Here is a 57,671-nt window from a genome sequence, read left to right as displayed (position 1 = left end):
TGCTCGGCGCCGGAGTTGTCGATGAGGTCCGGCGGGTTGCCGCCGTTGAAACGGGGCTGGAGCTCGGTGGTGATCTTCTGGGTGGGCGTGAACTTGACGGCGGCCCCGGGGTAATTCTTCTCGTAGAGCTTGATGGCGTCCTTGGCGTACTGCTGGCCGAAACCACCGTCGAAGAGGACGAAATCGAGCGGCGCCGACTCGTTCACCCCGAGCGGGTTCTTGTCGGATTTCGTGCCCTTCTCGACCTTCTCGTTCCCGCTGCCGCCACCGCTGGCACAGGCGGACAGGAAGCCCATCGTCGGCACGGAGATGAGGCCGATCGCGGCGGAACGCTTGATGAGGTCGCGACGGCCGAGGCCCTCACTGGTGCGGGCGGAGGTGGATCCCATGCTCAAGTCCTCGCCTTCATTCAGGACTCAGGCGGTGTACCGGTCACCCGTACGCTCGCCACAGGCGAAGGGCCCCGCCACCGCGGTCAATTGCTGGGTCGTGCAGGCGTCGGGCCGTCGTGGATTCGTACGACGGGCGGGACGCCGACAGGTATAGTCCACTTCCCTTCGCCGGAGCAAGATCGAAAGCAGGTTTCGGCAGCCATCTTTCCCGAGTTGAGACCTCGGGGATGAGCACCTCGCATCTGCGGCGTTTCGTCCCGCCCTTCCCCGCCAACACCCTTGACACCTTGTGCGACTTGACCCCTACTGGAGTCTGCGCCATGGATCTGACAACGTTGTCCAAGACCAGCGGCAGGAGCGAAGAAACCGCATGCAGACCGGATTCCCTCCCCGATCACGGCCCCGGCCCGGTGGCCCGAGAGCGCTTGCGCTCGCCGCCTCGGCGGCCCTGATCCTGACCTCACTCCCCGCGCTGACCCCGGTGGCCCAGGCTCTTCCCGGCCAGCGGGAGAAACCGGACCGGGAGTTCCACACCTCCTTCGAGGCGGACGAGACACCACCGACCTGGCGGAACACGGTGGAGACGGCCCCCGACGGCACCGCGCGCGCCTCCGGCGTCGACGGCGGCTTCGCGAGCGGCATCCCCGGCAACGTCACGGACCGCGTCACCGGACTGCGGGCCAGCGGCGAGCACGCGGGGGCGGGCGAGACCAAGGAGAACCTGATCGATCTCCAGCCCGGGACGAAGTGGCTGGTCTTCGCCCCCACCGCCTGGATCGAGTTCGACCTGGACGAGCCGGTCGCCCTCGCCTCCTACGCCCTGACCTCCGCCAACGACGCCGCCGAGCGGGACCCCCGGGACTGGACGCTCAAGGGCTCGGCCGACGGCAGGGAGTGGACCGTCCTCGACACCCGGTCGGGCGAGGACTTCGCGAAACGGTTCGAGACCCGTACGTACGACCTCCCCACCCGCGGCCCCGCCTACGCCCACTACCGGCTCGAGATCACCGCGAACCACGGTGCCGGTCTCACCCAGCTGGCGGACGTTCAGTTCTCGAACGGGGACACCTCCGCGCCCGTGCCCAAGGAGATGCGCACGGACGTCGACCGCGGCCCGCTCGGCTCCCCCACCGCCAAGGCCGCCGCCGGCTTCACCGGCCGCCGGGCGCTGCGCTACGCGGGCACCCACCGCGCGGACGGTCGCGCCTACGCGTACAACAAGATTGTCGACGTGCACGTCCCGGTCCGTCCGGACACCGAGCTCTCCTACCTCGTCTTCCCGTCGATGGCCGAGACCGATCTGAACTATCCGGCCACGCACGTGGCGGTCGACCTGGCCTTCACCGACGGCACCTATCTGAGTGACCTGGGCGCCGTCGACACCCACGGCGGGCCGCTCACCCCGCGCGGACAGGCCGCGGCCAAGCGTCTGTACGTCAACCAGTGGAACCGGGTCGGCTCCCGGATCGGCGCCGTCGCGGCCGGCAGGACCGTGGACCGGATCCTCGTCGCGTACGACTCCCCGAAGGGACCGGCGAAGTTCCAGGGCTGGATCGACGACCTGAGGATCGGCGCCGCGCGGCCGGAGCCCCGCCCGGAGCACCTTTCCGACTACGTCTCGACCACCCGCGGCACGAACTCCAGCGGCGCCTTCTCGCGCGGCAACACCTTCCCCGCCACCGCCGTGCCGCACGGCTTCACCTTCTGGACGCCGGTCACCAACGCCTCCACCCAGAGCTGGCTGTACGAGTACGCGCGCGGCAACGACGCCGACAACCTGCCCAGGCTCCAGGCCTTCTCCGCGAGCCACCAGCCGAGCCCGTGGATGGGCGACCGGCAGACCTTCCAGGTGATGCCCTCGGCGGCGGCCGGCGACGCACCCACCGACAAGGCGGCCCGGGCGCTGCCCTTCCGGCACGCCCGGGAGACCGCCCGGCCCTACCTCTACGGCGTCACCTTCGAGAACGGGCTGCGCGCCGAGGTCACCCCCACCGACCACGCGGCGATGATGCGGTTCACCTATCCGGGTGAGGACGCGAGCCTCGTGCTCGACAACGTGACCGACGCCGGCGGTCTGACCCTCGATCCGGCGACCCGCTCCTTCACCGGGTACTCGGACGTCCGCTCCGGCCTGTCCACCGGCGCCGGACGCATGTTCGTGTACGGCGTCCTCGACGCGCCGGTCACCGACGCGGCGGCCGAGGGCGTCCGGGGCCGGCTCCGCCTCGACGCGGGCGAGGACCGCACGGTCACCCTGCGGATCGCGACCTCCCTCATCTCCGTCGAACAGGCCAAGGCCAACCTGGCCCAGGAGATTCCGGACGGCACCTCCTTCGAGAAGGTCCGTGACCGGGCCCGGAAGGCCTGGGACGCGCTGCTCGGCCGGGTCACCGTGGAGGGCGCCACCCACGACCAGCTGGTCACGCTCTACTCCGGGCTCTACCGCCTGTACCTCTACCCCAACTCGGCCTTCGAGCAGGTGGACGGGCGGCCCCGCTACGCCAGCCCGTTCGTCCCGCCGGCCGGACCCGACACCCCGACCCGTACCGGCGCGAAGATCGTCGACGGCAAGGCGTACGTCAACAACGGCTTCTGGGACACCTACCGGACCACCTGGCCGGCCTACTCCTTCCTCACGCCGCGGAAGGCGGGCGAGCTGGTCGACGGCTTCGTGCAGCAGTACAAGGACGGCGGCTGGATCTCCCGCTGGTCCTCCCCCGGCTACGCCGACCTCATGACGGGCACCTCATCCGACGTGGCCTTCGCCGACGCGTACGTCAAGGGCGTGAAGTTCGACGCCGAGGCCGCGTACGAGGCGGCACTGAAGAACGCGACCGTCGTCCCGCCGCACCGGGGCGTCGGCCGCAAGGGCATGGACACCTCACCCTTCCTGGGCTACGCCTCCACCGAGACCCACGAGGGCCTTTCCTGGTCCCTGGAGGGCTACCTCAACGACTTCGGCATCTCCCGCATGGCCGAGGCGCTGTACGAGAGGACCGGGAAGAAGCGTTACCAGGAGGAGGCGGCCTACTTCCGCGACCGCGCCCAGGGGTACGTCTCCCTCTTCGACGCGGAGGCCGGCTTCTTCCAGGGCCGGGACGCGAAGGGGACCTGGCGGGTGCCCTCGGCCTCGTACGATCCCCGGATCTGGGGGCACGACTACACCGAGACCAACGGCTGGGGTTACGCCTTCACCGCTCCGCAGGACTCGCGGGGCCTGGCGAACCTGTACGGCGGGCGGGCCGGTCTCGCGAAGAAGCTGGACGCCTACTTCTCCACCCCCGAGACGGCGAGCCCCGAGTTCACCGGCTCGTACGGCAGCGTCATCCACGAGATGACCGAGGCCCGGGACGTCCGCATGGGCATGTACGGCCACTCCAACCAGGTCGCGCACCACGTGCCGTACATGTACGACGCGGCCGGGCAGCCCTGGAAGACGCAGGAGAAGGTGCGCGAGGTGCTGTCCCGGCTCTACACCGGCAGCGAGATCGGGCAGGGCTACCACGGTGACGAGGACAACGGCGAGCAGTCGGCCTGGTACCTCTTCTCCGCGCTCGGCTTCTACCCGCTGGTGATGGGCGGCGGGGAGTACGCCATCGGCTCGCCCCTCTTCAAGAAGGCCACCGTCCGCATGGACAACGGCCGCACGCTGGTGGTCGAGGCTCCCCGGAACAGTGCCCGGAACGTGTACGTCCAGGGCGTCACCGTGAACGGCCGCGCCTGGCACTCGACGGCCCTCCCCCACGACCTGCTGGCCCGCGGCGGCATCCTGCGCTTCGACATGGGCCCGCGGCCCTCCTCCTGGGGCACGGGCCCGGGCGCGGCGCCCTCCTCGATCGCGCGGGACGACCGGGTGCCGGCCCCACCGTCGGACGCGCTGGCCCGGACGGGACCGCTCACCGACGACACCTCGGCGACCTCGGCCGCGCTCACGTCGGAGCCGCTGCCGGTGACGGCCCCGACCCGGGCGATCCGCTACACGCTGACCTCGGCGGCGCGGGCGGAAGCGCCCTCCGGCTGGGTGCTGCAGGGCTCCGCGGACGGGGCGCACTGGACCGATCTGGACCGCAGGGCGGGCGAGTCCTTCGCCTGGGACCGGCAGACGCGGACCTTCACGATCGCCGCGCCCGGCTCGTACACGGCGTACCGGCTGGTGGCGGAAGGCACCTCCCGGCTGGCGGAAGTGGAGCTTCTGCGTTGACAAAAGGGATATAAGTCCGGGATCGAAACAGTTGTGTCACAAACCAGTTGACCTGTGAAGATCCGATGAGAACGATCCTGGATCATAAGGTTTCCGCCGTCGGCCGTCCGGGTGACGCGCCGGTGGCGGAACCTTTCCTTTCGTCTTCCTCTCAGGAGAACTACGTGGCCAACTCCACTGGCCTGAACCGCACGGGCATCCTGTCCCGTGTCACCGTCGCGGCCATCACCGCGGCCCTCGTGGGCACCACCACCGCCGCGGTCGCCGCGGACGCGCCGGCGCCGGTCGGCAAGACCTCCGCCGCGGCCGAGAAGGCCACCCCGGGCGCGGGCACCTTCGCCGCCGAGTCCGCGGCCGACGCCCCCATCGGCGAGCTGCGCGCCGCCGACGGCAACGGCAAGCTCTGGTCGTACTGGCCGAACGGCTCGGGCGGCTTCGAGTCCCGCGAGGACGTCGGCTCCGGCTGGGGCGGCGTCTCCAAGGCGACCCAGGTCGACCAGGACGCCGACGGCGTCTCGGACGGCGCCTGGATCGTGTCCTACGGCACGCTGTACTGGCTGGAGTGGAACGCCAGCCCGGTCAGCCTGGGCAGCGGCTGGGGCGCCTTCAACACGGTCGTCTCCACGGCCAGCCTCGGCGGTGCCGCCGCGGACGACCTGCTGACCCGTGACAGTTCGGGCAACCTGTACCTGTACCTCGGGTACGGCAACGGCCGCCTGGCGCCCCGCGTCAAGGTCGGCACCGGCTGGCACATCTACAACGCCATCACCGGCAAGGGCGACCTGAACAACGACGGCAAGGCCGACGTGATCGCCCGTGACGGTTCCGGCAACCTGTGGCTCTACAAGGGCACCGGCAACTACAACGCCCCCTTCGGCGCGCGCGTCAAGGTCGGCACCGGCTGGGGCATCTACAACTCGGTGGTCTCCACCGGTGACGTCGACATCGACGGCGTGGCCGACGTGCTCGCCCGTGACGGTTCCGGCAACCTGTGGCTCTACAAGGGCACCGGCACCACCGCTCCCGCCTTCAAGCCGCGCGTCAAGCTCGGCACCGGCTGGAACACGTACCGCCTGATGTTCTGATCCGCGCCCCGCGCGTGTGAGACGAACGAACGGGCCCCGCTCCTCCTCCGAGGAGCGGGGCCCGTCCCGTTTCACCGGCCGGCCGGGACCGGGTCAGCCGCGGATCAGGTTCCGCAGCACGTACTGCATGATGCCGCCGTTGCGGTAGTAGTCGGCCTCACCGGGGGTGTCGATGCGGACGACCGCGTCGAACTCGACACCGGTGTCGGTGGTGACCTTGACCGTGCGCGGCGTGGTGCCGTTGTTGAGCTCCTGGATGCCCGCGAAGGAGAAGGTCTCCTCGCCGGTCAGACCGAGGGTCGCGGCGGACTGGCCCTCCGGGAACTGGAGCGGCAGGACGCCCATGCCGATGAGGTTCGAGCGGTGGATGCGCTCGTACGACTCGGCGATGACGGCCTTGACGCCGAGGAGCGCGGTGCCCTTGGCGGCCCAGTCACGGGACGAGCCGGAGCCGTACTCCTTGCCCGCGAGCACGACGAGCGGGATGCCCTGCTCGATGTAGTTGCGGGAGGCGTCGTAGATGAAGGAGACCGGGCCGCCCTCCTGCGTGAAGTCGCGGGTGTAGCCGCCCTCGGTGCCCGGCGCGATCTGGTTGCGCAGGCGGATGTTGGCGAACGTGCCGCGGATCATGACCTCGTGGTTGCCACGGCGCGAGCCGTAGGAGTTGAAGTCACGACGCTCCACACCGTGCTCGGTGAGGTACTGGCCGGCCGGGGTGTCGGCCTTGATGGCACCGGCCGGGGAGATGTGGTCGGTGGTGACCGAGTCGCCGAGCTTCGCCAGCACGCGCGCGCCGGTGATGTCGGTGACCGGGGTGGTCTCCATCGTCATGCCCTCGAAGTACGGGGGCTTGCGGACGTAGGTGGACTGCGGGTCCCACTCGAAGGTGTTGCCGGTCGGGATCGGCAGCGCCTGCCACTGGGCGTCACCCGCGAAGACGTCCTGGTAGGACTTGTTGAACATGTCCTCGCCGATGGCGTTGGCGACGACGTCGTTCACCTCGGCCTCGGAGGGCCAGATGTCCGCCAGGTAGACCGGCTTGCCGTCCTGGTCGACACCGAGGGCGTCCTTGGTGATGTCCACCTTCATGGAGCCCGCGATGGCGTACGCGACGACCAGCGGCGGGGAGGCCAGGTAGTTCATCTTGACGTCGGGGTTGATACGGCCCTCGAAGTTCCGGTTGCCGGAGAGGACCGAGGTGACCGCGAGGTCGTGGTCGTTGACGGCCTTGGAGACCTCCTCCGGCAGCGGGCCGGAGTTGCCGATGCAGGTGGTGCAGCCGTAGCCGACGAGGTTGAAGCCGACCTTGTCGAGGTACGGGGTGAGGCCCGCCTTGTCGAAGTAGTCGGTGACGACCTTCGAGCCCGGGGCGAGGGTGGTCTTGACCCACGGCTTGCGGGTCAGGCCCTTCTCCACGGCCTTCTTCGCGACGAGCGCGGCGGCGACCATGACGTACGGGTTCGAGGTGTTGGTGCAGGAGGTGATCGCGGCGACGGTGACGGCGCCGTGGTCGATCTCGTACGTCGAGCCGTCGGGGGCGGTGACGGTGACCGGCTTCGACGGGGCGCCGTTCGGCGTGTTGGCCGGGGCGTCGGAGGCCGGGAAGGACTCCTTGCCCGCCTCGTCGACGCCGTCCACGTAGTTGCGGACGTCCTGGGCGAACTGCGCGGCGGCGTTGGCGAGGACGATGCGGTCCTGCGGGCGCTTCGGGCCGGCGATCGACGGGACGACGGTGGAGAGGTCGAGCTCCAGCTTCTCGGAGAAGTCGGGCTCGGCGGCCGGGTCGAGCCAGAGGCCCTGCTCCTTGGCGTACGCCTCGACGAGCGCGACCTGCTGCTCGGAGCGGCCGGTGAGCTTGAGGTAGTTCAGGGTCTCGCCGTCGATCGGGAAGATGGCGGCGGTGGAGCCGAACTCCGGCGACATGTTGCCGATGGTGGCGCGGTTGGCGAGGCTCGTCGCCGCCACACCCTCGCCGTAGAACTCGACGAACTTGCCGACGACACCGTGCTTGCGGAGCATCTCGGTGATGGTCAGCACCAGGTCGGTGGCGGTGGTGCCGGCGGGCAGCTCACCGGTCAGCTTGAAGCCGACGACGCGCGGGATGAGCATGGAGACCGGCTGGCCGAGCATGGCGGCCTCGGCCTCGATGCCGCCGACGCCCCAGCCGAGCACACCGAGGCCGTTGACCATGGTGGTGTGGGAGTCGGTGCCGACGAGGGTGTCGGGGTACGCCTGGCCGCCGCGGACCATGACCGTGCGGGCCAGGTGCTCGATGTTCACCTGGTGGACGATGCCGGTGCCGGGCGGGACGACCTTGAACTCGTCGAAGGCGGTCTGGCCCCAGCGCAGGAACTGGTAGCGCTCCTTGTTGCGGCCGTACTCCAGCTCGACGTTCTGGCCGAAGGCTTCCTTGGTGCCGAACTTGTCGGCGATGACGGAGTGGTCGATGACCAGCTCGGCCGGGGCCAGCGGGTTGATCTTCGCCGGGTCGCCGCCGAGCTCCTTGACGGCCTCGCGCATGGTGGCGAGGTCGACGACACAGGGCACGCCGGTGAAGTCCTGCATGATCACGCGGGCCGGCGTGAACTGGATCTCCTGGCTCGGCTGGGCCTGCGAGTCCCAGTTGCCCAGGGCGCGGATGTGGTCGGCGGTGATGTTCGCGCCGTCCTCGGTGCGGAGCAGGTTCTCCAGCAGAACCTTCAGGCTGTAGGGGAGCCGGGCCGAGCCCTCCACCTTGTCCAGGCGGAAGATCTCGTACGACTCGTCGCCCACGCGCAGCGTGCTGCGGGCGTCGAAGCTGTTCGCCGACACGACAGTCTCCTTCATCAAAGTGCGCGTACTACCGTCATGCTGCCGCCACGACTCCTCGCCGATCCGCTAAGGTAAGGCTTAGTTAGGTCACCCTTACCGGGCAGGCGGCCGCAGTGCGCCGTAAGCAGTTATCTCGATGTCGAGATAACTCTAGTGCATCCCCGGCGTCCGGTCATGCCCGGCCGCGCCCGTTCTCCGCCCGCGCTGCGGGCGCGCGGGCGGAGGAGCCGGACCGCGCGGCGACGGAGCGGGACGAACCCGGACGGACGCGGAGGAATTGCCGCCACCGCGGGGCGGGCCGAGGATCGGACCATGTTCAGCGGCGCGCATGTGATTCTCTACACCCGGGACGCCGAGGCCGACCGCGACTTCCTCAAGGACGTCGTCGGCTTCGACCACGTGGACGCCGGGCGCGGCTGGCTGATCTTCCGGCTGCCGCCGGCCGAGATCGCCGTGCACCCCACGGAGGGCGAGCCCCAGCACGAGGTCTACCTCATGTGCGAGGACATCACGGCCACGCTCACGACCCTGGAGGACCGGGGCGCGCACATCTCACGGCCCATCAGTGACCAGGGGTGGGGCCTGCTCGCGGCGGTACGGCTGCCGAGCGGCACCGAACTGCCCCTGTACGAACCGCGCCACCCGATCGCGCACGACACGCCACCCGGATGAACCACCCCGATGATCGCTTCATCTCATATCTGAGATAACGTGACGCCATGGCAGACGACTACCTCGTACGTATCGGCAAGCTCATCCGTGACGCCCGCCAGCACCGCGGCTGGACACAGACGCAGCTCGCCGAAGCACTGGCCACCAGCCAGAGCGCCGTCAACCGGATCGAACGCGGCAACCAGAACATCAGCCTTGAGATGATCGCCCGCATCGGTGAGGCCCTCGACAGCGAGATCGTGTCCCTCGGCTACTCCGGCCCCATGCACCTGCGCGTCGTCGGCCGCCGCCGCCTCTCCGGCTCCATCGACGTCAAGACGAGCAAGAACGCCTGTGTCGCGCTGCTCTGCGCCTCCCTGCTCAACAAGGGCCGCACCGTCCTGCGCCGCGTCGCCCGCATCGAGGAGGTCTTCCGCCTCCTGGAAGTGCTGAACTCCATCGGCGTCCGCACCCGCTGGATCAACGACGGCGTGGACCTGGAGATCGTGCCGCCCGCCGAACTGGACATGGAGTCCATCGACGCCGAGGCCGCCATCCGCACCCGCTCCATCATCATGTTCTTCGGCCCGCTGCTGCACCGCCTGGACCGCTTCAAGCTGCCGTACGCCGGCGGTTGCGACCTCGGTACGCGCACGATCGAGCCGCACATGATCGCGCTGCGCCGCTTCGGCCTGGAGATCACCGCCACCGAGGGGCTCTACCACGCGCGCGTGGAGCGGTCCGTCTCCCCCGACCGCCCCATCGTGCTGACCGAGCGCGGGGACACGGTCACCGAGAACGCCCTGCTGGCCGCGGCCCGCCACGACGGCGTGACCGTCATCCGCAACGCCTCCTCCAACTACATGGTCCAGGACCTCTGCTTCTTCCTGGAGGCGCTCGGGGTGCGCGTCGACGGCATCGGCACCACCACCCTCACCGTGCACGGCGTGCCGCAGATCGACGCCGACGTCGACTACTCACCCTCCGAGGACCCGGTCGAGGCGATGAGTCTGCTGGCCGCCGCCGTCGTCACCGAGTCGGAGCTGACGATCCGCCGGGTCCCGATCGAGTTCATGGAGATCGAGCTCGCGGTCCTGGAGGAGATGGGCCTCGACCACGACCGCTCCCCCGAGTACGCCGCCGACAACGGCCGCACCCGCCTGGTCGACCTGACGGTCCGCCCCTCCAAGCTGGAGGCGCCGATCGACAAGATCCACCCGATGCCCTTCCCGGGCCTCAACATCGACAACGTCCCCTTCTTCGCGGCCATCGCGGCCACCGCCCAGGGCAAGACCCTCATCCACGACTGGGTCTACGACAACCGGGCCATCTACCTCACCGACCTCAACCGCCTCGGCGGCCGCCTCCAGCTCCTCGACCCCCACCGCGTCCTGGTCGAGGGCCCCACCCGCTGGCGCGCCGCCGAGATGATGTGCCCCCCGGCACTGCGCCCGGCCGTGGTCGTCCTGCTCGCGATGATGGCGGCCGAGGGCACGTCGGTGCTGCGGAACGTCTACGTCATCAACCGGGGGTACGAGGACCTGGCGGAGCGGCTGAACTCGGTGGGGGCGCAGATCGAGATCTTCCGGGACATCTAGGAAGCGCTGCACGACCCCCGGCTCCTCCTTCGGGAGGGCCGGGGGTTTCGTCATGTCCGGGTGAGAGCCCCCGCGGTGACCGGCAGTGCCGAGGGGACCGCGGGGATCGCCGGGAGAGGGAGGGGGCCCGGGAGGATGAGGTGGCCGGCGAGGTAGGGCAGGACGGCGAAGAAGCCGACGTTGGGGGTGAACTGGCCGGCCACGAGGAGACGGCGAGCGGGGTCACGCGGTGAGTCGTCCTTCGCTCATGGTCAGGACGCGGTCGCAGACGTGCCGTACCGCCGCCCGGTCGTGGGAGATGAACAGTGAGCCGACGCCGAGGGTGTCCTGGAGGTCCATCAGGAGGTTGAGGATCCCGGCCCGTACGGAGGGGTCGAGCGCGGAGGTCGGTTCGTCGAGCACGAGCAGCTCGGGGCCCGTGGCGAGCGCGCGGGCGATGCCGACGCGCTGGGCCTGGCCGCCCGACAGTTCGTGCGGCAGCCGTTCGCCGAGGGCGGGGCCGAGGCCGACGCGGTCGAGGAGTTCGGCGACCCGCAGCGGGCCGTCCGTCCGGGACCAGAGGCCGTGGATCCGCAGCGGTTCGGCGATCTGGTCGCGGACACGGCGGCGGGGGCTCAGGGCGGCGTACGGGTCCTGGAAGACGGGCTGGAACCGGGGGCGCAGGGCGCGCAGGGGCCTCGCGCCGAGGGCGGTGAGCTCGGTGCCGTCGAAACGGACGGAGCCGGCGGCGGGGCGCAGCAGCCGCAGGACGGCGGCGGCGGTGGTGGACTTGCCGCAGCCGGAGGGGCCGACGAGGCCGACGGTCTCCCCCGCCGCCACGTCGAAGGACACCCCGTCGACGGCGGGGCGGTCGCCGTACCGGACGACGAGGTCACGGACCTGGAGCAGGGGGTTCACGCCGCCTCCTCCTCGGCGTACGGGTGGTGGCAGGCGACCCGGTGTCCGGCCACGGACCTCGGTTCGGGCTCCTCGGCGCGGCACCGGTCGGTGGCGCGCGGGCAGCGCGGCGCGAAGGCGCAGCCGGGCGCGCCGGGGAGGAGCGGGGTGCCGTCGGGGGCGGGCAGCCGGGAGCGGTGCGGCAGGTCCTCGGTGGGGAGGGCGGCGAGGAGACCGCGGGTGTACGGGGCGGCCGGCCGGGTCAGGACGCGGGCGGCGGGCCCGAGTTCGGCGAGGCGTCCGGCGTGCAGGACGGCGACCCGGTCGGCGTGCCGCCGGACCGCCTCCAGGTCGTGGCTGACGAGGAGGAGCGCCGCGCCGGCGTCGGCGCAGCGCTCGCGCAGCAGGGTGAGGATCCGCTCCCGCCGCTCGGGGTCGAGGGCGGTGGTCGGTTCGTCGGCGACGACCAGCTCGGGGCCGTTGACGAGGGCCGTCGCGATGACGGCGCGCTGCCGCATCCCGCCGGAGAGGGCGTGCGGGCGCGCGGCGGCGGCCTCGGGGCCGAGGCCGACCTCGGCGAGGGCCCGGCGTGCCAGCGCCCGTGCCTCGGCGCGCCGCAGGGGCCGTACGGAGCGGGCGGCGAGGGCGAGCTGGTCCTCGACGCGGTGGACGGGGGACAGCGCCGACTGGGCGTCCTGCGGGATGCGGGCGATGCGGCGGCCGAGGTCGGCGGGGGTGACGGGGGCGCCGCGCAGCAGGACGCGGCCGGTGACGGTGGCGGCGCGGGGCGCCATCCCGAGCAGGGCCCGGGCGGTGAGCGACTTGCCGGCGCCCGACTCGCCGACCAGGGCGAGGACTTCGCCCGCGTACACCTCGAAGGTGACGCCGCGGACGGCCTCGGTGCCGCCGAAGGAGATCCGCAGGTCGTCGGCGGTGAGGAGCGGTTCAGGCCGGGGCCGGGAGTGTGGCGGTGTCGTCGGCATGGGCGGGGGCCTTCCTGAGGGGGGTACGGCGGGAGGCGCGGCGGACCGGGGCGGTGCCCGCCAGGCGGGCGGCCAGGGCGGCCAGCAGGGCGAGGGCCACGGCGGGGGCGAGGGCCGCGACCGGGGCGCGCTCCACGTAGTCGGCGGACTCGTCGAGGAGCAGCCCCCACTCGGGCGAGGGCGGACGGGCGCCGAGCCCGAGGAAGCCGAGGGAGGCGAGGGCCAGGGCGACGCCGGGCAGCCGCAGGGCGGCGTGGCGGGCGACGGGGCCCGCGACACCCGGCAGGACGTGCCGGGTGGCGATCCACCACGGTCCGGCGCCGAGCGCCCGCTGGGCGAGGAGGAACCGGGAGGCCCGTATCTCCTCGGCGAGAGCGGCGGCGTGGGCGGCCAGCGGCGGCCAGGACACCAGGGTCACCGCGAGCGCGGCCGCTTCCGTGCCGGGGCCGGTGACGGCCGCGACGAGAAGGCCGGTGATCACCGGGGGCAGGGCGTTGGCGATGTCGGCGAGGCCCGCCGCCGTACCCGGCAGGAAGCCGAGGACGAGGGCGACCAGCCAGCTCAGCGCGGTGACGGCGACGGCTGTGCCGACGGTCGCGGCGGCGCCGTGGCCGAGCCGGGCGAGGACGTCGCGGCCGAGGGCGTCGGCGCCGAGCGGGTGCGCGGCGGACGGGCCGGCGAGCCGGGACGCGAGGTCGACGGCGTACGGGTCGCGGAGCAGGCCCCAGCCGATGACCGCGGCGAGGCCCGCCGCCAGGATCAGCGGCACGCGGGCGGAGGCGCGCGCCGGGCGCGGCGGCGGCAGGCTCAGGCCGGATGCGCGCAGTGCCGGTCCGAGGAGGCGGCGGCGTACGAGGGCGGCGGCGGCGCCGGTGAGCAGGCCCAGGCCCAGGAGGGCGAGGACGCAGCCCTGGAGCAGCGGGAGGTCCTGGGAGGTGGCCGCGCCCAGGGCCGTACGGCCGAGGCCGGGGACGGCGAAGACGGTTTCGACGGCGACGGCGCCGCCGGTCAGGCCGACGACCACCAGGGCGGCCTGCGGGACGAGCGCCGGCAGGGCGCGGCGGAGGGCGGCGGTGGTGATCCGGCGCCGATTGGTGCCGGCGCCGCGCCACAGTTCGGCCCACGGTTCGTCCAGGACGGCGGGGAGCGCGTCGGCGACGAGCCGGCCGAGCAGCGCCCCGGCGGGGACGCCGAGGGCGAGCGCGGGCAGCACGAGGTGGGCGGGTCCGGCCCAGCCGGAGGTGGGGAACAGGCGGAGCCAGACCCCGGCGACGACGAGCAGGCCGAGGGAGAGGAGGAACTCGGGGAGCGAGGTCAGCATCGCGGCGACCGTGCCCGTGGTGGCCCGGCCCCGCAGGAGTACGGGGGCGGCGACGAGCACAGCGACGACGAGCGCGACGGCGAGGGCCGCGCCCATCAGGGTCAGGGAGACCCCGAGGCCGGCCGTGACCGTGGGCAGCACCTCGGTGCCGGACACCCAGGAGACGCCGAGGTCACCGTGGAGCAGGCGGCCGGCCCAGCCGGTGAACAGGCCCCAGGGGCCGGCGTCGAGGCCGAGGTCGGCGCGGATCGCGTCGAGCGCCTCGGCCGTGGGCGCCTGTTCGGCGGACCGGGCCCGGAGGAGGCTGAGTGCCGGGTCCTTCCCGGACAGCCAGGGCAGCAGGCCGACGGCGGCGACGACCCCGGCGAGCGCGCCGGCCCGGGCGAGCGGCGCGGCCGGGACGGACGGCCGGGGCCGGGAGAGGGGCTTGCGGGGTCGGGGGTGGTGGGTCATCGGTGGTCCTCAGGTGACGGGGGACCGGTCGGAAGGGTCCTCGGGGCCGTGCGCCCCCACGGGGCGACGGCGTGGGGGCGCATGGCCACTCGCCCGCCCCGGAGGGCGAGCGGGCCCTTCCCCGCGGCGGACTGCCCGGCCGGGAGCAGGCGCGTCTGCGTGGCCGCGCGCCAGGCCCGGAGCGCCGGGCGACGAGCCCCGGCCACCGGGCGGCCGGCCCTCGTGGCGAACGGACGCTCCCTCACGGCCGGGTGGCCGCCCCGCGCGGCGGAGGCACGGGGCTTGACGGCTACGTGCCCGCAGGCGCGGGGGGCCCGTCCCGGGGGCGGGCCGTCGGCCGGGGGGGCGGTCATCGGAGGTGGGTGCGGGCGGTGATCAGTTCGCGTTCGCGCGGGTCGTGGGCCGCGTCCACGACGTGGGTGGCCTCGCCCTGGATCACGCGTTCGTGGAGCATCGGCACGGCGGCGTCGGTGGCGAGGACGGCGGCTTCGGCGGCGAGGACCGCGCGGCGGCGGGCGGCGCCGGCCGGGGTGCCGGCGGCGGTGGCGAGTGCGCGGTCGACCGCCGGGTCGGCGAGCTGGGAGATGTTGAAGGAGCCGTCCGTGGCGAAGTCGCTGTAGAGGTACGCGGCGGGGTCGCCGGAGTCGAGGACGGTGGCCCGGGAGAGGACGAAGGCGTCGAACTTCCCGGCGAGCGCGTCGGCCTCGATGTGGGCGTACTCGCGGATGTCCAGCTCGACGGTGAAGCCGGCCTTGCGGAGCTGCTGCTGGAGGAGCTGGGCCGCCTCGGGCAGTTCGGCGCGGTCGGTGAAGGTGCCGAGGGTGACGGTGGTGCCGCGCGGGGTGGCGGGCGCGACCGGGTGGCGCACCGGGCGGCGGAGTTCGGCGGCCCAGGGCAGGGCGGGGCCGAGGAGGCCGTGGGCGAGGTCGGCGCGGCCCTCGTACACCCCGGTCACGAGGGCGCGGGCGTCGACGGCCCGGCGGGCGGCGGCGCGCAGGGCGGGGTCCTTGAAGGGGCCCTTGCGGGTGTTGAGGTAGAGGGTGTTGGTCCGGGGCATGGGGACCTCGGTGATCAGGTCCGGGTCCAGGAGCCGGGCCTGGGAGACGGGGGCGGCCTCCACGATGTCGGCCTCTCCGCTGCGCAGGGCGGCGGCGCGGGCGGTGCCGTCGGGGACGTACCGCACGTCGATGCCCGGCGCCTCGGGGCGGCCGCCCCAGTAGCGGTCGTACCGGTCGAGGGTGGCGGAGGCGGTGCCGTCGGCGCGGACGAGGACGAAGGGGCCGGTGCCGGCGCCGACGGGGTTCACGGTGCGGCCTCGGTAGGCCTTGGCGGCCAGGATCGACAGCTGGGGGGAGCTGAGGCGCTGCGGGACCAGGGGGTCGTCGGTGGCGGTGGTGACGGTGACGGTCCGGGGTCCGGTGGCGCGGGTGGTGAGGTCGACGCCGTCGAGGATCCGGGGCTTGGGCGAGGCCTGGGCGGCGGTGGTGAGGGAGCGGACGACGGCCTCGGCGGTGAGGGGGGTGCCGTCGTGGAAGGTGACGCCCTCGCGGAGGGTGAAGGTCCAGGTCCGGCCGGTGCGCTGCCAGGCGGTGGCGAGGGCCGGGACGGCGTTGCCGTCGGGGTCGAGCCGGACGAGGGTCTCGGCGGTGGACCAGCGGGAGAGCTTGAAGGCGTCGTCGGAGAGCGGGGAGAGGCCGGAGCGGGGCGGCTGCATCATGGCGACGCGGATCCGTCCGCCGGAGGCCGCGTCGCCGCCGCCGCCCGGCCGTCCTCCGCTTCCGGCGGTGGTGCCGGAGCCGGCGAAGCAGCCGGTGAGCAGGGTCGCCGCCGCGGTGGTGAGGGCGAGGGCGGTGGCGAGGGGGCCGCGTCGGGTGGCGCGGCGGGTTTCGGGCAGGCGGAACACGGGGGTCCTCTGAGGGCGCGGGGGGCGGGTGTGCCGATGACCATATCAGCATGACAATCGTTTTCATTAACCCGCCCGCAGCGGCCCCCGCCGGTGACTCAGCCGCCCGGCATCAGCCCGCCGCCCTTGAGCCGCTCGATGTCGGAGGGGCGGACCTGGATGACGACGAGCGCGATGACGAGGGAGACGATCGCGAAGGCGGCGGCCACGATGAATCCGGCCGAGACGCCCGCGGTGAGCACCTCGTCGCCCCAGGGGGGCGGCAGCTGTCCGGTCTCCGCGAACCGGGCCTTCTCGGCGGGGCCGGCCTGGGAGAGGAAGGCGGGGACCTGCTCGTCGGCCTCGCTCCGGCTGACCGTGCCGAAGACGGTGACGAGGATCGACAGGCCGAGTGAACCGCCCACCTGCTGCGTTACGTTGAGGAGCCCGGAAGCGGCGCCCGACTCGTCGGGGGCCACGTTGGACAGGGCCATCAGGGTCAGCGAGACGAACATCATGCCCATGCCGAGGCTGAAGACCAGCATCGGTCCGAGGATCGAGCCCGCGTACGTCGAGTGGACGTCGGTCAGGGTGAGCCAGGACAGGCCGGCGGCCAGGCAGAGCGAGCCGAGGACCATGAAGGGCTTGGGCCCGTATTTCGGCAGGAGCTGGGAGGTGAAGCCGGCGGCGACCGCGATGACCGCGCTGACCGGCAGGAACGCGAGGCCCGCCTCCAGCGGGCTGAAGTCCAGGACGCTCTGCACGAACAGGGTCAGGAAGAAGAACATGCCGAAGATCGCGGCGGCGAGGCCGAGCATGATGCCGTAGGTGCCCGCCCTGTTGCGGTCGGCGAACATGTGGAGCGGGGTGATCGGCTGCCGCGAGCGCCGCTCCACCAGGACGAAGAGGACCAGCAGGACGACGGCCGCGGCGAACGAGCCGAGCGTGTACGCGTCGCGCCAGCCCTCCTGGGCGGCGCGGATGAACCCGTACACCAGGGCCACCATGCCGAGCGTCGACGTGAGCGCGCCGGCCAGATCGAAGTGGCCCGGGTGCCGCTCGGACTCCTTCACATGACGGGGGGTCAGGAAGGCGATGAGGAGGGCGATCGGCACGTTGACGAAGAAGATCCAGCGCCAGTCGAGCCATTCGACGAGGACGCCGCCGGCGAGCAGGCCGATGGCGCCGCCGCCCGCCGAGACTCCCGCGAACACCCCGAAGGCCCGGTTGCGTTCGGGCCCTTCGTCGAAGGTCGTGGTGATGAGGGAGAGCGAGGTCGGCGAGGCGATGGCGCCGCCGACGCCCTGCAGAGCGCGGGCCGCGAGCAGTTGCCAGTCGGACTGGGCGAAGCCGCCGAGCAGCGAGGCGAGGCCGAACAGCAGCACGCCGAAGACGAACACCCGGCGGCGGCCGAGGATGTCACCGGCCCGGCCGCCGAGGAGCAGCAGGCCGCCGAAGGTCAGCGTGTAGGCGTTGACCACCCAGGAGAGGCTGGTGGTCGAGAAGGCCAGCGCGCTCTGGATGTCCGGGAGCGCGATGTTCACGATGGTGATGTCGAGGACGACCATCAACTGGCACGAGGCGATCACGAACAGGGCGATGCCCTTGCCGTCCCCGCCCGTGCCGCGCGGAGAGGTCGCCGCCGGGGTCGTCGGCTTCGGTGTCCTACTCATGGTCGTTCATGGCGCATCGCGCCCCCACCGGAGGAACCGTGGGCCGGTCGGTCCACTGTTCGACCCTAAGCCCGCCCCGGTCACCTTTCCAGTCGATCAGGCGGGCGGGGGGTCGTCCAGGACCGCGAAGCCGTCCAGCTCGACCCGCGCCTGCTCGTCCCAGAGCCGTACGACACCGACGACGGCCATCGCCGGGTAGTCCCGGCCCGCCAACGCCCGCCAGACGCGGCCCAGTTCGTGGGCGCGCAGGCGGTAGTCGGCGACGTCGGTGGTGTAGACCGTGACCCGGGCCAGGTCGGCCGGGGTGCCGCCGGCGTGCCGCAGCGCGGTCAGGAGGTTGCCGAGCGCGGTGGCGAACTGCTCGGTGAGGGTCTCCCCCACGACCTTGCCGTCGGTGTCCAGCGCGGTCTGGCCGGCCAGGAAGACCAGGCGGGTGCCGGTGGCGGTGACCGCGTGCGAGAAGCCGGTGGGCGGCGACAGTTCGGCGGGGTTGTGCCGGTGCAGGCTCATCGGGACCGGACCTCCTCGAACGGGGTGGAGGCGGAAGCGATTTCCGCCGTGCGCGCACGCCCGTACAGCTCCTTGGCGACGATCGCGCGCTGGACCTCGCTCGCGCCCTCGTAGATCCGGGGGGCGCGCACCTCGCGGTAGAGGTGTTCGAGGAGGTGGCCGCGCTGGAGGGCGCGGGCGCCGTGCAGCTGGACGGCGGAGTCCACGACGTACTGGGCGGTCTCGGTGGCGAACAGCTTCGCCATGGCGGAGCGCCGGGGCACCTCCGGATCGCCCGCGTCGTACGCGGCGGCGGCCGCGTACACCAGGAGGCGGGCGGCCTCCGTGCGGGTGGCCATCTCGGCGATCCGGTGGGAGACGCCCTGGAGGTCGGCGAGGACGCCGCCGAAGGCGGGACGGGCGGCGGTGTGGGCGAGGGCCGCGTCGAGGGCTGCCTGCGCCATGCCGACGGCGAAGGCGCCGACGCTGGGCCGGAAGAGGTTGAGGGTGGTCATCGCGACCCGAAAGCCGCCGTCGGGCGGGCCGAGGAGGTCCTCGGGGCCGACCGGCACCCCGTCGAAGGTGAGGGTGCCCAGGGCGTGCGGGGCGAGCATGTCGAGCGGTTCCCCGCCCAGGCCCGGCCGGTCGGCGGGGACGAGGAAGGCGGTGACGCCGCGCGCGCCGGCGCCCCGGGTGGTGCGGGCGAAGACGGTGGCGAAGTCGGCCTCGGGGGCGTTGGAGATCCACTGTTTCTCGCCGTGCAGCCGCCAGCCGCCGCGCCCGTCGGGGACGGCGTCGAGGGCGAGGGCGGCGGCGTCGGAGCCCGCGCCCGGCTCGGAGAGCGCGAAGGCGGCGACGGCCCGCCCGGCGGTGGCCCCGGGGAGCCAGCGGGCCCGCTGCGCGGGGGTGCCGAAGGCGGCCACGGGATGGGCGCCGAGCCCCTGGAGGGCGAGGGCGGTCTCCGCCTCGGTGCACTCGCGGGCCAGGGACTCGCGCAGCAGGCAGAGGTCGAAGGCCCCCGCCTCGAAGACGCGGGCGAGGAGGCCGAGCTCACCGAGCGCGGCGACGAGGGGCCGGTTGACGCGGCCCGGTTCACCCTTCTCGGCGAGGGGGCGCAGGCGCTCGGCGGCGAGGGCGCGGAGCTCCGCACACCAGGTGGTCTGTTCCGGATCGAGCGAGAATGCGGGCATGTGGGCCCTCTCCGACGCCCTCGGGCGTCCCTCTTCCCGCGCCCTGGAGCGCGTGTGCCACGGCGCCCTCCGGCACCCTTGTCGCGAACCGTTGACTGTCGTCACCATCACGATACGCTCGTGGGGCGCCGGACGACCCCACCTCGACAGGGGGACGGATCCATGGAGCTGACGCCCTCGGCCCATCTCGACACCTTCGCCCGCGACCATCTGCCGCCGCCGGAGCGGTGGCCGCGCCTCCTCTTCGAGCTGCCCGAGCTGGCCTACCCGGAACGGCTCAACTGCGGCACGGAGCTCCTCGACCGCACGCTGGAACGATTCGGCGCGGACCGGCCTGCCTTCCACGACGGCGAGGGCGGGGTGTGGAGCTACGGGGAGCTGCGGGACCGGGTGGACCGGATCGCCCATGTGCTCACCGGCGACCTCGGCCTTCTTCCCGGCAACCGCGTCCTGCTCCGGGGGCCCACCACCCCGTGGCTCGCCGCCTGCTGGCTCGCCGTGATGAAGGCGGGCGGGGTGGCCGTCACCGTACTCGCCCAGCAGCGCGCCCCCGAGCTGGCCGTCATGGCGGAGATGGCCCGCTGCACGCACGCGCTCTGCGACGCCACGGTCCTGGACGAACTGCTCGCCGCCCGGGTGCCCGGCCTGCGCGTCACCCCGTACGGCGGGGACGGTCCGGAGGACCTGCTCGTCCTCGCGGAGCGCCGGTCCGCCCCGTACGGGGCGGTGGCGACGGCCGCCGACGACGTGGCGCTGATCGCCTTCACCTCGGGCACCACCGGACGGCCCAAGGGCTGCGTCCACTTCCACCGGGACGTCCTGGCCGTCGCCGACACCTTCTCGGCGCGCGTGCTGCGGCCCGCGCCCGACGACGTGTTCGCCGGTTCGCCGCCGCTCGCCTTCACCTTCGGCCTGGGCGGGCTGGTCCTCTTCCCGCTGCGGGCCGGGGCGAGCGCGGTGCTCCTCGCGCAGGCCGGACCGAAGCAGCTGCTCGCGGCCGTCGAACGCCACCGGGTCTCCGTCCTCTTCACCGCCCCGACCGCCTACCGGGTGATGCTCGACGAGCTGGACGCGGGCACCGCGCCGGACCTCGGCTCGCTGCGCCGCTGCGTCTCCGCCGGGGAGAACCTGCCCGAGGGCACGTGGAAGGCCTGGTACGCGCGGACCGGCCTGCGCCTGATCAACGGCATCGGGGCGACCGAACTGCTCCACATCTTCATCTCGGCCGCCGACGGCGACATCCGTCCCGGCACGACCGGCCGCCCGGTGCCCGGCTGGCAGGCCCGCGTCGTCGGCCCCGACGGGGCTCCGGTCCCCGACGGCGAGGAGGGGCTGCTCGCGGTACGCGGTCCGGTCGGCTGCCGCTACCTGGCCGATCCCCGCCAGGCCGAGTACGTCCGGGACGGCTGGAACATCACCGGCGACACGTACGTCCGCGAGCCGGACGGCTACTTCCGGTACGTCTCCCGGGCCGACGACATGATCATCTCGGCCGGTTACAACATCGCGGGACCCCAGGTCGAGGAGGTGCTGCTCGGTCACCCGGACGTCGTGGAGACGGCGGTCGTGGGCCGCCCGGACCCGCTGCGCGGCCAGGTCGTGGTCGCCTACGCGGTGGTTCGGGACGGGGTGCCGCGCGACTCGGTGACGGCCGCCTCGCTCCGGGCCTTCGTCCGGGCCCGTCTCGCCCCGTACAAGTCGCCGCGCGAGATCGTCTTCCTGGACGCCCTGCCGCGCACGGCGACCGGCAAGCTCCAGCGCTTCCGGCTGCGCGATCCCGCCTGACGGGCGGGGAGCGGGGCACCGGCCGGTCCGCGCGGGTGGCACGACAGGCCTAAAGTGATCACCGTGGCCGAGCAGCACACCCCCCGTTCCCTGATCGTCTCGTTCTACGGCGCCTACGGCCGTGGTCCCGACGACGCCCCCGTACCGGTGGCCGCGCTGATCCGGCTGCTCGCCGTGGTCGGTGTGGACGCGCCGTCGGTGCGGTCCTCGGTGTCGCGGCTGAAGCGGCGCGGGCTGCTGCTGGCACGCCGGACGGCGGACGGGGCCGCCGGATACGCCCTGTCGGAGGAGGCGCGCCGGCTGCTCGACGACGGCGACCGCCGCATCTACGCCCGCACGGAGCCGAAGCTGTCGGAGGGCTGGGTCCTCGCCGTCTTCTCCGTGCCGGAGGCCGAGCGGCACAAGCGGCACCTGCTGCGCTCCCGGCTGGGGAGACTGGGCTTCGGCACGGCGGCGCCGGGGGTGTGGATCGCGCCGGCGCGGCTGTACGAGGAGACCCGGAACACCCTGGAGCGGCTCGGGCTCTCGGCGTACGTCGACCTGTTCCGGGGCGACCACCTCGGGTACACGGCGACGGCCGGGGCGGTGGCCCGCTGGTGGGACCTGCCGGCCATCGCGGCGCTGCACGAGGAGTTCCTGGCGGCCCACGAGCCGGTGCTGCGGGCCTGGCGGACCGGGGGCGGCGGGAACGCCGAGGACGCCTACCGGGACTACCTGTTCGCGCTGGACTCCTGGCGCCGGCTGCCCTACGCGGACCCGGTGCTGCCCGCCGAGCTGCTGCCGGCCGACTGGCCGGGCCGCCGCTCGGCGGAGGTGTTCACGGCCCTGCACGAGCTGCTGCGGGACCGGGGCGCGGAGTTCGTGCGGGGGGCCGCCGGCCGGGGGGTCAGGTGACCGTTTCCCGGCGTCCGGTCGGGGGCCGGCGGCTGCCCGCGCGGTACGGGGCGGGCCAGGGGGCGGCCGGACCCCGGTAGTCCTGCTCAGCGGCTGCGTGCAGGGTCCAGTGCGGGTCGTAGAGGTGGGGGCGGGCCAGGGCGCAGAGGTCGGCCCGGCCCGCGAGGAGCAGCGAGTTGACGTCGTCCCAGGAGGAGATGGCGCCGACGGCGATCACGGGGACGCCGGTCTCGTTGCGGATGCGGTCGGCGTACGGGGTCTGGTACGAGCGCCCGTACTCGGGTTGCTCGTCGGGGACGACCTGGCCGGTGGAGACGTCGAGGGCGTCGGCGCCGTGGTCGGCGAAGGCGCGGGCGAAGGCGACGGCGTCCTCGGCGGTGGTGCCGCCCTCGGCCCAGTCGGTGGCGGAGATCCGGACGGTCATGGGCCGGTCGCGGGGCCACACCTCCCGTACGGCGTCGAAGACTTCGAGGGGGAAGCGCAGCCGGTTCTCCAGGCTGCCGCCGTAGGCGTCGGTGCGGTGGTTGGTGAGCGGGGAGAGGAAGCCGGAGAGCAGGTAGCCGTGGGCGCAGTGGAGTTCGAGGAGGTCGAAGCCGCTGCGGGCGGCGCGGCGGGCCGCGGCGGTGAACTCCTCGCGGATCGCGGTCATCCCGGCGCGGTCGAGGGCGTGCGGGGTCTGGTTGACGCCGGGCCGGTACGGGAGCGGCGAGGCGGCGACGAGCGGCCAGTTGCCCTCGGGCAGGGGCTGGTCGATGCCTTCCCACATGCGCCGGGTGGAGCCCTTGCGGCCGGAGTGGCCGAGCTGGACGCCGATCGCCGTGCCGGGTGCCGAGGTGTGCACGAAGTCGGTGACGCGGCTCCAGGCCGCGGCCTGTTCGTCGGTCCACAGGCCGGCGCAGCCGGGGGTGATCCGCCCGTGTGCGCTGACGCAGACCATCTCGGTCATGACGAGTCCGGCGCCGCCGAGGGCGCGGGCGCCGAGGTGGACGAGGTGGAAGTCGCCGGGGACGCCGTCCTCGGCGACGTACAGGTCCATGGGGGAGACGACGATCCGGTTGCGCAGGGTGAGGCCGCGCAGCGGGAAGGGGGTGAACATGGGCGGGGTGCCGGGCGGGCAGCCGAAGTCGCGTTCGACGGCGGCGGTGAGGGCGGGGTCGCGCAGCCGCAGGTTGGCGTGGGTGACGCGGCGGCTGCGGGTGAGGAGGTCGAAGGCGAAGCGGCGGGGCGGGCGGTCGACGTGCCCGGCCAGCTCCTCGAACCAGCGCAGGCTCGCGGCGGCGGCCCGCTGGGTGGAGGCGACGACGGGTCGCCGCTCGGCCTCGTAGGCGGCGAGCGCCTCGGGGAGGGTGGGGTGGTCGCCGAGGGCGGAGGTCAGGGCGAGGGCGTCCTCGACGGCCAGTTTGGTGCCCGAGCCGATGGAGAAGTGGGCGGTGTGGGCGGCGTCGCCGAGGAGGACGGTGGTGCCGTGGGACCAGCGGTCGTTGACGACGGTGCGGAAGGCGGTCCAGGCCGAGTTGTTGGAGCGCAGCGCCCGGCCGGCGAGGGCCTCGGCGAAGATCTTGGCGCAGCGGGAGGTGGACTCGGCCTCGTCCAGCGCGTCGAAGCCGGCCGCGCGCCAGACCTCCTCCCGCATCTCCACGATGACGGTGGAGGAGTCGGCGGAGAAGGGATAGGCGTGCAGTTGCATGACGCCGTACTCGGTCTCCGCGATCTCGAAGCGGAAGGCCTCGAAGGGGAAGCCGGCGGCGAGCCAGATGTAGCGGCAGCGGTGGGTGGTGATCCGGGGGCGGAAGCGGTCGGCGTGGGCTTCGCGGGTGCGGCTGTGCACGCCGTCGGCCGCGACGACGAGGTCGTGGCCGGCGGCGAGCCGCGCGGCGGGCGGGGCCTCGGCGCGGAAGCGGAGCCGTACGCCCAGCTCGGCGCAGCGGGCGTGCAGGATCTCCAGGAGACGGCGGCGGCCGAGGGCGGCGAAGCCGTGGCCGGTGGAGGTGGTGAGGTGGCCGCGGTGGACGATGTCGATGTCGTCCCAGTGGACCAGTTCGCGGGCGAGGGCGGCGTACACGACGGGATCGGCGTCCCGGATGCCGCCGAGGGTCTCGTCGGAGAGGACGACGCCGAAGCCGAAGGTGTCGGAGGGCGCGTTGCGCTCCCAGACGGTGATCTCGCGGGCCGGGTCCTGCCGTTTGAGCAGGGCGGCGGCGTAGAGGCCGCCGGGGCCGCCGCCGATGACGGCGACGCGAGAGAGGGGGACGCCGCCGGGCCTCGGCAGGTCTTCCGGGACGAGGCCGGCCGTCGGTACGGGGCCCGTGGGGGGCGGCATCGTCAGCGCCCCCGCCACTTCGGGGGGCGTTTCGCGGTGAAGGCGGCGTGGAACTCCGCGTAGTCCTCGCCGTTCATGAGGAGGGCCTGCGTGGCGGCGTCCAGTTCGACGGAGGCCGCGAGCGGCATGTCGAGTTCCGCGGTGAGCAGGGCCTTGGTCTGCGCGTGCGCCAGCGCGGGGCCGTCCGCGAGGCGGCGGGCGAGGGCGGCGGCGCGCTCCCCCGCGCGCCCCTCCTCGGTGAGCTCGCTGAGCAGGCCGATCCGCTCGGCCTCGGCCGCGTGGACGGCCTCGCCGAGCATGAGGAGGCGGGTGGCGTGTCCGAGGCCGACGACCCGGGGCAGCAGGTAGGCGGCGCCCATGTCGCCGCCGGACAGGCCGACGCGGGTGAAGAGGAAGGCGAAGCGGGTCGTGGGGTCGGCGATCCGGAAGTCGGCGGCCAGCGCGAGGACGGCCCCCGCGCCCGCGGCGACCCCGTGCAGGGCGGCGACGACCGGGAAGGGGCATTCGCGCAGCGCCCGGACGACCTGCCCGGTCATCCGGTTGAAGTCGAGGAGCTCGGCGGTGTCGAGGGAGAGCGTGGCGCCGATGATCTCGTCCACGTCGCCGCCGGAGCAGAAACCGCGGCCCTCGCCGCCGAGGACGAGGGCGCGGACGGCGCGCTCGCGGGAGAGTTCGGCGAGCAGGTCGCGCAGGTCGGCGTAGGCGCCGAAGGTGAGCGCGTTGAGTTTGGCGGGGCGGGCGAGGGTGACGGTGGCGACGCCCTCGTCGAGGTCCAGGCGGAGATGCCGCCAGCGTTCGGTACGGGTCGCGGAGCCGGTAAAGGGGCTCATTCGGCGGCCTCCTTCCTCCACCGGGAGGGTATCACTCTGTTGTGACCGTCGTCACGAGTGCGCGATAGCCGGGTCGGAGGGAGGGGCCGCTGGGAAACGGATGTTGCGCCTCGTATGGTTGAAACCAGGACGTCTCGGGTTCGCCCCCCCGCTCGCCTGCCCGCCCCCTCCTCCGTGAAGGGACCCGCCCCTCATGCCCGAAGCCCCGGCCCCCGCGCCCGGCACCGCCCCCGCTCCCCCACCGGTCGGCCCTCCCGGCTCCTGGTGCGCGCGGCTGCCGCACACCACGGCCGCGGTCCCCCTGGCCCGCGCCCTGGTCCGTACCGCGTTCGACGACGCCGGGCCCGACGTGGACACCGCCGAGCTGCTCACCGCCGAGCTGGTGGCCAACGCCGTCGAGCACACCGGGGGCCGCGGCCCGATCGACCTCGTCGTGGAGGTGTGCGCGACCTCCGGCGGCTGTCAGATCGAGGTCCACGACCCCGAACCGCCGGAACCGGACCGGCTGGTCCACCCCGAGCCGGGCGAGGTGGACCCCTGGCAGGAGCACGGGCGCGGACTCCTGCTGATCAGGGCGCTGAGCAGCGACTGCGGCCACCGCCCGACCCCGCGCGGCAAGGCGGTCTGGTTCACGCTCCCCGGGGTGCCCGCGCAGCGCCGTCGCCGGGAGCCGTGACCGCGAGGCGCGAGTGGCGGCGCCCGTACACCGCGTACAGGAGCGTGCCCGCGGCGAGGAAGACGGCGAACTGGATCCAGGTCGTCCAGCCGGTTCCGACCATGAGGTAGAGGCAGAAGCCGATGCCCAGGAGGGGGCTGAGCGGGAAGAGGGGCACCCGGAACGAGCGCTTCAGGCCGGGGTGGCGGCGGCGGAGCACGATCACCGCGAGGTTCACGACGGCCATGACGGCGAGCGTGCCGATGGTGGTGAGGTCCACGACCACGTCGAGCGGGGCGAAGGCGGCCGGGACGGCGAAGACGGCGGCGACGATCCAGGTGTTGGCCACGGGGGTCGCGGAGCGGGGCGAGACGCGTTCGAAGACGCGCGGAACGAGCCCGTCACGGGACATCGAGAGCAGGATGCGCGTCTGCCCGTACATCACGGCGAGGACGACGGACGCGATGGCGACCACCGCGCCGAAGGCGATGATCCCGCCGCCGGTGGACGAGCCGGTGACGCGGTCCACGACGAGGGAGAGCGCGGCGGGCTGCCCGGCGACGGCGTCGGCGCCGAGCGCCCCGATGGCCGAGAGCGCCACCGCGCCGTAGAGCAGGGTGACGATCCCGATGCAGATGAGGATGGCGAGCGGGACGTTCCGGCGCGGGTCGCGCACCTCCTCGCCCGCGGTGGTGATCGCGTCGAAGCCGATGTACGAGAAGAAGGCCACCGAGGCGCCGGCGGTGATCCCGGCGACGCCGTGCCCGGCGAACGGCGAGAGGTGCCCGGCGCGGAAGGCGGAGAAGCCGACGGCGCAGAAGACGAGCAGGATCGCGATCTTCAGGACGGCCATGGCGGCGGTGGCGCGGGCGCTCTCGCGCACGCCCCGCACGAGGAGGCCGGCGGCGAGGGCGATGACGACCACGGCGGGGAGGTTGACCACCCCGCCCTCGGCGGGTCCCGCGGTGAGGGCGGCGGGCAGCCGCAGCCCGGTCAGGCTCTCCAGGAGTTCGTCCACGTACTGGCTCCAGCCGACGGCGACGGCCGAGACGGAGACGCCGTACTCCAGGAGCAGGCACCAGCCGACGAGGAAGGCGGCCCGCTCGCCGAGGCTCGCGTAGGCGAAGGAGTAGGAGGAGCCGGAGACCGGGATGGCGCCGCCCAGCTCCGCGAAGGAGAAGGCGGTGAAGACGCAGGTGATCGCGGCGAGGACGAAGGAGAGGACGACCGCGGGGCCGGCCTCGGCGACGCTGCCGGAGAGTCCGACGAAGATGCCGGTGCCGACGATCGCGCCGACGCCGAAGCAGACGAGCTGGAAGAGGCCCATGGTGCGCCGGAGGCCGTGGCCTTCGAGGTCGGCGCCGGACTCGGCGACGAGTTGCTGCGGCGACTTGATCCGCGAGGACATGCGGGGTGCTCATCTCTGGTCGTGCGTGCGCGGGCCCCGGGGTGCGGGGGCCGCGCAGGAGGTGGGAGGACACACGGAGGGGGGTCCGGACGTGTGCGTCCGGACCCCCCTGAACCGTGCGATGGTAACCGCACCTCGCATACGGACCCAATCCGGCGTAAAGCTATGCCGGGTCCGCCGTACCGGCGAGGGTCGCGACGAGGACCGCCTTGATCGTGTGGAGGCGGTTCTCGGCCTCGTCGAAGACGACGGAGTGGGCCGACTCGAAGACCTCGTCGGAGACCTCCAGCTCGCTTAGTCCGTACCGGGCGTGGATGTCGCGCGCCACGGCCGTGCCGAGGTCGTGGAAGGCGGGCAGGCAGTGCAGGAACTTGACGTCGGGGTTGCCCGTGGCCCGCAGGACGTCCATGGTCACCGCGTACGGGGAGAGCGCGGCGATCCGCTCGTCCCAGACCTCCTTGGGCTCCCCCATGGAGACCCACACGTCGGTGACGACGAAGTCGGCGCCGCGCACGCCGTCCTCGACGTCCTCGGTGAGGGTGATGACCGCGCCGCTGGCCTCGGCGAGCTCGCGGGCCGCGGCGACGACCCCGGCCGCCGGCCAGTACGCCTCCGGGGCGACGATCCGGACGTCCATGCCGAGCAGGGCGCCCGTCACGAGGTAGGAGTTGCCCATGTTGAAGCGGGCATCGCCGAGATACGCGAAGGCGATGCCGTCCAGGGGCTTGTCCACGTGCTCGGTCATGGTGAGCACGTCGGCCAGCATCTGGGTGGGGTGCCACGCGTCGGTGAGGCCGTTGAAGACGGGGACGCCCGCGAAGGCGGCCAGCTCCTCGACGGTGGCCTGGCTGTCGCCCCGGTACTCGATCCCGTCGAACATCCGGCCGAGGACGCGGGCGGTGTCCTTGATCGACTCCTTGTGGCCGATCTGGGAGCCCGAGGGGTCGAGGTACGTGGTGGAGGCGCCCTGGTCGGCGGCGGCGACCTCGAAGGCGCAGCGGGTGCGGGTGGAGGTCTTCTCGAAGATCAGGGCGATGTTCCTGCCGCGCAGCCGCTGCACCTCGGTGCCCGCCTTCTTGGTGGCCTTGAGCTCGGCGGCGAGCTCGACCAGACCGCGGAACTCCTCGGCGGTGAAGTCCAGCTCCTTGAGGAAGTGGCGGCCGGTGAGGTCAGTGGCCATGGGAAGCGCTCCTGTGTGAGGGTGGGGCGGGCCGGGGCTCGGGCGCCGCACGCGCGGCACCCGGACCCGGAGACCCTGGAAGTCTATACGTGAGACAACATTTATATACAGCCCCCTGGGGTCTCCCGCTGACGGCCCCCGCTCCTCAGACGGCGTCCCGCTCCACCGGGCAGCTCATGCAGCGCGGCCCGCCCCTCCCCCGGCCCAGCTCACTGCCCGGGATCTCGATCACCTCGATGCCCTGCTTGCGCAGATGCGTGTTGGTCGTGACGTTCCGCTCGTACGCGACGACCACCCCCGGCTCCACGGCCAGCACGTTGCACCCGTCGTCCCACTGCTCCCGCTCCGCCGCGTGCACGTCCTGGGTGGCCGTCAGGACCCGGATGTCCTGGAGGCCGAGCGCGGCGGCGATCGCGCTGTGCATCTGCTCCGGCGGATGGTCGGTCACCCGCAGGGACTGGCCCGCGTCCCCCGGTTCGATCGTGTACGACCGCAGGTTGCCGAGCCCGGCGTACTGGGTGAACGTGTCGTGGTCCACCATCGTCATCACCGTGTCCAGGTGCATGAAGGCGCGCCGCTTCGGCATGTCGAGCGCGACGATCGACCGCGCCGAGCCCGCCGCGAACATGCGGCGGGCCAGCATCTCCACCGCCTGCGGGGTGGTCCGCTCGCTCATCCCGATCAGTACGGCCCCGTTGCCGATCACCAGCACGTCGCCGCCCTCGATGGTGGACGGGTAGTCCGGCTGCCCTTCCGACCAGTGGTGGAAGTGGCCGGCCTCCGGGCCGGTGAAGAGGGGATGGTGCTTGTAGATCGCCTCGAAGTGCACGGTCTCGCGCTGCCGGGCCGGCCAGCGCATCGCGTTGATCGACACGCCGTCGTAGATCCACGCCGAGGTGTCCCGGGTGAAGAGATGGTTCGGCAGCGGGCCGAGGACGAAGTCGTCCAGGTCCAGCGCGTGGAAGCGGACGGAGGTCGGTTCCCGGTGCGCCGCCAGGAACTCACGCTTCGTCATGCCGCCGACGAGCGCCTCCCCGAGCGAGGCCGCGTCGAGGGAGTCGAAGGCGGCGCGCAGGTGGTCGGCGGCGAGCGGCCCGTACTCCTTCTCGTCGAAGACCCGGTCGAGGACGAGCGCGCGGGCCGCGGGCACCTCCAGCGCCTCCCGCAGCAGGTCGCCGAAGAGGTGCACCACCACCCCCCGGTCGCGCAGGACGTCGGCGAAGCCGTCGTGCTCCTGGCGGGCCCGGCGCACCCACAGGACGTCGTCGAAGAGGAGGGCGTCCTTGTTGCTCGGCGTGAGCCGCTTCAGCTCCAGATCGGGCCGGTGGAGTATGACGCGGCGAAGCCGCCCGGTCTCGGAATCGACATGGAATCCCATGCGTCCCATCCTGACGGAGCCGGGCGGCGAGAGCCCGTCTTTCGGCGGAGGCCTTTCGGAACGCACGCCTCGGTGGAAGTCCCGGGGAGGCCGGGGAACCGGGAGCCCGGCGGTCATTCCTCCGGCGGGTCGCCCCGGCCGGAGGAGGGCCGGGCCGGGCGGGGGAACCGTCTGCGCCGGCCCGGCCGCGCGCGGTCGTAGGGATCGTCCCGGTCGTAGCGGTCGTAGGTCTCGTCGCGGTCGTAGGCGTACCTGCGGTCGTCGTCGCGCTCGCCGCGCTCGTAGGCGTCACCCCGGCCGTGGGGGGCGTCCCTGCGGTCGTCGTCACGGTCGCCGCGCCGGGACGCGTCACCCCGGCCGTGCGGGGCGTCCCTGCCCTCCGGGTCCGGCCGGCCGTCGCTCCGGTCCCGGCCCCTCTCCCGGCCCCGCTCCCCACCCCCTTCGCGTTCGCGCCGCTCGGCGGCCGATTCGACGCGGGTGGGTTCGTGCACCCGCGGGGCGCGGGGCGCGTCCCGGTGGCCCGCGTGCGCCACCCGGCCCTCACCCCCGTCCCCGCGCCCCGGGTCCGGCCGCGGCCCGGACTCGTCGAGGGCCGGTCTGGTCCTCGGGGCGTCGTCACAGGGGCCGGAACCGCCGGCGGCCTCCGCGCCGCCGAGCGTCCGCAGGTACATCAGCACCTGGTACAGGTGGTCGCCGATGTCCTCCCGCCCGATGACCCCGGCCACGAGCAGCCGGTCGAGAACGGCCGTCACGTCCTGGTGGTCCTCCCGGCCCTCCCGCCCGTCGCGCCGCTCCTGCTGGAGCCGGAGGCGGATCTCCGCCCGCTTGTCGGCGTACCTGGCCACGTGGTGGGCGATCCGCGCCAGGTCGCCGCTCCGGAGAAGGGCTTCGACGGCGCGGACGCGGTCGGCGATCCGGGCCCATTCGGCCGCGTCCCTGCGCCGCTCGGCCTCGGCGAGGCGCTCGTCCGCCTCCATCGTGACGCCGAGGGTGTCCCGGCGGGACACCTCCGCCCTGACGGTGGCGTCCAGGTCGATGAAGACGTAGACCCGTGTGCGCAGGCCGATGGCGCGGCCGAGCCCGAGGTTCCCGGTGTCGAGCGCGTGCCGTACGGCCTCGTCGGCGCGCTGCGCCTCGGTGATGCCGAACCTCCGGGTGATCCGGCGCAGGCCGTCGAGCAGCTCGTCGTGGAGGAGTTCGGCGACGTCCCAGACCTGTTCCCGGACCACCAGGCGCGGATCGGTCACCGTCCAGTGGACCTTGGCGACCGCCTCGAAGGACACGCCGTCGCCGGCGGCCGGCAGGTCGAGCCGGAACTCCGTGACGTGCGTGCCGAGCCGCACCTCGAAGACGGTGTAGGGGGAGCCGAAGAGGGGTTTGTCGACGTCCTCGTTGCGGTCGGGCCAGACGACCCGGTGGCCGCCGTTGCGGTAGAGGAGGACGGCCGCGATGCCGCCCTTGCGCTGGTACGGGGGCGGCGACTCGCGCAGCAGCGGGCCCCGCGGGCGCCGTACCGCGTCCGGCTCCCCCGGGCCCCGGTCGGCAGGCCGCTCCCGGGTCCGGCCTCCCCCGCCCGCGTGGTCTCCGGTGCGGTCGTCCGCCGGTTCCTCCGGCCTGTCGCCCGGCGGTGCCTCCGGTCGCGCGTCCCTGTCCCGTTCCGGCCCGGTCATCGGCTCGCCCTCACCCCCGTACCGCTCGCCCGGCTTCCGGGGCGGGACCGCCCCGGACGACCGGTGGCGGCCCCGGCCGGGTAACGGCCGTGCGAGCGGGGCTTGTTGACGTCATGTCACCTCAGATGGAAGAGGCGCGTCAACGGGCATTCGGGGGCGCACGGGGAGCGTCACCCCCGGCGCCCCTGCGCCCCTGCGCCCCCGGGCGCGGGGCCGGCGAGGGCCGGGCCGGGGGCCCGGCCCCGCCGCCGCGCGTCAGAGCCTCGGGTCGACCGGCTCCGACTCCAGGGCGAGGACGGCGAAGACGGCCTCGTGGACCCGCCACAGCGGTTCGCCGTCCGCGAGCCGGTCCAGCGCCTCCAGGCCGAGGGCGTACTCGCGCAGGGCGAGCGACCGCTTGTGCCCCAGCGAGCGCTGCCGCAGCCGCTCCAGGTTCTCGGGCCGGGTGTACTCGGGGCCGTAGACGATCCGCAGGTATTCACGGCCACGCACCTTCACGCCCGGCTGACCGAGCCGGCCGGACGCGTCGCGCACCAGGGCCGCGAGCGGCTTGACGACCATGCCCTCGCCGCCCGCGCCGGTCAGCTCCAGCCACCAGTCGGTGCCCGCGCGGACCGAGTCCGCGTCACCGGTGTCGACGGTGATCCGGCGGGTGACCTGGAGCAGGCCCGTCGGGTCGTGCTCGACGAGCCGGTCCAGGCGGGCCAGCTGCTCGTCGTGCGGTTCGGCCGCCAGCGAGCGGCCGCGGACGGCGAGCACCTGGAAGGGCGCGAACCGCACGCCGTCCAGACCGTCGGTGGGCCAGCAGTAGCGGCGGTACGCCTCCGTGAACGCCCGCGCGTCCGCCGCCCGGCCGCGCTGCCGGTCGAGGAGTCCGCCGAGGCCGCCGACACCGCGCCCGGCCGCCCGCTCCAAGGCGGCGAGCGCGTCCGGGAGGACGGCGCCGGAGGCCGCGCCGACCGCCGCGTACTGCGCGCGCAGCAGCCCGGCCGACTTGACCGACCAGGGCATCAGCTCGCCGTCGAGCAGCAGCCAGTCCGTGTCCAGCTCGTCCCAGAGCCCGGCGGTGCCGATCGCGGTCCGCAGCCGGCCGAGGACCTGCTCGGTGACGTCCGGGTCGGTGAAGAACGGCCGTCCGGTACGGGTGTACAGGGCGCCGGTCGGCCCGGTGACGCCGAACCGCCCGGCGGCCGCGCCCGCGTCGCGGCAGACCAGGGCCACGGCCCGGGAGCCCATGTGCTTCTCCTCGCACACCACCCGTTCCACGCCGTCCGCCCGGTACCGTTCGAAGGCCTCGGCCGGGTGCTCCAGGTAGCCGTCCTCCTTCGAGGTCGGCGTGGGCGCCATGGTCGGCGGCAGGTAGGTGAGCAGCCGGGGGTCGACGGCGAAGCGGCTCATCACCTCCAAGGCCGCGGCCGCGTTCTCCTCCCGTACGGCGACGTTGCCCAGGTGCCGGGTCTCCACGGTCCGCCGGCCGTGCACGTCGGCCAGGTCGAGGGGGCGGCCCTGGTGGCCGCCGGGTGCCCCGGTGGCGAGCGGCCGGGCGGGCTCGTACCAGACCCGTTCGGCGGGGACGTCGACCAGTTCGCGCTCCGGCCACCGCAGTGCGGTCATCCTCCCCCCGAAGACGGCGCCGGTGTCGAGGCAGATGGTGTTGTTGACCCACGAGGTGTTCGGGACGGGTGTGTGGCCGTAGACGACGGTCGCCCGGCCCCGGTACTCCTCGGCCCACGGGTAGCGCACCGGCAGGCCGAACTCGTCGGTCTCGCCGGTGGTGTCCCCGTAGAGGGCGTGCGAGCGGACCCGGCCGGAGGTGCGGCCGTGGTACTTCTCCGGCAGGCCGGCGTGGCAGACGACGAGGTTCCCCCCGTCGAGGACGTAGTGGCTGACGAGCCCGTCGATGAACTCCCGCACCTGCTCGCGGAACTCCTCCGGCTCCCGCCCCAGCTGCTCGATGGTCTCGGCGAGGCCGTGGGTCTCCTGGACCTTCCGCCCCTTGAGCCAGCGGCCGAGCTTGTTCTCGTGGTTGCCGGGCACGCACAGCGCGTCGCCCGCGGCGACCATCCCCATGACGCGGCGCAGGACGCCGGGCGAGTCGGGGCCGCGGTCGACCAGGTCACCGACGAAGACCGCCGTACGGCCCTCGGGGTGGTGGCCGTCGACGTACCCGAGCCGGGCCAGCAGGGTCTCCAGCTCGGAGCGGCAGCCGTGGACGTCACCGATGATGTCGAAGGGCCCGGTGAGGTGGCGCAGGTCGTTGAAGCGGCGCTCCCGGACGATCCGGGCCGCCTCGACCTCCTCGGCGGAACGCAGCACATGGACCTTGCGGAAGCCCTCGCGCTCCAGGCCGCGCAGCGAGCGGCGCAGCTCGCGGCGGTGGCGCGGGATGACGTGGTCGGGCATGTCCGCCCGGTCGGCACGGCCGGCGTTCCGGCTCCGGCACACCTCCTCGGGCAGGTCGAGGACGATCGCGATCGGCAGGACGTCGTGGGACCGGGCCAGCTCGACGAGCTGCCGGCGGGCCTCGCGCTGCACGTTGGTGGCGTCGACCACGGTCAGCCGGCCGGCGGCGAGCCGCTTGCCCACGATGTAGTGGAGGACGTCGAAGGCGTCCTTGCTCGCGGACTGGTCGTTCTCGTCGTCGGCGACGAGGCCGCGGCAGAAGTCGGAGGAGACGACCTCGGTGGGCTTGAAGTGGCGCCGGGCGAACGTGGACTTGCCGGAGCCGGTCGCACCGACGAGGACCACGAGGGACAGGTCGGTGACGGGCAGGGCGCGGGTCTCGGTCGCGGTGGTGGGGGTCGTCACGGTCCCTCCTCCTTCTCCATGGGTGTGTCGGTACGGGTGAAGGCGGCCAGCTGGGTGGGCGCGCCGACCTCGGGGTCCTCCGGGCCGACGGGAGTGAACTCCACGTCGTACCCGTACCGGCCGGCGACCCCGGCCGCCCAGTCGCGGAACTCCGCCCGGGTCCACTCGAAGCGGTGGTCCTGGTGCCGGGCGTGCCCGGCGGGGAGCGACTCCCAGCGCACGTTGTACTCGACGTTGGGGGTCGTCACGAGAACGGTACGGGGCCGGGCCGAGCCGAACACGGCGTCCTCCAGGGCCGGCAGCCTCGGCAGGTCCACGTGCTCGACGACCTCGCTGAGCACGGCCGCGTCGTAGCCGGTGAGCCGCTTGTCGGTGTAGGTGAGCGAGCCCTGCAGCAGCTTCACGCGGGCGGCCTGGCGCTCGCCCATCCGGTCCAGGCGCAGCCGGCGCGCGGCCACGGTCAGGGCGCGCACGGAGACGTCGACGCCGACGATCTCGGTGAAGGCCGGGTCCTTGAGCAGGGCCTGCACCAACTGGCCCTGCCCGCAGCCCAGATCGAGGACGCGGGTGGCGCCGGCGGCGCGCAGGGCGGCCAGGATCGCCTCGCGGCGGTGGTGTGCGAGCGGCACCGGCCGGTCCTCGGTGTCGGTCGTCTCGTCGACGGCGTTGTCGACGTCCTCGACGCCGACGCCCTCCGCCTCGGCGAGCCGGACCAGTTCGAGCCGTTCGGTGGCCTCACGGGTCAGACCCCGGCGGCGGGCGAGGTAGCGGGCGGTGATCAGGTCCCGCTCGGGGTGGCCGGCGAGCCAGCCGTCCCCGGCGCGCAGCAGCTTGTCGACCTCGTCCGGTGCCACCCAGTAGTGCTTGGCGTCGTCCAGGACGGGCAGCAGCACGTACAGGTGGTTGAGGGCGTCCGCGAGCCGCAGCTCGCCCTCCAGGACCAGCCGTACGTAGCGGGAGTCGCCCCACTCCGGGAACTCGGCGTCCAGCACGATGGGTTCGGCCCGCACCGTGTCCCAGCCGAGCGGCCCGAAGAGCGCCCGGACCAGCTCGGCGCCGCCCCGGGCGGGTACCGCCGGGACCTCGATGCGCAGGGGCAGCGGCGCGGCGGCCCGCTCGGGCAGGGCGCGGCACTCCCCGTGCAGGGCGGTCTTGAACACCTTGGCGAGGGCGACGGCGAGCAGCGAGGAGGCGGCGTAGGGCCGGTCGTTCACATACTGCGCGAGGGCGGAATCGGGGGCTCCGCCGCGGCCCTTCCCCTTTCCGCGCCGCACCAGCGCCACGGGGTCCACCTCCAGGAGCAGCGCGGCGGTGCACCGCTCGGCGCTCGCCTCGGGGTAGAGGACGTGCGCCGTGCCGTAGGAGGTCGAGAACGCCTGCGCCCGCTCGGGATGCTTGTGCAGCAGATGTCCGAGGTCGGTCGCGGGCCGCTCCGGGGTGCCGTGGGTACTGATCGTCATGAACACACGCCCGAGTATGAGCGCCCGTTCCGGTCCCCGACGAGGCAATTTCCGGCGCTCGGCCCGGCCGGCGGCGGCAGCTCTCGGAGACCTCCCCGCCGGGGGGGCGGGTGCCCTGCCCGGAGCCGGGCTCGAAGCCGCGCGGGGGACGCGGCCGGACTCCGGCGCGCCGGGCCACGGGGGCGCGGACGGCGCGCCGGGCGTCGCGGTGCGGCTTCCGCATCGCGTTCGGATTCCGTCAGGGGCCGGCGCCGCCGGGAAGCAGGGCCGAGAGGGCGGCGATCGTGGCGGGGCCCACGCGGCAGCAGCCACCGACCAGTCGGGCGCCGGCGGCGGTCCACGCCGTGGCGAGGGCCGGGTCGAAGGCGACGTCACCGCGCCAGCCGCGGGCCTCCGCGTCCCACCGCTCCCCGCTGTTGGGGTAGACCACGGCCGGTTTCCCGGTCACGGCGACGGCCGTCGCCACAGCCTCCTCGGCGTCCGCCGGATCGCAGCAGTTCACGCCGACCGCCACCACCTGTTCGTTCCCGGCGGCGACGGCGAACGCCTCGGCCTGCTCCTGACCGGCGCGGGTCCGCCCGCCGTCGACCGTGTACGAGAGCCAGACGGGCACCCCGCACCCCGCGACGGCCCGCAGCAACGCCTCGGCCTCGTCGGCGTCGGGAACCGTCTCCAGCGCGAGGACGTCGGGGCCCGCCCCGGCGAGCACCTCGATCCGGGGCCGGTGGAACCGTTCCAGCTCCCGCACCGACAGCCCGTACCGGCCCCGGTACTCGGAGCCGTCCGCGAGCATCGCCCCGTACGGGCCGACGGACGCGGCGACCCACACCTCCGCCCCCGCGCCCGAGGCCGCCTCGCGCGCGAGCTCCACGCTCCGGACGAGAAGCCGCTCGGCCTCCGCCCTCTCCACTCCCCGGCGGGCGAAGCCCTCGAAGGTGGCCTGGTAGCTGGAGGTGAGGAGAACCCGCGCGCCGGCCCGTACGTAGGCGGTGTGCGCCGCCTCGATCTGCTCGGGCCCGTCGGTGAGGAGCCGCGCGGACCAGAGGGCGTCCGACAGGTCGCAGCCCTGTGCCTCCAGCTGGTTGGACAGCCCGCCGTCGAGGACCAGCACCCCGTCGGCGAGCGCCCTGGCGAACGTACGGTCCGGCTTCCTCACCGCCTCACCCCAGCTGCGTCCGGACCTGCGCGGAGATCAGCTCCAGGTGGTCCAGGTCGTGCAGGTCCAGGACCTGGAGGTAGACCCGCGAGGAGCCGACGGCCGCGTACCGGCCGAGCTTGTCGACGACCTCGGCGGGCGAACCGGCCAGTCCGTTCGCCTTCAGTTCGTCCACCTCCCGCCCGATCGCGGCGGCCCGGCGGGCCACCTCGGCGTCGTTCCTGCCGACGCAGACGACCAGCGCGTTGGAGTACACGAGGTCGTCGGCCGCCCTGCCGCCCTCCTCGGCGGCGGCCCGGACCCGCCCGAACTGCCGCTCGGTGTCCTCGACGGAGGCGAACGGGATGTTGAACTCGTCCGCGTACCGCGCGGCCAGCCGGGGCGTACGGCTCGCGCCGTGCCCGCCGATCAGCACCGGGATCTTCGCCTGGGCCGGCTTGGGCAGAGCCGGCGAATCGGCGAGCCGGTAGTACCGGCCCTCGTAGGAGAAGGTCTTGCCCACCTCCGTCTCCCACAGCCCGGTGACGATCGCCAGCTGCTCCTCCAGCCGGCCGAACCGCTCCTTGGGGAACGGAATGCCGTAGGCCGTGTGCTCCTCCTCGAACCACCCTGCTCCCAAGCCGAGTTCCACCCGGCCGCCGGACATCTGGTCCACCTGGGCGACCTGGATGGCGAGGACGCCGGGGAGGCGGAAGGTGCCGGCCGTCATCAGCGTGCCGAGACGGATCCGCTTCGTCTCCCGCGCCAGTCCCGCCAGCGTGATCCAGGCGTCGGTCGGGCCGGGCAGCCCGTCCGCCGATCCCATGCTGACGTAATGGTCCGAGCGGAAGAAGCCGTCGAAGTCGAGCTCCTCGGTGGCACGGGCCACCGTGAGGAGGGTGTCGTAGTCGGCCCCCTGCTGGGGTTCGGTGAAAACGCGGAGATCCATACCTCCATCCTGCACCGTCGGGCGCCTGTCCATCGCTCCGTCAGCGCCGGGCGCGCTCCGGCCCGCGCGGGTGAACATCCTCCGGTGGGCGGGCCGCGTCCGGCCCGGCCAGTGACCGGGGCCGGGTACCCGTCGTTGGCTCGGGCGGAGCCGGACCGCCCGGCCCGCGCGCCGGCGGCCAGTGCCGGTGCGCCGTACTCTCTTCCGGCCCCGTGCGTGTCGACCGGGTCCGGGCCGAGGAGGCCGCCATGTCCCAGGAAGCCGCGCCGGAGCGGACCGCCCCCGACCAGCCGGGAGCCCACCCCGTGCCCGAGCAGCAGGGCCCCGGTGCCCCCAAGGGCCTGCTGGAGCAGATGGAGGAGCTGATGGCGGCACTGTCCGCCGATCTGTCCCAACTGGACGCCGACCTCCAGTCCTCGCCCGACCACCCCGCCCCCGACCACCCCGAGCAGAACCCGGAGTCCTAGGACGGCGAGCCCCCGGAGGGCGGCGACCGGTCCGCCCACGGCGGGCACACCACCGGGGCGGAGGCCGGCGCAGAGGCCGGGCGGCCCGAGCCCGGCCCCGGCCGCGCCCAGGTCGTGGGCCGGGGCCGCCCCACGGGCGGGGATCAGGCGCGCGTGTTGACGCTCACGGGCCGGGAGCCGGTCGGCGGCGTCCAGCCCTGCAGGGTGGCGGGGATGCCGACCCTCGTGTTGCAGTCGATGACCTGGAAGTGGAGATGGGCGCCGCTGGCCGCGCCCGTCGCACCCGACCATCCGATGACCCGGCCCTGCGGCACCCAGTCGCCGGTGTTGTAGATCGCCCGGTTGAGATGGGCGTAGTGGGTGCAGCGTCCGTTGGAGTGCCGGATGATCACCTCGATGCCGTTCTGCCAGTAGGGCGACCAGTCCGATATCACGATCGTGCCGCCCTGGGCGGCCGAGACCTCGTAGTTGGCGGGGAGCCCGAAGTCCCACGCGTACTCGTTGTAGGGGCCGGTGTGCGAGTACGTGCCTTCCGGGCCCTGCGTGACCGTGTAGGCCTCGCCCGCCGGGTAGGGCAGCTCGTAGTAGTAGTCGGCGGCCGCGGCCGGCGGAGCCGCCGCCAGGCCGAGGCCCACCGTGGTCAGCGCCGCGCTCGCGGCGGCCGCCAGTCTCCTCAGGGACCTTCTCGCACCAGGGGTCACAGTGCCTCTCCCGTTCCTGTGTCCGTCCACGGATCGCCGGGCCACCCGCTCGCCCCAGCGGTACAACGCTTCCCACGAACACGCCCCGGTAACACCGGAGTTGACGGCGGGCCGCACGCGACCGCCCGCTCGCCACCGTCACGGCCGCGCCCCGGGCCACCGCACCGGTTTCCGGAGGGCACCCCGCCGGCCGCCCGGGGCGCCGCGCGGCCGGGCCGCGCACCTCACGCTCCTCGCTCATCCCGCGCCTTCCGGCACTTCCGGCCGGGCGGGGCCCGCCCGGCCCCGGGCGCGGTCGGGCGGGCGGGCCCGCGCCCACTCCCGTACATCCAGCCGTCGCAGCATCCCGCGCACCCGGTCACCGGCCTCGTCGGCGGCGTCGATGGCCTCGATGCACTGCCAGTAGAGCCCCTCCTCGTCCGTCGCGCAGGCCACTCCGACGAGGGCGATGCCCACCTCCTCCAACAGCTCCCCGAGCGCCGCCAGCGCGGGCTGCGGGTCGAGCACCTCGGTGAGCTGCGCGGCTCTCGGGCCCGCCGCGCCCCACGCCGGGTACTCCCCGGTCTCGCTCAGCCCTCGCGCCTCCCCGCGCAGCTCCATCGGGCCGCAGAGCGCCAGGTGACTCCCTATCGCCTGGGCGAGAGCCTGGGCCTGCCATGCCTCCGCCACGATGTCCTGTGCCGTGCCACTTGCCGCCAGCGCCTGCCGGCCCGCGGCGATCAGTCGCTCCGCATCCACCAACACCGCCCCCGTTCGTACGACTTACTGCCCACTCAGTCCACTACCCAGAGTGAGGCCGTCCGAGCCTCCGCACCAGAGGAATGCGGAAATCTGTGGACAGTAAGCCCGATGGGGAAAAGTCGATCACTCCGCAGAGTGACGATCGTCCGGCACGGCCCCTTCCCCACCCCCTTCGGCGCCTCGCCGCACCGGGAACCGGAGTTCGTTCCGGTCGATCTTGGCGGCGAGAGCGGCCAGGGGATCGATCCCGAGCACCGCGCAGAACTGCAGGAGGTAGGCGAGGACATCGGCCACCTCGTCGGCGACCCGGTGCGCCGTCGCCGGATCCTCCATCACCCGTTCCGCCTGGTCCGGGGTCAGCCACTGGAAGATCTCCAGCAGTTCGGCCGCCTCCACGCTGAGCGCGGCGGCCAGGTTCTTGGGCGTGTGGTAGGGCTGCCACTGCCGGGCCGCCGCGAATTCGGCCAGCCTGCGCTGCAGTCCCGCTACGTCGTCGTCCGTCACGGCGTCAGGTCTACCACCGTCACCCCGGCGACACCGCGCGCCTCCTCGGCCGTACCGGTCCCGGCGGCCGCCGCGACGCGGATGTGCCCGTCCCCGGCGATGGCGGCGGCGAGGCCGGCCAGTTCACGCGCCTGCCGCCCGTCGAGCCCCCGGTCCAGGTCGTCCGCGAGCAGGGTCAGGCTCTGCATGGCGTCGGGGACCTCGGCGATCCGGTCCATCGCGAGCACGCCGGGCCCGGTGAGCAGGGTCAGAGCCAGTGCGAGATAGCGCAGTTCACCGTCGCCGAGGCGGCCGAGCGGGGTCACCGGGCGCCCGCCGCCCCGTTCGAGGACCGCGCGCACCATGCCGTCGGGCAGCTCCTCCACCCCCACCCCCGTGACGGGCCCCACGCACCCCGCCGCCGCGACCGCGGCGAGACGCCGGTGCCGCCGGGGGCATTCGTTGTGGGTGCGGTGGAGGACCTCGGCCAGGTTGCCGCAGTGCCGGAGCAACCGGCCGTCGCCCGGCGGCACCGGGGTGCGCATGCCCTCGGGGCGCGGCTCGCACGGGAACACCGACCGCAGCCCCAGGACGACCTGTTCGGCGGCGGCCAGCACCTCGCGCTGGCCCTCCGTCTTGCCGGCGACCCTCAGCGGCAGCAGGGCCGTACCGAGCAGGTCGTCGGGGAGCGGAGCGCGGGTGACGGGTGTGGCACCGGCGGTCAGCCACTCGGCCTGGACGGCGCTGCGGCCCGGGTCGCGCAGGGCGGTGGCCAGCAGCGTACGGCCGTGGCGGGTGAGGCGTTCGCCGACGATCCGGAGCCGGGGTTCGGCCTGGACCGCGAGGTCGAGGCGGACGGGGCCGGCCGGTCCGTCGACCGTGCATCCGATGCGGAACCCGCGCCTGCCCTCGGCGTCGGGCCGCGCCCGCTCCGGAACCAGGTCGGCCGCGTCCGGGAACACCTCCTCGAGGGGATCGCCCGCGCCGAGCCGGGCGAGCGCCTCGTACGCGCGCAGGGTGGTGGTCTTGCCGCTGCCGCTGGGGCCGGTGAAGAGGGTGACCGGGCCGAGCGTGTGCGCGACGGCACGGCGCCCGGCGAAGGCGGAGAGCCGCAGCTCGGTCAGCGCCGGCCGGGCGAGCACGGCTCCGTCGCCAGGACCGGCGGCGACGCGGGAACCGGACCCGGCCGGCCCCCGCGCCCCGGGGACCAGGGACGCGGCGCCGGGCGTCACCCCCGCCGCGGGAGCCCCCGAGGCGGCGGCACGGGTGCGCCGCGGGTCGGGGGTGCGGGCCTGGACAGTACGGCACTCCGGGGTCCGCGCCTGCGGGCTGGGGACCTGCGGAGCCCAGGGTTCCGAAGCCCCCGGGCCGGGAGCCCCGACCCGGGAGGCGCGGGGTTCCGGGTCCCGGGTGTCGGGGGCAGGAGACTCCCGATCCCAGGGGACCACGGTCTCGGAATGCGGGTTCCCGCGCCCCGGAGGGTGGGCTTCCGGGGTGCGGCTGACGGGCGTACGGGCGGGCGTGGGGCCGCCGATGAGGTCCATGCCCGGACCGTACGCAGTCGCGAACCTGACGAACCGTTACACCGTATGGAGCTTCCTACGAACGGGGGACACCGGCCGTCGCCGCGCTGCCGACGGCCTCGTCGTCCTCGGCCGCGCCCTCGACCTCGGTTCCGGGAGGCGCGAGAAGGAAGACGTTCCGGTCGACCCGGTGCATGCCACTGCCCAGGCCGAAGACGACACCGCTGGTGAAGTCGAGGATGCGCTTGGCGACATCGGTGTCCGCGCTGGTCAGGTCGAGAAGGACCGGAACCTGGGCGATGAGGTACTCGGCGACCTCGCGGGCGTCGGCGAACACCTGCACCCGCAGCACGACCATACGGCGCTGCGCGGCGGACTCGTACTGCTCGGGAATCGTGCGGTGATCGACCCTGGACGGCCATTCGTCACGGCCGCGCAGGGGCACGACCTGGGCCAGGCCCTCCCACTGCTCGTCGGTGACGTCGTACCTCTCGTACCTACTCATGGGGCCATCCTCCCGCTCCTCACCCGTTCGGCCCAACAACGACACGAAGTCGGCCGTGGCACACCCGTCTCGTACCCCCGGTTCCCGGGCGAAGGCCTCCCCCGGCCGGCGCGGTCCCTCGTGGATCTCGCACCCGCCCCGGCCCGGCTCGGGCGTCGACCCGCCCGCCCCTCAGGGCGTGTGGACGGTGGGGCGCGGCGCGGCCGGCATGCCGGCGCCGAGGAAGAACCCGGGGTGCGGTGGCTGGTTGTACGCGGTGTTCTGCCAGGCGAGCGCGGTGCGGTACGTGGTGTCGTGGAGCAGCGTGGTGATCCTGGTGCCGGTCGGGTACGGGGTCGAGTGGATACGCAGGGCGCGGTTGTCCGACGTCCGCCAGACGATCTCCTCGCGCCAGTCACCGAGGAGGTCACCGGAGAGGACGGGAGTGGCCTTCGTCCCGTTGTTGGCGGAGACGCCGGAACCGGTGAGCAGGCGGGTGTCACCGGTGGTGCCGTACTTGTCGACGCGGGTGCCGTCGAGGAGTTCGCGGACGGGGTCGCCGTCCCACCAGGCCAGGAAGTTGACGCTGGACGGCTCCCGGCCGAGGGAGGCGCCGGTGGCCGAGCGCAGGGTGGTGTCGGAGGCGGACCAGGCCTCGGCGCCGGGGCTCGCGGCGTGGACGTCGGCGGCGACGCCCCGGCCGTTGTCGGCGCCGGAGGCGGTCTGCCACAGGAGCTGCCCGGTACGGGCGTCGGCCAGCCAGGAACCGGGTTTGCCCGGGTCCTCGGAGACCTTGAAGTACTCCAGGCCCGGCCGGGACGGGTCGAGGTCGCCGACGTGGCCCGCGTCGCCGTGGCCGAGCCGGGTGGTCCAGAGTCCGGCGCCGTTGTCGTCGACGGTCATCGCGCCGTAGACGATCTCGTCCCTGCCGTCGCCGTCGACGTCGGCGACCGAGAGACTGTGGTTGCCCTGGCCGTCGTAGCCCTTGCCCGCGTTGGTGGAGGAGTTGGTGTCGAAGGTCCACCGGCGGGTGAACCGGCCGTCCCGCCAGTCCCAGGCCGCGACGACGGTACGGGTGTAGTAGCCGCGCGCCATGATCAGGGAGGGCCGGGCGCCGTCCAGATAGGCGGTTCCGGCGAGGAAGCGGTCGACGCGGTTGCCGTAGGAGTCGCCCCAGGAGGAGACCGTGCCCCGGGCGGGGACGTAGTCCACCGTGCCGAGCGCCCGGCCGGTCAGGCCGTCGAACATGGTCAGGTACTCGGGGCCGGTGAGGACGTAACCGCCGGAGTTGCGGTGGTCGGCGGAGGCGTTGCCGATCACGGTGCCCGTGCCGTCGCGGGTGCCGTCGGCGGTCTTCATGGCGACCTCGGCCCGGCCGTCGCCGTCGTAGTCGTAGACCTGGAACTGCGTGTAGTGGGCGCCTGAGCGGATGTTGCGGCCGAGGTCGATCCGCCACAGCCGGGTGCCGTCCAGCCGTATGCCGTCGAGGATCGTGTTTCCGGTGTGTCCGGCCTGGGAGTTGTCCTCGGCGTTGGTCGGCTGCCACTTCAGGACGAGGTCCAGGCGGCCGTCGCCGTCGAGGTCGCCGGGGCCGGCGTCGTTGGCCTCGTAGGTGTAGGCCACTCCGTCCGGGGTCGTGCCCCCGGCCGGGGGTGACAGCGGCACGTCGAGGTGACCGGAGCGGAACTGCAGGGCCGGCTCGGAGGCGGGCTGCTCGACGCCGTTCACCACCGGCCGGACCGTGTACGCGGCGGAGGCGGGGGCTCCTGCGTCGAAGTGGTTGGTCGAGGTGGTGAGCGGTGCGGAGGTGAGCCGTGTGGCGCCTCGGTAGACGTGGAACCCGACGCCCTCCGGGTCGGTGGCGAGCCATCGCCAGGACACCAGGTTTCCGCTGCCGGTGTGGGTGCTGGTCAGGCCCCGGTCGAGCCGTTCGACCTGTCGTCCGGTGGCGGCGTGGGCGGGCTGCGGCAGGACGGCGGGGGCGGCGAGGGCCAGCGCGGCGGCGACCGCGAGGGGGCCGGCGAACCGGCCGCGCCAACGGGCTCGGGGGCGAGGGGCCGGCGGGTGGGTGGGGGGTGCGTCGGTCACGGTGACCTCCGGGAGGCGGGGACGAGCACGGTGGCGCACGGGGAGAAGGCAGTGACAAACCCTGGTCCGGCATGTCGGGCGTTCGAGATGTCGGACGCTGTTCGTCGGCGTGGCCGCGGGTCGTTCGGGGCGGCGGCGCTCTCCTCACCGCGCTGTTCGACATGTCGTCACAGGGGCGAAAGGGTGGGCGTGACCGTAGGCAGCGCCGCTCGCCGTGTCAACGGTGCGGACAGCGCCGCGCCCGGGGACGGGGGCCGTGCTTATCCGCCGCCGGCGGGGACGTGCGCGTCCTCAGGCAGGGTCCTGCCGCGCCGCGGGGAGGCGGATCACGACCACGCCGCCGTCGAGGTCGATCGGGCCCCGATCGGGGTCGGCGTCGCCGACCTCGTCGAGCGTGAGCTCCAGGCGCCGGCGCTCCTCCTCGGTATGCCGCCGACCCGGAGCGAACAGCTCGTTCAACGCGCTACCGAACATGATCACTCCTGTCGCAGGCGGGCTTGACCCCTCATCTTACGAACGCGCGTGCGGTCGCGGAGGAGTCCGGGGCGTGCCGTGCCCCACAGGTGACCGTGGCCAGGAGCGCTGCCCCTGCGCACACACGCGTACGGGCCCGCCCCCGGGAAAGGGGACGGGCCCGTACGTTTCGGCAGAATCCGACCGATCGGTCAGGAACCGGACTCCGGCGGCGTCACGGCGATGCCGCCGACCGGAGTGCCCTCCGGCAGTTCGCGGATCTGGAGCGCGATCTGGGTGCACAGTTCGAAGTACACCTGGCGATCGGTGAGCTCCATGTTCTCCACGGCGTCCTCGCCTCCGAGGGCGAGCGGCACCTTGTAGCCGACCACCTGGTCGAAGGCGAGCGGCACCGTGCCCGGGTGGGCGTCCCGCCAGTCCTCGAAACAGGGGTGGGCGAGTGCGTCCTCGTCCTCGTCGGCCACGGCCTCGAAGAACTCGTCCAGTCCCAGACCGGTCTTGTAGTACTCGCCCTCCGCCGGGTCGATCATGATGACGTAGCGGGGGCGGGCTTCGGGGTCGCGGATGTCGAAAAGGAGCTCACGTCCCGACCAGTCGAAGGCGAAGGGGAAAAAGCGCCCCTCCACTCCTTCGATCATCCGGGCACACGCCTCGTACGACGTGAAGGCCGACGCGGGCGTGTGGAACCGAAGGAAACCGTCGCCCAAGGTCCTCCCCGCCGCCTTCCGGAACAGGTCGGTCAGGGTGGCGGGCACCTCGCGCCCGTCCTCACCCGTTTCCACGGTTCCCGTCACCGGAAAACGGCGCAGGAGGACCTCGAACGACATCTCCACTCCTATTTGATCTCGACCTTGCCGATGGTGTCACCCGGCTTCAGGCCGAGCTTCTTGATCCGTGCCGCGATCTGCGCGCCGAGGCTGCGGTTGACCGACCGGTCCAGCGGCCACATGTTCGAGAATACGTCCTTGCCGCCGAGCTGCAGGTCGACCGCGTGGTCGACGTCCTCGTCGGAGTCGACCTTACCGCCGCCCTTCTCGAAGGTGCGCCGCTGGTTGGTGCGCTTGCCGACCCGGGTCACCACGAGGTTCGCCGAGTTCAGCAGGGCGACCTTGGCGTCGGCCTCCTTCTTCTGGTCGGTGGTCCACCCCTCCTTGTACTCGAGGGTCAGGACGGGGCAGTGCGTGTTGTGGACCAGGACGTCCTGGTCCCCGAGCCGCACGTAGTAGGTGTGGGCGTCGCTGACCGTCAGGTTGTAGACGGTCGTCCGCTCCTCCCACTCCTCGACGGCCGAGATGCGGATCTCGACACCGGAGCTGGTCCGCACGGACGCGCCGACCTCGAGGTCTCCTGCCTTCACCCACTCCCGCAGTTCGGGAACCCAGAACGGGTGGGCGTCGGTGGCGACCACGCTGCGGGTGGCGCCGTCCTTGGCACCGCCGTACAGGGTGATCTTCGCGAGCTTCTTCCTGCCCTTGCCGACGATGGTGCCGGTGACCGTCCGGACGCTGGTCTCGCCGGTCTTCGGGTCCGTCGCGACGACCTTGTCACCGACCCTGACCTTCTCGATCGGCTTGTGCGAGCCGTCGGCCATCAGGACGAGGGTGCCACCCTTGAAGCTGTTCGGCCTGGCCGGACAGGTGGCGCTCTCCATCTCCTGCTCGACGGTCTCCTGCGCCTGCTCCTTGGCCTCCTCGCGGAGTTCCTTGGCCACCTTCTTGACGGCCCTCGCGACCGGCTTCTTGGCCTGGGAGGGCCTGGGCTTCGGCTTCGGCTGGCTGCGCGGCTTCGGCCTCGGCTTCGGACGGGACGCGGCCTTGCGCGCGGCAGCGCGCTTGGCCGCCGCCCGCTTCGCCGCGGCACGCTGCGCCCGGGCCCGGGCCTGTGCCGCCGCCCGGCGCGCCGCGGCGCGCTTGGCCGCCGCACGCTGAGCCGCCCGCTTGGCCGCCGCGCGCTTGGCGGCGGCCGCCTTCCTGGCCGCTTCCCGCCTGGCCTTGGCGGCCGCACGCTTGGCCGCCTCGATGGCGCGCTTGCGGGCCAGGGCCGCGGCACGACGCGCCGCCGCCTGGGCCGCCTTGCGGGCCGCGATGATCGCCGCACGGCGGGCCGCCGCGCGGATGGCCGCCTGGATGGCGATGCGGGCCGCGATGCCGATCAGGATCGGGAAGAACTCTCCCGACGGGTCGGAGAACGTCGCCGGAGCGTTGTTGCTGTAGGCGTACGGGTTCATCGTGGACGGGTTGCCGTAGTCCACCACCGGGTCGACGGTGATGAACCGGCCGGTCGCCGGGTCGTAGTCCCGGGCACCGAGCCTGGTCAGGCCGGTGTCCTTGTCGACCGTGCCGCCGACGAAGCCGCGCTGTCCCGGCCAGGAGGACGGGGCAGCGCCCCGCTCCTCACCGAACGGCATGAGCTTGCGCCGGGTGACCGCCATGCCGGCGTCCACCATGTCGACGACGGTGTTCGAGGAGCCGTGGTGGTCGGACAGCATGACCTGCCGTACGCCGCCCGTGGCCCGTACCGTCACCGCGCCGTCGGGGTGGGCGTAGAAACGCTCGGCCTTCTTGGTGGTCAGGTCGGGGCTGACGGTCAGTTCGGCGTCACCGAGGTACAGCGTCCTGCTGCCGTCCGCACCGGTGCGGATCAGCCGCGAGCCGCTGGCGTCGTACAGGTAGGAGGTGGTCTTGGTGCCACCGCCCTCCACCGGCTCGGACACCGTGCGGAGGTTGCCCTCCACGTCCCAGCTCAGCGTCTGCGTGGTGCCGTTCTGCTGACGGGTCGTGGTGTTTCCGGCCTTGTCGTACGCGAAGGTGTTGAGCCGCTCCCCGTCGGGGCCGACCGACCTGACCTCGGCCAGGGCGTTGGGCCCGCCGACGCCGGCCTTGCCGTAGGTGTACGTCCGGGTGACGTTCTTGGTGACGTCACCGGCCGGGTCGTGCTCGACGAGCTGCGTCCGGTTCCCGGCCGCGTCGAACTGGAACGACTGCCAGTACGCGTCGGGCCCGCCGACGGTGTCCTTGGACGGGCCGGCCGCGCAGTCGTCGGTCTTCGCCGACCACGCCGAGGTCATCTGCCGCAGCTTGTCGTAGACGAAGCACTGCGTGTCGGTCTTCCCCGCGTCGGGCGCCGCGCCACCGGGAGTGTCCGTGATCTTGGTGACGTTGCCCGCGTCGTCGTACGCGTAGGTGGTGTCACTGATCCGGCCCGGGGACACGGAGCGGTCGAAGATCGACTGCGTCATGCGGCGGGTGAACTCGTCGTAGAAGTAGGACCCGTAGACCTTCTTGCCGGCCGGGCCGGCCTCGGTGCGCAGGATCTCGCCGAACGCCGAGTACTGCACGTCCCCGAGGTAGGTGGAGGCACCCGTGATGGCGATCGGCAGGTCGTCGGAGTTGTAGCGGAAGACCACGCGCTCGCTGACCAGACCGCCGATGCCCGGCACCTGCGCCCAGGCGAGATTGCCGGTCGGCGTGTACGAGTAGTCGTAGACGTACGTGCCGGCGAGGCCGGCCTCCTCGGCCGGGATGACGGTCTTCGTCTGCTTCACCCGGTAGGCCTCGTCGTACGCGGTGACCTCGTCACGGTACTCGCGGCCGTTCTCGTAGCGGATCGCCGCCGTGGGCAGTCCCTTTCCGAGGGTGTCGTAGATCCACTGGAGCCGCATCGGTCCGGTGGCGCTGCCCTCGCGCAGCGACGTCGGGCGGCCGCCCGCGTCGTACGTGGTCACCGTCGTGTTGCCGCGCGAGTCGGTGATCGAGGTGACGTTGTCGGACAGGTCGTACGTGTAGGTCGTACGGCCGCCGTCGGGGTCGACGACCGCCGTCTGGCGACCGCGCCCGTCGTACTCGAACGTGGTCACGGCACCGCCCGGGGCCGTGACCTTCCTCAGGTTGTCGAGGGCGTCGTACTCGTAGAGGGTGTCGCGCCAGGCGCTGCGGTCGTCCTTGGTGTACTCGCGCAGCTTGACGACATTGCCCTCGGCGTCCTCGAACGCGGCCGTGACGGTCTCGCCCTTCGGCGGGATCGTCGTCGAGACGTCCCCGTCCACCTCCGTGGTGGTGCGGAGCTTCTCCACGCCGCGGTGGTAGGTCACCTCGGCGACGGGCTCACCCATGCCGTTGAAGGTGGTCCGGTTCTGCGACGGCACCTCGTTGTCGCCGACCTGGAGGAGCTTGGGCTCGGGCTCCAGGTCGTTGTAGTAGCCGTCGTTCTCCTTCCACTTGCGGCCCGCGGTGTCGTAGAAGACGTCGTTGACGATCCGCCCGGCGCCCACGGCCTCGTCCTGCGTCTGGCGCTCGCGCAGCAGACCGTCGAGGATCTCGTAGGAGACCGCGTACTGGCCGTTGTCCTTGAGCGTCCTGCTGGTGACGACCGTGGGGCCGTCGCGGCGCACGGTGTAGTCGTACTCCGCGGTCGGCGTCTGCGTCGCCGGGTCGCGGTCGATCTCCCAGACCTTCAGCAGCCGGCCCAGCGGGTCGTACTGCATCGTCGCCTTCTTGCCGTTGGCGTCCGTCTCGACCAGCGGCATGCCGCGCACGTCGTCGAAGTCGGTCGTCTCGGTGTGGCCCAGCGGGTCCGTCGAGACCTGGCGCGTGGGCCGTGCGACCGTCGCCGGCGTGTAGACGACGGAGGTCTTGCGGTTCTCCGCGTCCCACGTCGCCGTCTCACGGCCGTGGATGTCGTACTCGGTCCGGTCGATGGTGATGTAGCCGGTGCCCTCGGCGTTCAGCTCCTGGACCTCGGTCGCGAGACCGCGCGTCGGCACGGCGCCGAAGGCCAGACCGTCGTAGAGCGTCCGGGTGTCCTCCACGACCTCGCCGCCGGTGGTGCCGCAGGCGCCGAGCGTGGTCAGCTCGCGGGACTCCGACTCCAGCAGGTGCGCCGCGGTGTTGCGGGCGTACGTCGTGGTGGTGCACATGCGCTTGCCGCCGGGAGTCACCTCGTCCACCTGGTACGGCAGGCCGTAGCTGTCGTACGCGGTGGTCTCGGTCGACGTGCGCCAGGTCTCGCCCTTGACCCGCTCGCGGGTCTGGACGCTCGCCGGGCGGGTCATCCACGCCTCGAGCGGCGTGGTGCCGGCACGGGCGCGGCTGGCGGTCTTCACCGCCCACGGCGTGGTGAGCGCCGTGGAGTCGACGAGTCCGCCGTCGGACTGGTACGTGATCTGCTCACGCAGCTGGCCCTGGTACTGCGGCAGGTCGTCGACGCTGCCGCCCTGGGAGTCCTCGACGACCGAGACGCGGGTGCCGGTGGGCAGCTTGTCGCCGTGCATGCCGCGGAAGTAGCGGTGCTCGGAGAGCTGCTTGACGTCGGTGCCGCTGCCGAGGCGGGTGCGGACCCGCTCGTAGCCGCGGTACTGGGACCAGGTGCGGTACTTGGTCTCGGTGAACTCGCTCTCGTCGTAGGCCCACGCGACGTCACCGATGAAGTCGTACGAGGTGACCTTGGGCGGGCTGTCGGTGACCAGGTCCTCCTCACGCACCTCGGTGACGACGTACTTGTGGAACCAGTCCTTGACCGGGGCCAGCGCGCCCTTGGGCATCCAGTACTGCGGGAAGCAGCGCATGGTGTTGGTCTCGGGCGAGGCCGGCATGCGGCGCGGTTCCAGGGCCTGGCACTCGCGCGGCGAGTAGGTCACGCCGATGCGGCCGCCGGTCTCGGTGTCGATCGCGTTGATGCGCAGGCGGGAGAAGGGCGGCAGGCCCTCGACGCCGTCGACACGGTTGTCGAGCTGGACCCAGGAGAAGCTGACCTTCGGCATCGACGCGGAACCGCCGGCGCCGTGGCCGGTGCGGGTGATCGAGTTCAGCCAGAGCGCCGGGGACGTGCCGTCACCGGTGTCGGGGAAGGAGTTCTCCAGCGTCCAGGAGTCGACGTTCTTCAGCGCGGTGCCGGAGAGCACCTGGGTGCTGATCTTCGTCAGGCGCTTGGTGGACCAGAACGTCGGGGAGTACTTGTCGGTGCACGGGGTGCCGGAGAGGCACTGCTGGTCCAGCGGGGTGTCCGGCCAGTACTTGGCGTTGGCCGTGGTCCGCTTGGACTCCGCGCAGTCGAACGTGGCGTCGGGGACGCAGCGCTCGGAGACGGTGAAGGAGACCCGGCCGGCGGGCTGCGCCGTGAACAGGGTGTCCGACCGCTGACCGTAGTCGATGCGGGCCAGGTCGGCGGAGCGCACGTACGAGATCTGCTGGTCGGCCTTCATGTTCTGGCCGTAGTAGTTCGTGCGCTTGTTCCACCACAGGGTCATGGCGTCGCCGAGCGGGTCGACGACGTAGTCCAGGTTCCAGCGGTAGGCCTGGGTGCAGTCGGAGTCCATGAACGCCGTGGCGTGGCAGGGCTCGCCGGGGTGGTTGCCGAACACCGGCACGGTCAGGGCCGAGTTGGTGGTCTGCGTCGTGGCGCCGGGCAGCTTGTTGAGACCGAAGTGGTACTTGACGCCGTCGGTGCCGGTGACGATCCAGTACTCACCGTTCTTGGTGTCGTTGGCGGCGCCGGTCTTCTGCTCGACCTTGACGCCGTCGTCGTCGGCCGGACGCCACTTTCCGGTGGTGTCGTCCTTGACGAGCTCGGTGGTGTTGCCGCCGAGCGACATCACGACGTGGTCCGAACCCCAGCACAGGTCACCGCTGTCGGTGGTGTTGTTGGGGGCCACACCGTCGACCTTGGCCTTGTCGTCGGAGCAGGAGCGGTACTTGCGCTCGATGAATCCGGGCTCGTAGTCCCAGCCCTCGGCGATCCACGACGACTGGGCGTTCGTGGAGGCGGTGCGGCCGTCGACGGACTGCGAGGAGTACGAGAGCGCGATCTCCGGCTGCGGTCCGCCCGGGACCTCGGGGGCCTCGATCGGGTACGTCCAGGAGAAGCCGCCGGAGGAGCTGCCGCCCATCCAGGAGCCGGACGGCGACAGCGAGGTGGCCTCGTGGCTGCCGCCGGGTCCCGACGCGGCCGCGGTGGCGGCGAGCACCATCGGGGCCATGGCCGCGCTGCGCGTGCTCACGCCCGACTCGGGCGCCTTGCCCAGGTCGACGGTGGCCTCGACGGTGCGGTCGGCCGGGTCGTTGGTGCCGCGCAGCTCGGTGCGGGTGCGGCACTCGGCCTTCTCCGGCGTCGTCAGCGCGCAGGCCGGGAGCTGGACGAGGCGGAGCCGGGAGCCCCAGTCACCGCCGTAGGTGTCCTTGATGGCCGAGTAGTCCAGCTCGACCTGCACGGCGCCGGAGGCGGCGTCGGCGGTGCCGTTCTCGGCGGGTGCCGGAGCGGCGGTGAAGAGCACGCCCTCGACACCGGCCCGGCGGGCGGTGGCGGCGTCCTTGACCTGGACCCGGGCGGCGGAACCGGCCTCGGCCTTGGGCGCGTCGGTACGTGCCCCCTTCGACTTCGGTGCCGTCCGTGCCTGGCGCAGGCGTACGGGCAGCTGCCCGAAGGACTCCCGGGCCGTGCCGAGCGCGGAGCCCGACGCGTTCGGGGCGGCCCGGAGGCTCTGCTTGGCGGCCTTGCCGGGGGTCCTGCCCCCGGCGTCGGTCACCTGGACCAGGAAGTCCCCGGTCGGGACCTTGCCCACGAGGGGCCGCCAGTCCTTGGCGGCGGTGTTCCCCTCGGAGCGGCGCTCCGGGGTGAACACCCGGCCCGCGACCGAGCGGTCACGGTTGAGCTCTTCGAGATCCGGGCCACGGCCCGCGGCGGCGGCCGGATCGTCGGGTATGAGCGTGATCATCATCGCCATGAAGGCGACAAAAGTAGTAGATCTGTGCCAGTGCCCCAAATAGCGCAACTGGCGTAGGAATTGGTGCATACGAATCCCCACCCGGTAGTAGAACAGTTGATCGCCCGCGACCTTAGATCGCCCGGGACCACCCGATCAAGGCGAGCCCGCCCCGGGCTAAACCTCCTGATCAGCCATGGTTGGGTAAAAGCTGCGTCAAGGCCACCCTGTACTGTTCGGCCGAAGTCCGATCGAGAACAGCTCGACGGCCGACAGAAAGGATCAGGGGGGCTTCACCTGATGTCAGACATAACCATCGGAAGACGGGGGGCGAGACGTGCCGCGGGCACCGCGCTCGCGGCCCTGCTCGTCGGAGGAACGCTGGGCCTCACCCCGCTCGGCCTCACCCCGGCCGCGGCCGAGGAGACCCCGCCCACCGCACCCGTCGGCTCCGAGGCGCACGCCCTCCAGCAGGCCGAGCGGACCGGCGAGCCGGTCGAGGTGCTGTCGGAGCGCACCGAGACCAGCGAGACCTACGCCCTCCCCAACGGCAACCTGCGCCACATCGAGCACACCGTCCCGCAGCGCGTGAAGCGCGAGGGCGCGTGGGCGCCGGTCGACACCACGCTCGTGAAGTCGAACGGCCGCGTCGCGCCCAAGGCCGCCGCGGGCGCCGTCACCTTCTCGGCGGGCGGCGTCGCCCCGCTGGTCGTCCTGGCCGACCAGGGCCGCAAGCTCTCGCTGCACTGGCCGAGGCCGCTGCCCGAGCCGGTGCTCGACGGCTCCACCGCCACGTACCGCGAGGTGCTGCCGGGCGTCGACCTCTCCGTCGCCGCGGGCGTGGACGGCTTCAGCCAGGCGCTGATCGTCAAGACGCCCGAGGCGGCGGACAATCCGGCACTCGCCGCCATCAACTTCGACCTCCGGGTCGACGGGCTGACGCTGAAGAAGGACACCGGGAGCGGCAGCCTCCGCGCCGTCAACCCGGCCGGCCAGACGGTCTTCGCCACCTCCACTCCCCGGATGTGGGACTCGTCCGGCTCCGACCCCGTGCCGGCGCCGCTCACGAAGTCCGCCTACGCGGCCCTCGCCGACGTCGACGTGGACATGGCCGACGTCAACCCGGTCCCGACGGACCTGACGCCCGGCACCAACAGCGCCGACGTCGGCGTCACGGTCGCGGGCGGAAAGCTCACCCTGACGCCCGACCAGAAGCTGCTGGACGACCCGGAGACCACCTACCCGGTCTACATCGACCCCCGCATGACGGGCACGCGCCAGGCCTGGACGATCGCGTACAAGCCGACCCCGACCAGCAGCTACTGGAACGGAACCGGCTGGAGCGGCGGCACCACCAGCGAGGCCCGCGTCGGCTACGAGAGCTCGTCCGGCGGCACCGCCCGGTCGTTCTTCCGCGTCGACTCCAAGTTCCTGGCGGGCGTGAAGGTGATCGACGCCCAGTTCCAGATCACCGAGACGCACTCCTGGTCCTGCACGCCGAAGCCCGTCGAGCTGTACCTGACCGGCAGCATCAGCTCCTCCACCACCTGGAACAACCAGCCCGCGTGGTCCACGCGTCAGGACAGCCGCAACTACGCGCACGGCAACGACACGTACGGCTGCCCCGACAAGGCGGTCGACTTCCTCGCCAAGGACGCGGCGGTCAAGGCCGCCGCGAGCAAGTGGACCAACATCACCTTCGGCCTGCGCGCCCCGCAGACCGCCGAGGACGCCAAGGACACGTACAGCTGGAAGAAGTTCAAGCCGGACGCCAAGCTGATCGTCGACTTCAACCGCCCGCCGAAGGCCCCATGGGCGCTGGACACGATCCCCAGCACCAAGGTCAACACGACCGAGTGCGGCAACGGCACCTCGTACGTGACCCTCGGCAACACCGACGTGACGCTGACCGCCCAGGTCTGGGACCCGGACGGCGGTGACGTCAACGTCCAGTTCCACCTCTGGGCGACCGGCAAGCACGACGTGGCGCCCGGCGTCTTCTTCGACAAGAAGATCAAGGTCACCGTCTCGTCGACCAACTCCGCCGGCGCACCCGCGCGGGTCGTCGTCCCCAAGACCCTGCTGGACCAGTACAAGGGCGCGAGCAACGGCCAGTTCTCCTGGAAGGCCCAGGTCGAGGACGTCGCCGACGCGGCCTTCGCCTCCGACTGGACACCCACCCAGGGCGCTCCCGGCTGCCGCTTCGGATTCGACCCGACCGCCCCGTCGGTGATGCCGACGGTGCAGTCCGTGGACGCGGTCTACCCGGAGAACGCCGAGGGCGCGCTCGCCCGCACCGCCGGTGACTTCGTCTTCGGCGCGAACGGCGTCGCCGACATCACCGAGTACCGCTGGGCCCTGGACCGTACCCCGCCGAACAACTCGGTGAAGCCGACCGCCCCGGGCGGCTCCGTCACCGTGCCCGTCACCCCGCTCACCCCCGGACCGCACACCCTGTACGTCCAGGCCTTCGACGCGGGGAAGAACGCGGGCCCCATCTACCCGTACCGGTTCTACGCCAAGAGCCCCGGCGTCATGGACAAGCCGGGCGACGTCAACGGTGACGGTCTGCCGGACATGTTCGCCGTGGACGGCACGGACAACCTGAAGCTGTACGGCGGTACGGGCAACGGTGCCGTCGCCACCACGATCCCGCTCTCCTCGGGCGGCGGCTGGGCGGGTGCGCTGCTGACCCATCGCGGCGACTGGAACGAGGACTTCTACGAGGACCTCGTCGCGCGCAAGGCCGACGGCAAGCTCTGGCTCTACCCCAACAGCGGGCAGGGCGAGTTCACCGAGGACACCAAGCAGGAGGTGTGGTTCTTCCCCGAGGAGCAGAGCGGGGCCGAGTTCGCTCCCTCGACGATCAAGCAGATCGTCTCCGTCGGCGACATCACCCCGAACGCCGAGAGCTACAACCCCGACTTCGTGGCCGTCGTCGGTGACCAGCTGTGGTTCTTCCCCGGCTACTCGGGCGGCACCCTGGAGTACGGCTACCCGATCGGCAGCAGCGGCTGGGGCAAGATGACGCTCGCCTCCCCCGGCGACGTCGACGGCGACGGTTTCGTCGACATCATCGCCCGTGACACCACCAACGGCGAGCTGTGGCTCTACCACGGCAAGAGCCGCGGTGACGCGGACGGCGACGGCGTCCCCGACGGCGGCACCGACCCGTCGTCGCTGGGCGCCGGCAGCAGCCGCACCGCCTACGGCACCGGCTGGACCACCACGGCCCGCCCGCTGATCACCGCGAGCGGCGACTCCAACGCGGACGGCATCCCGGACATGTGGAGCACCACCTCCACCACCACCGCCGGACTGGAGTTCATCCCCGGCCGCCGGACCGGCACGGTCGGGGCGCCCACCGTGGTCGGCACCAACGGCTGGCAGACGATCAAGGCGATCTCCTGACACCCGGCCCGGACCTCTGACAGGACCGGACCCGTCGGCAGGACCGGCCCTCACCGATTCCCTCGGTAGGGGCCGGTCCCGTTTCCGCCCCGACCTCCCACCCCCTCGCCCCCGGAGAAGCACCCATGAGTCCCCACAGCAGCCAGGCCGACAAGACGGCCGCCCGTGAGCGGCTGCGCGCCGAGCGCGAGCGCGAGGCCAAGCGGAAGAAGATCCTGCGCCAGGCCGTCGTCACGGCGTCGGCCGTCGCCGTCCTCGCCGTCGTGGGCGGCGTGAGCCACCTCGTCCTGCAGGCCGCCCGGCCGAGCGGCTGGGAGGCGGCCAAGGAGGCTCCGGTCGTCAAGCCCCGGAACACCGAGGGCGAGAGCGGCACGACGGTCGTCATCGGCAAGCCCACCGCGACCAAGGTCCTCGAGGTGTACGAGGACCCGCGCTGCCCGATCTGCGCGAGCTTCGAGCAGGCGGCCGGCGAGACGCTCAAAAGGGATGTCGAGGCCGGCACCTACAAGGTCAGGTTCTTCGGCGGGACGTTCATCGACACCACCGCCAGGGGCGAGGGCTCGAAGAACGCCCTCTCCGCCCTCGGCGCCGCCCTCGACGTGAGCCCCGAGGCGTTCCTGGACTACAAGAGCGCCCTCTACTCGGCGAACTTCCACCCCGAGGAGAACGACGACAAGTTCGCCAGGGACGACTACCTCATCGAGGTGGCCGGCGCGGTCCCCGCCCTGAAGAACAACGCGGCCTTCGCGAAGGCCGTCCGGCAGGGCACCTACGACGCCTGGGCGCTGAAGATGTCGGCCGCCTTCGAGGCGAGCGGCGTGACGGGCACGCCGACCCTGATGATGAACGGCAGAAAGATCGTCGCGGAGGGCACCGGGAACGCCCCGATGACCGCCGAGCAGTTCACCGCCGCCATCGCCAAGGCGCTCAAGGGATAGAGGGACGGAGCGCCGGACCGTCACCGTGGCGCCCCCCGGCGTCGTTCCGGTCGCCGAACCGGTGCAAGGGGACGGCCGCGACGGATGATCGTTTACCGGACGTACACAGGGGCTGGGGTCACCCGCCGTGCGGCGGTTGCCGTGCCGACACCCTCCGCGATCAGGCTTCGCGGGTCCGACCCCCTACGCAGAGAAGGCACGCATGAATCGCTCCACCATCGTCCGGTCGACCGTGGTGACCGTGGCCGCGGCTCTCGCGGCGGCGGCGCTGGCCGTGCCCGCCGAGGCCCGGCACCGCGTGTCCGCCGACACCCTGCCGGCCGTGACGCCCCGCGCGGAGACGCCGGTGCTCCACGACGACGACGAGGGCGGCAACGCCGACGCGGACGACCCCGCCATCTGGCGCAACGCGTCGGCCCCCGACCGCAGCCTCGTCGTCGCCACCGCCAAGGAAGGCGGCCTGCGCGTCTACGACCTGGACGCGCGGCTGGTGCAGTCGATAGCCGCGCCCCCCGCCGCGGGCGAGGACGACGCCCCCGGCCGGTTCAACAACGTCGACCTCGTCCACGGCCTGAAGCTCTCCTCCGG

39 protein-coding genes (2 of these 39 only partly in view) are annotated in these 57,671 nt (G+C 72.9%); 11 read left to right on the top strand and 28 right to left on the bottom strand.

Annotation, left to right across the window (positions count from 1 at the left end; all coding sequences use genetic code 11):
- Positions 1-389: the 5' portion of an N-acetylglucosamine/diacetylchitobiose ABC transporter substrate-binding protein gene (gene ngcE / locus ACFY60_RS21135; protein ID WP_388612384.1), read on the bottom strand. Its footprint begins 1,057 nt before the window's first position; only the first 389 of its 1,446 coding nucleotides appear in the window; the start codon lies at positions 387-389; its stop codon lies off the left edge, out of view.
- Positions 390-762: 373 nt separating this feature from the next.
- On the opposite strand from ngcE, the gene ACFY60_RS21130 reads away from it, so the two are divergent.
- On the top strand, positions 763-4,593 hold the full coding sequence (locus tag ACFY60_RS21130; RefSeq protein ID WP_388612382.1) for a GH92 family glycosyl hydrolase: 3,831 nt from the start codon (positions 763-765) through the stop codon (positions 4,591-4,593).
- A 164-nt stretch (positions 4,594-4,757) separates the two neighbouring features.
- Positions 4,758-5,678 (top strand): FG-GAP repeat domain-containing protein, encoded by a 921-nt coding sequence (locus tag ACFY60_RS21125; RefSeq protein WP_388612380.1) that lies wholly within the window; start codon positions 4,758-4,760, stop codon positions 5,676-5,678.
- Positions 5,679-5,771: 93 nt separating this feature from the next.
- Here the strand turns inward: ACFY60_RS21125 and acnA are convergent, their stop codons facing one another.
- A complete protein-coding gene (gene acnA, locus ACFY60_RS21120) occupies positions 5,772-8,489 on the bottom strand; it encodes an aconitate hydratase AcnA (protein ID WP_388612378.1) in 2,718 nt (905 codons plus the stop codon).
- A gap of 312 nt (positions 8,490-8,801) precedes the next feature.
- On the opposite strand from acnA, the gene ACFY60_RS21115 reads away from it, so the two are divergent.
- Positions 8,802-9,161, top strand: coding sequence for a VOC family protein (locus tag ACFY60_RS21115; RefSeq protein WP_388612376.1), 360 nt, complete (start codon positions 8,802-8,804; stop codon positions 9,159-9,161).
- A gap of 47 nt (positions 9,162-9,208) precedes the next feature.
- Positions 9,209-10,738, top strand: a complete 1,530-nt coding sequence (locus tag ACFY60_RS21110; RefSeq protein ID WP_345286173.1) for a UDP-N-acetylglucosamine 1-carboxyvinyltransferase — start codon at positions 9,209-9,211, stop codon at positions 10,736-10,738.
- Positions 10,739-10,960: 222 nt separating this feature from the next.
- On the opposite strand, the gene ACFY60_RS21105 is transcribed toward ACFY60_RS21110, so the two are convergent.
- The 7 genes from ACFY60_RS21105 to ACFY60_RS21075 all read right to left on the bottom strand — a co-directional run bounded on the left by ACFY60_RS21105 (position 10,961) and on the right by ACFY60_RS21075 (position 19,605).
- A complete protein-coding gene (locus ACFY60_RS21105) occupies positions 10,961-11,635 on the bottom strand; it encodes an ATP-binding cassette domain-containing protein (protein WP_388612374.1) in 675 nt (224 codons plus the stop codon).
- Positions 11,632-12,597, bottom strand: coding sequence for an ABC transporter ATP-binding protein (locus tag ACFY60_RS21100; protein WP_388612372.1), 966 nt, complete (start codon positions 12,595-12,597; stop codon positions 11,632-11,634). The genes ACFY60_RS21105 and ACFY60_RS21100 overlap by 4 nt, the downstream gene beginning before the upstream one ends.
- On the bottom strand, positions 12,560-14,371 hold the full coding sequence (locus ACFY60_RS21095; protein ID WP_388612370.1) for an ABC transporter permease subunit: 1,812 nt from the start codon (positions 14,369-14,371) through the stop codon (positions 12,560-12,562). Before ACFY60_RS21095 ends, ACFY60_RS21100 begins: the two co-directional genes overlap by 38 nt.
- Before the next feature lie 349 nt (positions 14,372-14,720).
- A complete protein-coding gene (locus ACFY60_RS21090; protein WP_388612368.1) occupies positions 14,721-16,274 on the bottom strand; it encodes an ABC transporter substrate-binding protein in 1,554 nt (517 codons plus the stop codon).
- 98 nt (positions 16,275-16,372) lie between these two features.
- On the bottom strand, positions 16,373-17,926 hold the full coding sequence (locus tag ACFY60_RS21085; RefSeq protein WP_388612366.1) for an MFS transporter: 1,554 nt from the start codon (positions 17,924-17,926) through the stop codon (positions 16,373-16,375).
- Between the two features lie 96 nt (positions 17,927-18,022).
- Positions 18,023-18,436 (bottom strand): RidA family protein, encoded by a 414-nt coding sequence (locus ACFY60_RS21080; RefSeq protein WP_388612364.1) that lies wholly within the window; start codon positions 18,434-18,436, stop codon positions 18,023-18,025.
- Positions 18,433-19,605, bottom strand: a complete 1,173-nt coding sequence (locus ACFY60_RS21075; protein WP_388612362.1) for an acyl-CoA dehydrogenase family protein — start codon at positions 19,603-19,605, stop codon at positions 18,433-18,435. The genes ACFY60_RS21080 and ACFY60_RS21075 overlap by 4 nt, the downstream gene beginning before the upstream one ends.
- A gap of 162 nt (positions 19,606-19,767) precedes the next feature.
- Here ACFY60_RS21075 and ACFY60_RS21070 point away from each other — a divergent pair, with 162 nt between their 5' ends.
- Positions 19,768-21,390 (top strand): AMP-binding protein, encoded by a 1,623-nt coding sequence (locus ACFY60_RS21070; RefSeq protein WP_388612360.1) that lies wholly within the window; start codon positions 19,768-19,770, stop codon positions 21,388-21,390.
- 63 nt (positions 21,391-21,453) lie between these two features.
- Positions 21,454-22,284, top strand: a complete 831-nt coding sequence (locus ACFY60_RS21065; RefSeq protein ID WP_388612358.1) for a PaaX family transcriptional regulator C-terminal domain-containing protein — start codon at positions 21,454-21,456, stop codon at positions 22,282-22,284.
- Here the strand turns inward: ACFY60_RS21065 and ACFY60_RS21060 are convergent.
- Together ACFY60_RS21060 and ACFY60_RS21055 are read right to left on the bottom strand one after the other, a co-directional pair.
- Complete coding sequence (locus ACFY60_RS21060; RefSeq protein WP_388612356.1) at positions 22,277-24,604, bottom strand: bifunctional salicylyl-CoA 5-hydroxylase/oxidoreductase; 2,328 nt, start codon at positions 24,602-24,604, stop codon at positions 22,277-22,279. The genes ACFY60_RS21065 and ACFY60_RS21060 overlap by 8 nt on opposite strands.
- Before the next feature lie 2 nt (positions 24,605-24,606).
- Positions 24,607-25,434 carry an enoyl-CoA hydratase family protein gene (locus ACFY60_RS21055; protein WP_345286151.1) on the bottom strand — a complete coding sequence of 276 codons (828 nt, stop codon included), beginning with the start codon at positions 25,432-25,434 and terminating at the stop codon, positions 24,607-24,609.
- A gap of 193 nt (positions 25,435-25,627) precedes the next feature.
- Here ACFY60_RS21055 and ACFY60_RS21050 point away from each other — a divergent pair, with 193 nt between their 5' ends.
- A complete protein-coding gene (locus ACFY60_RS21050; protein WP_388612354.1) occupies positions 25,628-26,110 on the top strand; it encodes an ATP-binding protein in 483 nt (160 codons plus the stop codon).
- Here ACFY60_RS21050 and ACFY60_RS21045 read toward each other — a convergent pair.
- The 8 genes from ACFY60_RS21045 to ACFY60_RS21010 form a co-directional block, all read right to left on the bottom strand.
- The gene (locus ACFY60_RS21045; protein WP_388612352.1) at positions 26,064-27,497 is read right to left on the bottom strand and encodes an amino acid permease; all 1,434 of its coding nucleotides are present in this window, start codon (positions 27,495-27,497) and stop codon (positions 26,064-26,066) included. The two genes, ACFY60_RS21050 and ACFY60_RS21045, sit on opposite strands and share 47 nt — an antisense overlap.
- Positions 27,498-27,660: 163 nt before the next feature.
- Entirely contained in the window at positions 27,661-28,677 is a 1,017-nt protein-coding gene (gene argF, locus ACFY60_RS21040) for an ornithine carbamoyltransferase (RefSeq protein WP_388612350.1), read from the bottom strand.
- Positions 28,678-28,822: 145 nt separating this feature from the next.
- On the bottom strand, positions 28,823-30,055 hold the full coding sequence (locus ACFY60_RS21035) for an arginine deiminase (RefSeq protein WP_309054302.1): 1,233 nt from the start codon (positions 30,053-30,055) through the stop codon (positions 28,823-28,825).
- Between the two features lie 113 nt (positions 30,056-30,168).
- Positions 30,169-31,725, bottom strand: coding sequence for a hypothetical protein (locus tag ACFY60_RS21030; protein WP_388612348.1), 1,557 nt, complete (start codon positions 31,723-31,725; stop codon positions 30,169-30,171).
- A 255-nt stretch (positions 31,726-31,980) separates the two neighbouring features.
- Positions 31,981-34,533 (bottom strand): polynucleotide kinase-phosphatase, encoded by a 2,553-nt coding sequence (locus tag ACFY60_RS21025; protein WP_388612346.1) that lies wholly within the window; start codon positions 34,531-34,533, stop codon positions 31,981-31,983.
- A complete protein-coding gene (locus tag ACFY60_RS21020) occupies positions 34,530-35,999 on the bottom strand; it encodes a 3' terminal RNA ribose 2'-O-methyltransferase Hen1 (protein ID WP_388612344.1) in 1,470 nt (489 codons plus the stop codon). Before ACFY60_RS21020 ends, ACFY60_RS21025 begins: the two co-directional genes overlap by 4 nt.
- Positions 36,000-36,231: 232 nt before the next feature.
- Positions 36,232-37,149, bottom strand: a complete 918-nt coding sequence (mmuM, locus tag ACFY60_RS21015; RefSeq protein ID WP_388612343.1) for a homocysteine S-methyltransferase — start codon at positions 37,147-37,149, stop codon at positions 36,232-36,234.
- A gap of 4 nt (positions 37,150-37,153) precedes the next feature.
- Positions 37,154-38,077 (bottom strand): LLM class F420-dependent oxidoreductase, encoded by a 924-nt coding sequence (locus tag ACFY60_RS21010; RefSeq protein WP_388612341.1) that lies wholly within the window; start codon positions 38,075-38,077, stop codon positions 37,154-37,156.
- Between the two features lie 248 nt (positions 38,078-38,325).
- On the opposite strand from ACFY60_RS21010, the gene ACFY60_RS21005 reads away from it, so the two are divergent.
- Positions 38,326-38,544 (top strand): hypothetical protein, encoded by a 219-nt coding sequence (locus ACFY60_RS21005; RefSeq protein ID WP_388612339.1) that lies wholly within the window; start codon positions 38,326-38,328, stop codon positions 38,542-38,544.
- Positions 38,545-38,687: 143 nt separating this feature from the next.
- Here ACFY60_RS21005 and ACFY60_RS21000 read toward each other — a convergent pair whose 3' ends face one another.
- The 9 genes from ACFY60_RS21000 to ACFY60_RS20960 form a co-directional block, all read right to left on the bottom strand.
- On the bottom strand, positions 38,688-39,245 hold the full coding sequence (locus tag ACFY60_RS21000) for a M23 family metallopeptidase (RefSeq protein ID WP_388612337.1): 558 nt from the start codon (positions 39,243-39,245) through the stop codon (positions 38,688-38,690).
- A gap of 237 nt (positions 39,246-39,482) precedes the next feature.
- Positions 39,483-39,983 carry a DUF6099 family protein gene (locus ACFY60_RS20995; protein ID WP_388612591.1) on the bottom strand — a complete coding sequence of 167 codons (501 nt, stop codon included), beginning with the start codon at positions 39,981-39,983 and terminating at the stop codon, positions 39,483-39,485.
- Positions 39,984-40,109: 126 nt separating this feature from the next.
- On the bottom strand, positions 40,110-40,490 hold the full coding sequence (locus ACFY60_RS20990; protein WP_388612335.1) for a nucleotide pyrophosphohydrolase: 381 nt from the start codon (positions 40,488-40,490) through the stop codon (positions 40,110-40,112).
- The gene (locus ACFY60_RS20985) at positions 40,487-41,701 is read right to left on the bottom strand and encodes an ATP-binding protein (RefSeq protein ID WP_388612333.1); all 1,215 of its coding nucleotides are present in this window, start codon (positions 41,699-41,701) and stop codon (positions 40,487-40,489) included. Before ACFY60_RS20985 ends, ACFY60_RS20990 begins: the two co-directional genes overlap by 4 nt.
- A 367-nt stretch (positions 41,702-42,068) precedes the next feature.
- Complete coding sequence (locus tag ACFY60_RS20980; protein WP_309051996.1) at positions 42,069-42,497, bottom strand: cell division protein SepF; 429 nt, start codon at positions 42,495-42,497, stop codon at positions 42,069-42,071.
- Between the two features lie 171 nt (positions 42,498-42,668).
- A complete protein-coding gene (locus tag ACFY60_RS20975; RefSeq protein ID WP_388612331.1) occupies positions 42,669-44,564 on the bottom strand; it encodes a rhamnogalacturonan lyase in 1,896 nt (631 codons plus the stop codon).
- Positions 44,565-44,855: 291 nt separating this feature from the next.
- Positions 44,856-45,038 carry a DUF6191 domain-containing protein gene (locus ACFY60_RS20970; protein ID WP_345286124.1) on the bottom strand — a complete coding sequence of 61 codons (183 nt, stop codon included), beginning with the start codon at positions 45,036-45,038 and terminating at the stop codon, positions 44,856-44,858.
- A gap of 191 nt (positions 45,039-45,229) precedes the next feature.
- The gene (locus ACFY60_RS20965) at positions 45,230-45,865 is read right to left on the bottom strand and encodes a T6SS immunity protein Tdi1 domain-containing protein (RefSeq protein WP_388612330.1); all 636 of its coding nucleotides are present in this window, start codon (positions 45,863-45,865) and stop codon (positions 45,230-45,232) included.
- 8 nt (positions 45,866-45,873) lie between these two features.
- Complete coding sequence (locus ACFY60_RS20960) at positions 45,874-52,824, bottom strand: polymorphic toxin-type HINT domain-containing protein (RefSeq protein ID WP_388612328.1); 6,951 nt, start codon at positions 52,822-52,824, stop codon at positions 45,874-45,876.
- 210 nt (positions 52,825-53,034) lie between these two features.
- Between ACFY60_RS20960 and ACFY60_RS20955 the strand changes: the two genes are divergently transcribed.
- From ACFY60_RS20955 to ACFY60_RS20945, 3 genes are all read left to right on the top strand, one after another.
- Positions 53,035-56,145, top strand: a complete 3,111-nt coding sequence (locus tag ACFY60_RS20955) for a VCBS repeat-containing protein (RefSeq protein WP_388612326.1) — start codon at positions 53,035-53,037, stop codon at positions 56,143-56,145.
- Between the two features lie 125 nt (positions 56,146-56,270).
- Positions 56,271-57,083, top strand: coding sequence for a DsbA family protein (locus tag ACFY60_RS20950; RefSeq protein WP_388612324.1), 813 nt, complete (start codon positions 56,271-56,273; stop codon positions 57,081-57,083).
- Positions 57,084-57,285: 202 nt separating this feature from the next.
- On the top strand, positions 57,286-57,671 hold the beginning of the coding sequence (locus ACFY60_RS20945; RefSeq protein ID WP_388612322.1) for a phytase. The gene runs 925 nt beyond the window's last position; 386 of the gene's 1,311 nt are visible here — the first part of the coding sequence; its start codon is at positions 57,286-57,288; its stop codon lies off the right edge, out of view.

The sequence above is a fragment of the Streptomyces sp. NPDC012827 genome (genome assembly GCF_042900905.1).
GTDB classification, from domain to species: domain Bacteria; phylum Actinomycetota; class Actinomycetes; order Streptomycetales; family Streptomycetaceae; genus Streptomyces; species Streptomyces gulbargensis.
This window is presented reverse-complemented; position numbering and strand designations above follow the sequence as displayed.

Bases quoted from the DNA above. Each gene is read 5' to 3' on its own strand.
- ACFY60_RS21060 (WP_388612356.1), bottom strand. From the start codon at position 24,604: ATGCCGCCCCCCACGGGCCCCGTACCGACGGCCGGCCTCGTCCCGGAA.
- ACFY60_RS21095 (WP_388612370.1), bottom strand. From the start codon at position 14,371: ATGACCCACCACCCCCGACCCCGCAAGCCCCTCTCCCGGCCCCGGCCG.
- ACFY60_RS21110 (WP_345286173.1), top strand. From the start codon at position 9,209: ATGGCAGACGACTACCTCGTACGTATCGGCAAGCTCATCCGTGACGCC.
- ACFY60_RS21115 (WP_388612376.1), top strand. From the start codon at position 8,802: ATGTTCAGCGGCGCGCATGTGATTCTCTACACCCGGGACGCCGAGGCC.
- ACFY60_RS21085 (WP_388612366.1), bottom strand. From the start codon at position 17,926: ATGAGTAGGACACCGAAGCCGACGACCCCGGCGGCGACCTCTCCGCGC.
- ACFY60_RS20980 (WP_309051996.1), bottom strand. From the start codon at position 42,497: ATGAGTAGGTACGAGAGGTACGACGTCACCGACGAGCAGTGGGAGGGC.
- ACFY60_RS21050 (WP_388612354.1), top strand. From the start codon at position 25,628: ATGCCCGAAGCCCCGGCCCCCGCGCCCGGCACCGCCCCCGCTCCCCCA.
- ACFY60_RS20955 (WP_388612326.1), top strand. From the start codon at position 53,035: ATGTCAGACATAACCATCGGAAGACGGGGGGCGAGACGTGCCGCGGGC.
- ACFY60_RS21030 (WP_388612348.1), bottom strand. From the start codon at position 31,725: ATGACCGGGCCGGAACGGGACAGGGACGCGCGACCGGAGGCACCGCCG.
- ACFY60_RS21045 (WP_388612352.1), bottom strand. From the start codon at position 27,497: ATGTCCTCGCGGATCAAGTCGCCGCAGCAACTCGTCGCCGAGTCCGGC.
- ACFY60_RS21075 (WP_388612362.1), bottom strand. From the start codon at position 19,605: ATGCCCGCATTCTCGCTCGATCCGGAACAGACCACCTGGTGTGCGGAG.
- ACFY60_RS21100 (WP_388612372.1), bottom strand. From the start codon at position 12,597: ATGCCGACGACACCGCCACACTCCCGGCCCCGGCCTGAACCGCTCCTC.
- ACFY60_RS20965 (WP_388612330.1), bottom strand. From the start codon at position 45,865: ATGTCGTTCGAGGTCCTCCTGCGCCGTTTTCCGGTGACGGGAACCGTG.
- ACFY60_RS20970 (WP_345286124.1), bottom strand. From the start codon at position 45,038: ATGTTCGGTAGCGCGTTGAACGAGCTGTTCGCTCCGGGTCGGCGGCAT.
- ACFY60_RS21035 (WP_309054302.1), bottom strand. From the start codon at position 30,055: ATGGGATTCCATGTCGATTCCGAGACCGGGCGGCTTCGCCGCGTCATA.
- ACFY60_RS20960 (WP_388612328.1), bottom strand. From the start codon at position 52,824: ATGCACCAATTCCTACGCCAGTTGCGCTATTTGGGGCACTGGCACAGA.
- ACFY60_RS21055 (WP_345286151.1), bottom strand. From the start codon at position 25,434: ATGAGCCCCTTTACCGGCTCCGCGACCCGTACCGAACGCTGGCGGCAT.
- ACFY60_RS21130 (WP_388612382.1), top strand. From the start codon at position 763: ATGCAGACCGGATTCCCTCCCCGATCACGGCCCCGGCCCGGTGGCCCG.
- ACFY60_RS20950 (WP_388612324.1), top strand. From the start codon at position 56,271: ATGAGTCCCCACAGCAGCCAGGCCGACAAGACGGCCGCCCGTGAGCGG.
- ACFY60_RS21005 (WP_388612339.1), top strand. From the start codon at position 38,326: ATGTCCCAGGAAGCCGCGCCGGAGCGGACCGCCCCCGACCAGCCGGGA.
- ACFY60_RS21070 (WP_388612360.1), top strand. From the start codon at position 19,768: ATGGAGCTGACGCCCTCGGCCCATCTCGACACCTTCGCCCGCGACCAT.
- argF (WP_388612350.1), bottom strand. From the start codon at position 28,677: ATGGCCACTGACCTCACCGGCCGCCACTTCCTCAAGGAGCTGGACTTC.
- ACFY60_RS21080 (WP_388612364.1), bottom strand. From the start codon at position 18,436: ATGAGCCTGCACCGGCACAACCCCGCCGAACTGTCGCCGCCCACCGGC.
- ACFY60_RS21010 (WP_388612341.1), bottom strand. From the start codon at position 38,077: ATGGATCTCCGCGTTTTCACCGAACCCCAGCAGGGGGCCGACTACGAC.